The organism is Cellulosimicrobium cellulans (genome assembly GCF_007679345.1).
GTDB lineage: Bacteria > Actinomycetota > Actinomycetes > Actinomycetales > Cellulomonadaceae > Cellulomonas > Cellulomonas cellulans_A.
Genome location: NZ_VEGH01000004.1, coordinates 114,983 through 172,653, shown reverse-complemented (window position 1 = coordinate 172,653; position 57,671 = coordinate 114,983). Strand labels below are relative to the sequence as shown.

General features: G+C 75.9%; 49 protein-coding genes and 1 pseudogene (1 of these 50 cut by a window edge). 26 read left to right on the top strand and 24 right to left on the bottom strand.

Going from position 1 to position 57,671, the window contains the following annotated elements:
* From FS882_RS07190 to FS882_RS07180, 3 genes are all read left to right on the top strand, one after another.
* Positions 1-175, top strand: partial view of a DUF58 domain-containing protein gene (locus tag FS882_RS07190; RefSeq protein WP_158372372.1) — the end only. 1,118 nt of this gene lie to the left of the window's left edge; the window shows 175 of its 1,293 coding nt (coding positions 1,119-1,293); the start codon falls outside the window, past its left edge; the stop codon is at positions 173-175.
* 161 nt (positions 176-336) lie between these two features.
* A complete protein-coding gene (locus FS882_RS07185; protein ID WP_262348131.1) occupies positions 337-1,548 on the top strand; it encodes a winged helix DNA-binding domain-containing protein in 1,212 nt (403 codons plus the stop codon).
* Positions 1,549-1,702: 154 nt separating this feature from the next.
* Positions 1,703-2,689, top strand: a complete 987-nt coding sequence (locus FS882_RS07180) for a malate dehydrogenase (RefSeq protein WP_158372370.1) — start codon at positions 1,703-1,705, stop codon at positions 2,687-2,689.
* A gap of 45 nt (positions 2,690-2,734) precedes the next feature.
* Here the strand turns inward: FS882_RS07180 and FS882_RS07175 are convergent, their stop codons facing one another.
* Positions 2,735-4,621 (bottom strand): ABC transporter ATP-binding protein, encoded by a 1,887-nt coding sequence (locus FS882_RS07175; protein WP_158372368.1) that lies wholly within the window; start codon positions 4,619-4,621, stop codon positions 2,735-2,737.
* Between the two features lie 70 nt (positions 4,622-4,691).
* Between FS882_RS07175 and FS882_RS07170 the strand changes: the two genes are divergently transcribed.
* Positions 4,692-5,174 carry a MarR family winged helix-turn-helix transcriptional regulator gene (locus FS882_RS07170; RefSeq protein WP_187365183.1) on the top strand — a complete coding sequence of 161 codons (483 nt, stop codon included), beginning with the start codon at positions 4,692-4,694 and terminating at the stop codon, positions 5,172-5,174.
* A gap of 80 nt (positions 5,175-5,254) precedes the next feature.
* Here FS882_RS07170 and FS882_RS07165 read toward each other — a convergent pair whose 3' ends face one another.
* Complete coding sequence (locus FS882_RS07165) at positions 5,255-6,073, bottom strand: hypothetical protein (protein WP_158372364.1); 819 nt, start codon at positions 6,071-6,073, stop codon at positions 5,255-5,257.
* Between the two features lie 780 nt (positions 6,074-6,853).
* Between FS882_RS07165 and FS882_RS07160 the strand changes: the two genes are divergently transcribed.
* A complete protein-coding gene (locus FS882_RS07160; protein WP_187365182.1) occupies positions 6,854-8,617 on the top strand; it encodes a phosphotransferase in 1,764 nt (587 codons plus the stop codon).
* A gap of 457 nt (positions 8,618-9,074) precedes the next feature.
* Here the strand turns inward: FS882_RS07160 and gdhA are convergent, their stop codons facing one another.
* Both gdhA and FS882_RS07150 read right to left on the bottom strand, forming a co-directional pair.
* Positions 9,075-10,415 carry an NADP-specific glutamate dehydrogenase gene (gene gdhA / locus FS882_RS07155; RefSeq protein WP_158372518.1) on the bottom strand — a complete coding sequence of 447 codons (1,341 nt, stop codon included), beginning with the start codon at positions 10,413-10,415 and terminating at the stop codon, positions 9,075-9,077.
* Between the two features lie 94 nt (positions 10,416-10,509).
* On the bottom strand, positions 10,510-11,334 hold the full coding sequence (locus tag FS882_RS07150) for an RDD family protein (protein WP_158372360.1): 825 nt from the start codon (positions 11,332-11,334) through the stop codon (positions 10,510-10,512).
* Positions 11,335-11,406: 72 nt separating this feature from the next.
* Between FS882_RS07150 and FS882_RS07145 the strand changes: the two genes are divergently transcribed.
* Positions 11,407-12,396, top strand: coding sequence for a stage II sporulation protein M (locus tag FS882_RS07145; RefSeq protein ID WP_158372358.1), 990 nt, complete (start codon positions 11,407-11,409; stop codon positions 12,394-12,396).
* On the opposite strand, the gene FS882_RS07140 is transcribed toward FS882_RS07145, so the two are convergent.
* From FS882_RS07140 to FS882_RS07115, 6 genes are all read right to left on the bottom strand, one after another.
* Positions 12,372-13,220 carry a hypothetical protein gene (locus FS882_RS07140; protein ID WP_158372356.1) on the bottom strand — a complete coding sequence of 283 codons (849 nt, stop codon included), beginning with the start codon at positions 13,218-13,220 and terminating at the stop codon, positions 12,372-12,374. The two genes, FS882_RS07145 and FS882_RS07140, sit on opposite strands and share 25 nt — an antisense overlap.
* Before the next feature lie 62 nt (positions 13,221-13,282).
* Complete coding sequence (locus tag FS882_RS07135; protein WP_158372354.1) at positions 13,283-14,533, bottom strand: acyltransferase family protein; 1,251 nt, start codon at positions 14,531-14,533, stop codon at positions 13,283-13,285.
* Between the two features lie 179 nt (positions 14,534-14,712).
* On the bottom strand, positions 14,713-15,012 hold the full coding sequence (locus FS882_RS07130) for a hypothetical protein (protein ID WP_187365181.1): 300 nt from the start codon (positions 15,010-15,012) through the stop codon (positions 14,713-14,715).
* Between the two features lie 149 nt (positions 15,013-15,161).
* Entirely contained in the window at positions 15,162-15,725 is a 564-nt protein-coding gene (locus FS882_RS07125) for a hypothetical protein (protein ID WP_158372350.1), read from the bottom strand.
* A gap of 131 nt (positions 15,726-15,856) precedes the next feature.
* On the bottom strand, positions 15,857-16,522 hold the full coding sequence (locus tag FS882_RS07120; RefSeq protein WP_158372348.1) for a response regulator transcription factor: 666 nt from the start codon (positions 16,520-16,522) through the stop codon (positions 15,857-15,859).
* 52 nt (positions 16,523-16,574) lie between these two features.
* On the bottom strand, positions 16,575-18,026 hold the full coding sequence (locus FS882_RS07115; RefSeq protein ID WP_262348130.1) for a sensor domain-containing protein: 1,452 nt from the start codon (positions 18,024-18,026) through the stop codon (positions 16,575-16,577).
* 542 nt (positions 18,027-18,568) lie between these two features.
* Here FS882_RS07115 and FS882_RS07110 point away from each other — a divergent pair.
* The 3 genes from FS882_RS07110 (at position 18,569) to FS882_RS07100 (ending at position 21,855) form a co-directional block, all read left to right on the top strand.
* The gene (locus tag FS882_RS07110) at positions 18,569-19,936 is read left to right on the top strand and encodes a betaine/proline/choline family ABC transporter ATP-binding protein (protein WP_222848158.1); all 1,368 of its coding nucleotides are present in this window, start codon (positions 18,569-18,571) and stop codon (positions 19,934-19,936) included.
* Positions 19,933-20,832 carry an ABC transporter permease gene (locus FS882_RS07105; RefSeq protein ID WP_262348129.1) on the top strand — a complete coding sequence of 300 codons (900 nt, stop codon included), beginning with the start codon at positions 19,933-19,935 and terminating at the stop codon, positions 20,830-20,832. Before FS882_RS07110 ends, FS882_RS07105 begins: the two co-directional genes overlap by 4 nt.
* 96 nt (positions 20,833-20,928) lie before the next feature.
* Positions 20,929-21,855 carry a glycine betaine ABC transporter substrate-binding protein gene (locus FS882_RS07100; RefSeq protein ID WP_158372346.1) on the top strand — a complete coding sequence of 309 codons (927 nt, stop codon included), beginning with the start codon at positions 20,929-20,931 and terminating at the stop codon, positions 21,853-21,855.
* A gap of 205 nt (positions 21,856-22,060) precedes the next feature.
* Here the strand turns inward: FS882_RS07100 and FS882_RS07095 are convergent, their stop codons facing one another.
* Positions 22,061-22,792, bottom strand: coding sequence for a TetR/AcrR family transcriptional regulator (locus FS882_RS07095; protein ID WP_187365180.1), 732 nt, complete (start codon positions 22,790-22,792; stop codon positions 22,061-22,063).
* Complete coding sequence (locus tag FS882_RS07090) at positions 22,785-24,050, bottom strand: metal-dependent hydrolase family protein (protein WP_158372342.1); 1,266 nt, start codon at positions 24,048-24,050, stop codon at positions 22,785-22,787. Before FS882_RS07090 ends, FS882_RS07095 begins: the two co-directional genes overlap by 8 nt.
* Before the next feature lie 255 nt (positions 24,051-24,305).
* Here FS882_RS07090 and FS882_RS07085 point away from each other — a divergent pair, with 255 nt between their 5' ends.
* From FS882_RS07085 to FS882_RS07045, 9 genes are all read left to right on the top strand, one after another.
* Positions 24,306-25,922, top strand: coding sequence for an ABC transporter substrate-binding protein (locus tag FS882_RS07085; RefSeq protein ID WP_158372340.1), 1,617 nt, complete (start codon positions 24,306-24,308; stop codon positions 25,920-25,922).
* Positions 25,923-26,016: 94 nt separating this feature from the next.
* Complete coding sequence (locus FS882_RS07080) at positions 26,017-27,762, top strand: ATP-binding cassette domain-containing protein (RefSeq protein ID WP_158372338.1); 1,746 nt, start codon at positions 26,017-26,019, stop codon at positions 27,760-27,762.
* Positions 27,759-28,643: an ABC transporter permease gene (locus FS882_RS07075; protein WP_158372336.1), complete on the top strand. Its 885-nt coding sequence runs from the start codon at positions 27,759-27,761 to the stop codon at positions 28,641-28,643. Before FS882_RS07080 ends, FS882_RS07075 begins: the two co-directional genes overlap by 4 nt.
* Before the next feature lie 60 nt (positions 28,644-28,703).
* Positions 28,704-29,702 (top strand): ABC transporter permease, encoded by a 999-nt coding sequence (locus FS882_RS07070; protein ID WP_158372334.1) that lies wholly within the window; start codon positions 28,704-28,706, stop codon positions 29,700-29,702.
* Between the two features lie 35 nt (positions 29,703-29,737).
* Positions 29,738-30,379, top strand: a complete 642-nt coding sequence (locus tag FS882_RS07065; RefSeq protein ID WP_158372332.1) for a cysteine hydrolase family protein — start codon at positions 29,738-29,740, stop codon at positions 30,377-30,379.
* 9 nt (positions 30,380-30,388) lie between these two features.
* Entirely contained in the window at positions 30,389-31,225 is an 837-nt protein-coding gene (locus tag FS882_RS07060; RefSeq protein WP_158372330.1) for an urea amidolyase associated protein UAAP1, read from the top strand.
* A gap of 2 nt (positions 31,226-31,227) precedes the next feature.
* Positions 31,228-31,902, top strand: a complete 675-nt coding sequence (locus FS882_RS07055; RefSeq protein WP_158372328.1) for an urea amidolyase associated protein UAAP2 — start codon at positions 31,228-31,230, stop codon at positions 31,900-31,902.
* Positions 31,899-33,446 carry an allophanate hydrolase gene (locus FS882_RS07050; RefSeq protein ID WP_262348128.1) on the top strand — a complete coding sequence of 516 codons (1,548 nt, stop codon included), beginning with the start codon at positions 31,899-31,901 and terminating at the stop codon, positions 33,444-33,446. Before FS882_RS07055 ends, FS882_RS07050 begins: the two co-directional genes overlap by 4 nt.
* A complete protein-coding gene (locus FS882_RS07045) occupies positions 33,443-34,768 on the top strand; it encodes an MFS transporter (protein ID WP_158372326.1) in 1,326 nt (441 codons plus the stop codon). The genes FS882_RS07050 and FS882_RS07045 overlap by 4 nt, the downstream gene beginning before the upstream one ends.
* Before the next feature lie 123 nt (positions 34,769-34,891).
* On the opposite strand, the gene FS882_RS07040 is transcribed toward FS882_RS07045, so the two are convergent.
* The 7 genes and pseudogenes from FS882_RS07040 to FS882_RS07015 all read right to left on the bottom strand — a co-directional run bounded on the left by FS882_RS07040 (position 34,892) and on the right by FS882_RS07015 (position 42,846).
* On the bottom strand, positions 34,892-35,815 hold the full coding sequence (locus tag FS882_RS07040; protein ID WP_158372324.1) for a cation diffusion facilitator family transporter: 924 nt from the start codon (positions 35,813-35,815) through the stop codon (positions 34,892-34,894).
* Positions 35,816-35,891: 76 nt separating this feature from the next.
* On the bottom strand, positions 35,892-36,098 hold the full coding sequence (locus FS882_RS07035; protein ID WP_158372322.1) for a Trm112 family protein: 207 nt from the start codon (positions 36,096-36,098) through the stop codon (positions 35,892-35,894).
* Positions 36,095-37,582 (bottom strand): phosphomannomutase/phosphoglucomutase, encoded by a 1,488-nt coding sequence (locus tag FS882_RS21600; RefSeq protein ID WP_262348145.1) that lies wholly within the window; start codon positions 37,580-37,582, stop codon positions 36,095-36,097. The genes FS882_RS07035 and FS882_RS21600 overlap by 4 nt, the downstream gene beginning before the upstream one ends.
* Positions 37,583-38,206: 624 nt before the next feature.
* A pseudogene (locus FS882_RS21595) lies at positions 38,207-39,217 on the bottom strand (alpha-amylase family glycosyl hydrolase); the annotation flags it as partial.
* Between the two features lie 68 nt (positions 39,218-39,285).
* On the bottom strand, positions 39,286-40,587 hold the full coding sequence (locus FS882_RS07025; protein ID WP_222848157.1) for a type I phosphomannose isomerase catalytic subunit: 1,302 nt from the start codon (positions 40,585-40,587) through the stop codon (positions 39,286-39,288).
* Entirely contained in the window at positions 40,584-41,645 is a 1,062-nt protein-coding gene (locus tag FS882_RS07020; protein ID WP_316043624.1) for a glycosidase, read from the bottom strand. The genes FS882_RS07025 and FS882_RS07020 overlap by 4 nt, the downstream gene beginning before the upstream one ends.
* Before the next feature lie 157 nt (positions 41,646-41,802).
* Positions 41,803-42,846 carry a LacI family DNA-binding transcriptional regulator gene (locus FS882_RS07015; RefSeq protein WP_158372318.1) on the bottom strand — a complete coding sequence of 348 codons (1,044 nt, stop codon included), beginning with the start codon at positions 42,844-42,846 and terminating at the stop codon, positions 41,803-41,805.
* A gap of 268 nt (positions 42,847-43,114) precedes the next feature.
* On the opposite strand from FS882_RS07015, the gene FS882_RS07010 reads away from it, so the two are divergent.
* The 6 genes from FS882_RS07010 to FS882_RS06985 all read left to right on the top strand — a co-directional run bounded on the left by FS882_RS07010 (position 43,115) and on the right by FS882_RS06985 (position 49,432).
* Positions 43,115-44,365, top strand: a complete 1,251-nt coding sequence (locus FS882_RS07010) for an ABC transporter substrate-binding protein (RefSeq protein ID WP_158372316.1) — start codon at positions 43,115-43,117, stop codon at positions 44,363-44,365.
* A gap of 76 nt (positions 44,366-44,441) precedes the next feature.
* Entirely contained in the window at positions 44,442-45,428 is a 987-nt protein-coding gene (locus tag FS882_RS07005; protein ID WP_158372314.1) for a carbohydrate ABC transporter permease, read from the top strand.
* The gene (locus FS882_RS07000) at positions 45,425-46,339 is read left to right on the top strand and encodes a carbohydrate ABC transporter permease (RefSeq protein WP_158372312.1); all 915 of its coding nucleotides are present in this window, start codon (positions 45,425-45,427) and stop codon (positions 46,337-46,339) included. The genes FS882_RS07005 and FS882_RS07000 overlap by 4 nt, the downstream gene beginning before the upstream one ends.
* A 61-nt stretch (positions 46,340-46,400) precedes the next feature.
* The gene (locus tag FS882_RS06995) at positions 46,401-47,345 is read left to right on the top strand and encodes a DUF1861 family protein (protein WP_158372310.1); all 945 of its coding nucleotides are present in this window, start codon (positions 46,401-46,403) and stop codon (positions 47,343-47,345) included.
* Between the two features lie 4 nt (positions 47,346-47,349).
* Complete coding sequence (locus tag FS882_RS06990) at positions 47,350-48,330, top strand: hypothetical protein (protein ID WP_158372308.1); 981 nt, start codon at positions 47,350-47,352, stop codon at positions 48,328-48,330.
* Between the two features lie 10 nt (positions 48,331-48,340).
* Positions 48,341-49,432, top strand: a complete 1,092-nt coding sequence (locus FS882_RS06985; RefSeq protein WP_158372306.1) for an ABC transporter ATP-binding protein — start codon at positions 48,341-48,343, stop codon at positions 49,430-49,432.
* Between the two features lie 15 nt (positions 49,433-49,447).
* On the opposite strand, the gene FS882_RS06980 is transcribed toward FS882_RS06985, so the two are convergent.
* Together FS882_RS06980 and FS882_RS06975 are read right to left on the bottom strand one after the other, a co-directional pair.
* Positions 49,448-49,741 (bottom strand): hypothetical protein, encoded by a 294-nt coding sequence (locus FS882_RS06980; RefSeq protein WP_262348127.1) that lies wholly within the window; start codon positions 49,739-49,741, stop codon positions 49,448-49,450.
* 6 nt (positions 49,742-49,747) lie between these two features.
* On the bottom strand, positions 49,748-50,128 hold the full coding sequence (locus FS882_RS06975; protein WP_158372304.1) for a DUF3499 domain-containing protein: 381 nt from the start codon (positions 50,126-50,128) through the stop codon (positions 49,748-49,750).
* Between the two features lie 73 nt (positions 50,129-50,201).
* Here FS882_RS06975 and FS882_RS06970 point away from each other — a divergent pair, with 73 nt between their 5' ends.
* Positions 50,202-50,681, top strand: a complete 480-nt coding sequence (locus tag FS882_RS06970) for a metallopeptidase family protein (RefSeq protein ID WP_158372302.1) — start codon at positions 50,202-50,204, stop codon at positions 50,679-50,681.
* Positions 50,682-50,693: 12 nt separating this feature from the next.
* Positions 50,694-51,599, top strand: a complete 906-nt coding sequence (locus FS882_RS06965) for a glycosyltransferase family 2 protein (protein WP_158372300.1) — start codon at positions 50,694-50,696, stop codon at positions 51,597-51,599.
* Positions 51,600-51,617: 18 nt separating this feature from the next.
* On the opposite strand, the gene FS882_RS06960 is transcribed toward FS882_RS06965, so the two are convergent.
* The 3 genes from FS882_RS06960 to FS882_RS06950 are packed head-to-tail and all read right to left on the bottom strand — an operon-like array spanning position 51,618 to position 57,491.
* A complete protein-coding gene (locus FS882_RS06960) occupies positions 51,618-53,252 on the bottom strand; it encodes a DUF5719 family protein (protein ID WP_158372298.1) in 1,635 nt (544 codons plus the stop codon).
* Between the two features lies 1 nt (position 53,253).
* Entirely contained in the window at positions 53,254-57,135 is a 3,882-nt protein-coding gene (locus FS882_RS06955; protein ID WP_158372296.1) for a glycosyltransferase, read from the bottom strand.
* A gap of 26 nt (positions 57,136-57,161) precedes the next feature.
* Positions 57,162-57,491, bottom strand: coding sequence for a WhiB family transcriptional regulator (locus FS882_RS06950; RefSeq protein ID WP_158372294.1), 330 nt, complete (start codon positions 57,489-57,491; stop codon positions 57,162-57,164).
* Between the last annotated feature and the right edge of the window lie 180 nt (positions 57,492-57,671).

Here is a 57,671-nt window from a genome sequence, read left to right as displayed (position 1 = left end):
GGACGTGGCCGCGCTGTTCGACGCCGCGGCCGCCGAGCGGACCGAGCTGGAGCGGACGGCCGTCGCGCAGCGGCTGCGCAGCCACGGGGTCGAGGTCGTGGACGCGCTGCCCGACGACCTGGCCCCGCGCCTGGCGGACACGTACCTGGCCCTGAAGGCCGCGGGCCGCCTGTAGCCCCACCCCCTCCCACTCCCCCTCCCCCACTCCCTCGGTGAGAGTGCACTCGTCGCGGGGTCCAGCCCGCCCGAACCCCGCGACGAGTGCGATCTCGGCGGGGGTCGGTGGGGCGGGGTGGTCGCGGCGCGGTGTCGGGGCCGGCCAGTAGCGTCTGCGGGGTGACGGGCGACGGGGACCTGGCGGGCGGCGGCAGCATCACCACGCGCGGGCTCGGCCGCGCCCTGCTGGCCCGGCAGCACCTCCTGGAGCGGACCGGCACCCCCGCGGTCGACGTCGTGCGGCGCCTGGTCGCGCTGCAGTCCCAGAACCCGTCGTCGGCGTACCTCGCGCTGCACGCGCGCGTGGCCGGGTTCGCGCACGCCGACCTCGCCGACGCGATGACGGACCGCCGGGTCGCCCGTCTCGCGCTGCTCCGCGACACCGTGCACCTGGTCACCGCCGACGACGCGCTCGCGCTGTGGCCGCTGCTCGCCCCGACGCTGCGCCGCCACCTCACCGCCAACGTGTCCGCGGCGCCGACGCTCCGCCAGGTCGACCTGGACGACCTGCGGTCCGCCGCGCTGGACGCCCTGGCCGCCGGCCCGCTCGGCGCGCGGGACCTGGGGGCGCGGCTCGCGGCGACCTGGCCGGACCTGGACCCGGCCTCGCTCGCGATGGGCGCGCGCGGGCTGCTGCCGCTCGTGCAGGTCACCCCGCGCGGGGTGTGGGGCCGGAGCCTGGCGACGACGTGGACGACGGCGTGGGCGTGGTTCGGCACCGCCGGCGGCCCGGGCGACGCGGACCTCGCCGAGGACGACCGGGAGGCCGCGCTGGCCGCCCTCGTCCGCCGGTACCTGGCCGTCTACGGCCCGGCGACGACCGCCGACGTGCAGCGGTGGTCCGGCCTGACCCGGCTCGCCCCGGTGGTCGACCGGATCCGTCCGGAGCTCGTCGAGGTGGTGCACGTCGACCCGCCGTCGGGCCGCCCGCGCGTGCTGCTCGACGTCCCGGACGCCCCGCGCCCGCCGGAGGACGCCCCCGCGCCGGTCCGCCTGCTGCCGGACTTCGAGAACCTGCTGCTCGGCCACGACGACCGCAGCCGGGTGATCCCGCCCGAGGTCCGCCCTGCGCTGGCCAGCCGCAACGGCATGCCGCCGGGGACCGTGCTGGTCGACGGCGTGGTGGCCGGGTCCTGGACCGTCCGGCGGGAGCGGCTCCCCCGCCCCGCGGGCGCCCCGCGTGCCCGCCGGGAGCGCGCGCTGCTGACGGTCACCCCGCTGCGGCGGTGGACCCGGACCGACCACCGCGCGGTGCTGGCCGAGGCCGAGCGGCTGGTCCGGTTCACCGCGGACGACGCGGCGGAGCACGCGGTGGCCGTCGCGGAGACCTGACGCCGGCCGCCGGCGCGGTCGCGGCCCCCGGGGACCGGTGCGCCGGCGCCCTTGAAACCGGCCTGCGCGCCACCTACGGTCGGGGACGGATCGTTGCCGCAGACGCTCCTGACGCCGACGCCCCGACCCGACGCCGACCCACCAGGAGTCCCCCGTGCCCCGTCCTGCCGTCACGCTCACGCTGTCCGGCGCCGCCGGCCAGATCGGCTACTCGCTGATGTTCCGGGTCGCGAGCGGGGAGCTGCTCGGCCCGGACACACCGGTGCGGGTGCGGATGCTGGAGCGGCCCGACGCGCTGCACGCCGCGCACGGCGTGGCGCTGGAGCTGCAGGACGCGGCCTCGCCCCTGCTGGTCGACGTGGACGTCACCGCCGACCCGCGGGTCGCGTTCGACGGCGCGGACATCGCGGTCCTGGTCGGCGCGCAGCCGCGGACCGCCGGGATGGAGCGGGCGGACCTGCTGCAGGCCAACGGCGGGATCTTCCGGGAGCAGGGCTCCGCGATCAACGACGTGGCGGCCGACGACATCCGCGTGCTGGTGATCGGCAACCCGGCGAACACCAACGCCATGATCGCGGCGGCGCACGCCCCGGACGTGCCCGCCGACCGGTTCACCGCGCTCACCCGCCTGGACCACAACCGCGCCCTCGCCCAGCTCGCGCTGCGGACCGGCGCGAACCCGCGGGACATCCGCCGGGTGACGGTGTGGGGCAACCACTCCCGCACCCAGTACCCCGACCTCCGGCACGCGCTGGTGGACGGGCGGCCCGCCCTGGACGTGGTCGACCGGGCGTGGGCGGAGGGCGAGTTCATCGACACCGTCGCCCAGCGCGGGGCGGCGATCATCGCCGCGCGCGGCGGGTCGTCGGTCGCGTCGACCGTCAGCGCGATCATCGACCACGGCCGGCTGCGGCGCGGCGGCACCGCCCCCGGCGACTGGACGTCGGCCGGCCGGGTGTCCGACGGGTCGTACGGGGTGCCGGAGGGGCTGGTGTGCTCGTTCCCGGTCACCGCCGTCGACGGGGCGTGGCACATCGTCCCCGACCTGGAGGTCGACGCGTTCTCCCGGGCGCGCATCGACGCCTCGGTGGCGGAGCTGGCCGAGGAGCGGCAGGCGGTGCGGCACCTCGGGCTGATCTGACGCGGGGCGCCGGCACGCGGCCGGCGCCCCGCGTCGGCCGGGCGCTCAGCCCGCCGACGCGTACTGCGTCTCGTACAGCTCGGCGTAGAGCCCGCCGGCGGCGAGCAGCTCGGCGTGGGTGCCCTGCTCCGCCACCCGCCCCTCGTCGAGCACCACGATCGAGTCGGCCTCGCGGATGGTCGACAGCCGGTGCGCGATCACGATCGCGGTCCGGCCCTCCAGCGCCTCGGCCAGCGCGCGCTGCACGGCGGCCTCCGACTCGGAGTCCAGGTGCGCGGTCGCCTCGTCGAGCACCACGATCGGCGGCGCCTTCAGCAGCAGCCGCGCGATGGCCAGCCGCTGCCGCTCGCCGCCGCTGAGCCGGTAGCCGCGGTCCCCGACGACGGTGTCCACGCCGTCGGGCAGCCGGGACACGAGGTCCCAGATCTGCGCCCGGCGCAGCGCCTGCTCCAGGTCGGCGTCGGTGGCCCCGGGCCGGGCGTACAGCAGGTTCGCGCGGATGGTGTCGTGGAACAGGTGCGCGTCCTGGGACACGATGCCGATGGCGTCCCGCAGGCTCTCCTGGGTGACCTCGCGGACGTCCTGCCCGGCGACGCGGACCGTCCCCGACGTGACGTCGTAGAGCCGGGCCACCAGCGCGGAGATCGTGGTCTTGCCCGCGCCGGACGGCCCGACCAGCGCCACCAGGTGGCCGTGCGGCACGCTGAACGACACGTGCTCGAGCGTCGTGCCGGGCACCTCGGTCTGCAGCCGGGCGACCGACTCGAGCGAGGCGAGCGACACCTCGGAAGCGGCCGGGTACCGGAAGGACACGTCGTCCAGCTCGACGCTCGCGGTCCGGGCGAGGTCGGCGGGCAGCGGCCGGGCGTCCGGGGCGTCCGCGACCGTCGGCTCCAGGTCCAGCACCTCGATCACCCGCTCGAAGGACACCAGCGTGGTCATGACGTCGACCTGGACGTTGGACAGCGAGGTGATCGGGCCGTAGAGCCGGGTCAGGTACGAGGTCAGCGCGACCACGACGCCGACCGTCAGCGAGCCCTGGATCGCGAGCACGCCGCCCAGCCCGTAGACGATCGCGACCGCCACGGCGGCGATCAGCGTCAGGCCGATCCGGAACACCGCGGCGTACATCGCCGAGGTGATGCCGATGTCCCGCACCCGGGCGGCGCGGGAGGCGAACTCCGCGGTCTCGTCCTCGGGCCGGCCGTACAGCTTGACGAGCTGCGCGCCGGCGACGTTGAACCGCTCGGTCATCGTCTGGCCCATCGCGGCGTTCAGGGTGTAGGACTCCTGCGTCACGCCCGCCAGCCGCCGCCCCATCGCCCGCACGGGCAGCACGAACGCGGGCAGCAGCACCAGGGACAGCAGGGTGATCTGCCAGGACAGCGACAGCATCGCGGCGATGACCAGCACGACGGTCAGCACGTTGGACACGACGTTCGACAGCGTCGACGTGAACGCCTGCTGCGCGCCGAGCACGTCGCCGTTGAGCCGCTGCACGAGCGCACCGGTCTGCGTGCGGGAGAAGAACGCCAGCGGCATCCGCTGGACGTGGTCGAACACCTGCGTGCGCAGGTCGAGGATCAGGCCCTCGCCGATCCGGGCGGAGAACCACCGGGAGGCGAGCGTCAGCCCGGCCGAGACGACCGCGAGCAGCGCGACGACCCCGGCGAGCCCGAGCACCAGCCCGGTGCGGCCCTGCGCGATGCCGTGGTCGATGATCTGCCGGAACAGCAGCGGCGTGACCGCGCCGATCGTCGCGTCGAGCGCGACGACGACGAGGAACACGGTGAGCAGCCCGCGGTAGGGGCGCGCGAAGGCGAGGATGCGCCGCAGCACGTCGCGGGTGATGCGACGCCGGGCGACGGACGGGTCGAGGCGGAACGACCGGTACATGGCCGGGCTGCCGCCTCCTCCTCCGTGCATGGACATGGGGCCTCCTGGGGACGATTCCGATAGAGAGGCTACCTCTCTATGTACGGAACTCGCTATCCTGGGGAGCATGACGCCCGTCACCCCGGCCCCCGCGCACCACCACCCGGCCCCCGGCAGCCCCGGCGACGAGCTGTTCTGGCTGCTGCGCCGCGCGCTGCACACGATGCGCCGGGACGTCCGCGAGCGCGTCGACCTCACGCCGTCGCGGCACCGGCTGCTGCGCGTCGTCGCGCGCGAGGAGCCGCAGCGGCAGACCGCGCTGGCCGCCGCGCTCGACGTCGTGCCGCGGTCGATCACCTCGCTGGTCGACGACCTCGAGCGGGCGGGCCTGGTCGAGCGCCGGCCCGACCCGACCGACCGGCGCGCCACGCTCGTGGCGGCCACGGACGAGGGCCGCGCGGTGCTCGCCGAGGCGGACGCGCAGCGCCGCCGGCACGCGGAGGAGCTCCTCGCGCGCCTGGACCCGGGCGAGCAGGACGACCTGCTCCGCCTCCTGCACCGCCTGGTCGACGACCCAGCGGGCACGCCGGCGGAGTGCGCCCGGGCCTGACCGGCCTGGGCGCCATGGGACGACACCCTGCCCGCCCGCACTCCCTGTCGCTGCTCCACGTGCGACCGGGGGTCGGCCCGTCATACGCGTGGGGCGCGATCCGGTGCACCGGGCGGATGATGTGCCTTCCACATGTCGACGGTCCACGCCGCCGCAGGCGCGACGAGCCAGATCGACGCGACAACCACGAGCAGCGGGGTTCCGACACGGACACCCAGCGCGACGAGCACTCCGGCCCCGGAGCACCCGGCCAGAACCAGAGCGTCCACCCGGGTGAACGCGCGGTTGTCTGCGCTTGAGGGCTGCCACTCCAGCAGATGGCGGCGCGTCGCCATACGCACGAGGGCGGTCGTCACGGCACCGAGCCCGACCGCAGCCGCTGCTGCGCTCGACGACCAGGTGCGTGCGGCTTGTCTCATGCGGCGGGGACGCCACCGCGCCAGATGGCGGAGGACGTCTGGCTGCGCCATGGTCGCGACGAGTGCGACTAACCCCAGACGGCCTCCCCACGGAACGGGGGCAACGGTGATGAGCACGGTCAGAACCACCGACGAGAGAGGCGTGAGGGCGGCTGTGACGTCTCGCCACATCCACCACCGCTCCACCCAGGGAAGTGGACTTCGGCCAGCTCTGCCCAACGCCCACGGAAGCAGTTGCACGTCACCTCTGCGCCACCGCTCCATGCGTCGTTGAATTCCCCGGAAGTCGTCGACGTCGCGATCGCGAATGAGCCTCTGAGGCATTCGGCAGGTTCGCAGGAAGAACCCCTCGAGCTTGTCATGACTCAGCACCTCTTCCGCCGGGATCGCGTCCAGGAGAAGTCCGACGTACGTCGCGACCCGGATAGCGCCTTGCCCGACGAACTGCGAGCGACCGAACCGGTTCTGACGTCCGTCCACCTTCAGCCCCGCATCACCGGGACGCCGGGAGTAAAGGACGGCGCCCTCTTCGAGGACCCCCCTTCGTCGACGACCACGAGCACATGTGCGGGATGGATCGACGGTCCGCGTAGAACCCGGCACGACGCAGGGAGCGGCTCGCCCGCCAGTGCCGCCACCAGGTCGCGCAGCTTGCCTCTCTTCCGATCCCACCCGATCCAGCGTCGTCGGTGGTCGACCATCTCCGGTGGCGCACGATGACGAGCCCGCGGCCCCCGGTCGACGAACAACCCGACCACGAGAACCGATCCGACCGCCGTCGAGGGGGCGAGAACGCTCGTCACAGACGCAGCGACGAGGAGCGTGGGCCCGGCTGTCCTCGCCCTCGCGCGAGCGCGACGACGGTCCCCCCAGAAGTCCTCACCATCGAGCACCCCCTGTCATGGCGATCTCGGTATGCGCACAGCGGGTGCTCGTGTCGCACGACGGGCAGTCGCCTCACATCGACGCAAACGATCACAACGCCTTGGCGGCCCTACGGACCTTAGCGCATTACATCGGCTGAGACGTGGGGGTTGTGGTGCTCGGGGGAAGTGTGGAATGGTGCTGGCCGTCCGACCCGCTCGGCCACATCCGACGCGGGTTCGCTCATGTTCGAACCGCACACTGCCGCCGGCCGGAGGGCGATACATCTCGCTCAGTTCGGCCGCAGCCTTCGGCCTGCGCCCGCACTCGTACAGCAATGATCTTCGATGGACGAGAAACATGGTTGACAGAGAGACCTCGGAGCTCCCCCCAGTCGTGACCGAGCGACTACGGGCCGAACTGGGCGATTTTGTCGTGGTTGCCGATACGTCGTGGCCACGGCAGAGTTCCCGGGTGTGGCTGGCACGCTGGCCGACGCACGAGGCGTACGTGAAGATCAGCCCGAGCGAGGAGTCCTTCGCCCGCGAACGAGCTGCCCTTCGGTCGACGGTCCCCGCCGCCGGGGTCGCCGCGCCCTCGCTCCTGGCAAGCTTCCCCGAGCTCCGCGTCCTCGTCCTGACGGTGGTTCCTGGACTCGTGGTACGGACGATGAGCCCGGCACCCGATCGATCGACCGAACGGGAGATCCACTGGCAGGCAGGGGCGACGCTGGCAGCGGTCCACCGCCAGCACCAGGCGCGCGACCATGGCGACGAGGTCGACCCGATCCTGGAGTCGGTGCTCTGCCTGTCGACCGTCCGTGAGGAACTGAGCCGGCGGGTTCTCACGGTCGCTCAGCGACATGGCATAGCCCGCGCGCGCGGGACGCTCGCCTCGTCGGCATCGGCACGCTGGCTCACCCTCACCCACGGCGACTTCCAGCCGCGCAACTGGTTGTGGTCCGAACCCGACAGCCAGCTCGGGCTGATCGACTTCGAGGCGTCCCACGTGGGCCTGGCCCTCGAGGACTTCGCCTGGCTGTTCGCGACGGTGTGGCCTGATCGACCAGATCTGCGCGCCTCGTTCCTCCACGGGTACGGGGCCGTCCTCACACCGAGGGACGAGCGGTTCCTGGCGGCCTTCACCATCCTCGGCAGTCTCGAGCACGTGGCTGACGGGGTACGGCTTCAGATCCCGCTCAAGGTGGAGAACGGCCTTCGGGCTCTTGAGGTCGGCGTGCAGGCGCTCGAGACTCTGGGCGCGTCCGGCCCGACGCCGCAACCGCCATCTGGCGCTCTCGACGTCATCGCGAGCGGGCTGGGGCATCCGCCCGCCGAGGTGCGCGAGTGGCTGCTCTCACCCCGGGTGCGCCACGTCGCCCCACTGGCCCGCAGGCTACGCAGCGCGGCGAAGGACGACGCCGCCGTCACGGCTCATGCTCTGCCGCCGGCCGACCTTCCCCTCAGCGCGGGGTACGACGTCCAACGGCTGACGACATGTGCACGGATCCTCAGCGGAGCCGTACCGGTGGGTTACAAGGTAGGCCTGACCTCCGAAGCAGTCCGACGGCAGTACGGCATCGATACTCCCGACCGCGGCGTCATCTTCGACCAGGACCTGGTCCCGACCGGGACGACGCTGCCCGCGAGCGCCGCCGTCGGTGCGAAGCTGGAAGTCGAGATCGCACTGGTCGTCGAGCGGGTCGAACGCTCCGGGCAGGGTTGGACGCTCGTGCCCCGAGGCGGGTTCCTGTGCTTCGAGATCCTCCGCACCAGGTACTGCTCGTGGCAAGGAACCGTCGCACAGAGCGTCGCGGACAACGCCGCGCTCGGCACGGTGGTCGTCGGGCCTCCCCTCGCGTCCGTCGATGCGCCCGCGCTCCTCCGCACGGCGGTCACGGTCAGGCGCGCCGGCGCTGAGGTGGCACAGGGCGGGGCCACGGCGCTTGACGGCGGGCCGTGGGGATCCGCGCGCTGGCTCCTCGACTCGCTCGGCGCGGTCGACCGTCGCCTGCAACCGGGCGATGTGATCCTCACCGGAGCACTCGCCCCCGTGATCGATATCGCGCCTGGGGACGAGATCGAGGCGGTCAGCGACGACGGGGGCGTGATCCGCGTCGCCTTCGCGGGCGAGAACTCGCTGCAGGAAGGCGCGCAGTGACACACATCCTCGTGATCGGAACCGGACTGATCGGCGCCGACCTCGTCCGTCGAGTCTCTGGTCAGTTCCCCGCAGTGCGCTTGTGGGTGCGAGCGCGATCGACCAGCGCGGTGACGCGCCGAGTCCTCAGCCGGGGCGGCGCCCAGCTCACGGAATCGTTCGACCCCCCGCCGGGCATCGCCACTCGGGACGTCGTCGTGGACGCATCGGACGCGGCCCACCACCTCGAGCACGTCGCACCCACTACTCGCTCGAACCTACACGAGCTGACAGGCTCGACGGGCTGCCGACGCAGTTCGGTCCTGGCCACCTCGGACGCGCGATCAACGAGAGTGCGTTCCACCGCCGTCACTGCGGCCGGGACGGACACCCTCTCCGAGCGCGATCGCAGCCCGTGCCGGGGACGAAGACCGCGCCGTCCGAGCACCCGCCCAGCGCTTCCGGCCGAGCCGAGCCGTCAGACGACGCCGAGGGCGAGCATCGCGTCGGCGACCTTGAGGAAGCCGGCCACGTTGGCGCCCAGGACGTAGTCGCCGGGAGCGCCGTACTCGTCGGCCGTGGCGGCGCAGCGGTCGTGGATGTCCCGCATGATCGTCGCGAGCCGCTGCTCGGTGTAGTCGAACGACCAGGAGTCCCGGCTCGCGTTCTGCTGCATCTCGAGCGCGGACGTCGCGACGCCGCCGGCGTTGGCCGCCTTGCCCGGCCCGAACAGCACCCCGGCCTCGCGCAGCACCGCGACCGCGTCCGGCGTCGTCGGCATGTTCGCGCCCTCGGCCACCGCGACCAGCCCCGACGCGACCAGCGCGCGGGCGTCGTCGGCGTCGAGCTCGTTCTGCGTCGCGCACGGCAGCGCCACCGTCGCGCCGACCTCCCACACCCGGCGTCCCGGCACGTACCGCGCCGATCCCCCGCGCCGCTCCGCGTAGTCGGCGAGCGACCCGCGCTCGACGGTCTTGACCTGCTGCAGCAGCGGCAGGTCCAGACCCTCGTCGTCGACGACGTACCCGCGGGAGTCCGAGCACGCGACGACGTCGGCGCCGAGCTGCTGCGCCTTCTCGATCGCGTACAGCGCGACGTTCCCCGAGCCGGACACGACCACCCGCTGACCGTCCAGCGACCGGTTCGCCGCGCGCAGCATCTCCTGCACGAACAGCACGGCGCCGTACCCGGTGGCCTCGGTGCGGACCAGCGAGCCGCCCCAGGTCACGCCCTTGCCGGTGAGCACGCCCGACTCGTACCGGCCGGTCATGCGCTTGTACTGGCCGAACAGGTAGCCGATCTCCCGGCCGCCGACGCCGATGTCCCCGGCGGGCACGTCCACGTACTCGCCGATGTGCCGGGCCAGCTCGGTCATGAACGACTGGCAGAACCGCATGACCTCGCCGTCCGAGCGGCCGCGCGGGTCGAAGTCCGAGCCGCCCTTGCCGCCGCCGATCGGCATGCCGGTGAGCGAGTTCTTGAAGATCTGCTCGAAGCCCAGGAACTTCACGATGCCGAGGTTCACGGACGGGTGGAACCGCAGGCCGCCCTTCGACGGGCCGAGCGTGGTGCTGAACTGCACGCGGAACCCGCGGTTGATCTGCACGCGGCCGGCGTCGTCGACCCACGGCACCCGGAACACGATCTGCCGCTCGGGCTCGCACAGCCGCTCCAGCACGGCCGCGTCGACGTACCGGGGGTTGCGCTCCAGCACGGGTCCCAGGCTGCCGAACACCTCCCGCACCGCCTGGTGGAACTCGGGCTCCCCCGGGTTCCGCGCCAGCACCTGGTCGAGCACCACTCCCAGCTGGTCCTGCACGTGCCTCACCTCGTCGTGTCCTCGCCGGCTGCTCCCGGCGCCCGTCACCGTACGAGGGCGGCCGGGACCGCCGCCAGGACGTCCACGACGTGGTTCAGCGGGCCGGGTCCGGCACCCCGTGCGGCAGCCGGTGCAGCGTGACGGCCTCGGTCGCGGAGCGCTGCGCCGCGCGCGTCGCGGCGTCGTACTCGCGGTCCCGCCGGGTCGCGAGGACCGCGGTGAGGAACGCCTCCGGGTGGGTCCCCGCGGGCGGCCCGGGAGCGACGTACCGCGCGACCTCGCCGGCCAGCTGCTGGCCCAGGGCGTAGCGCGAGCCGGGGTGCAGCCGGGGCGCGCGCCCGAGGAACTGCCGGACGGACAGCGCGAGGCCGTCCGGGAGCCGCGCGACGTCGGCCTGCTGCGCCCACGGGGCGAGGAACGGCGGCATGACCAGGACCGCGCGGCGCTCGGTCCGGCCGCGCACCCGGACGGCGTAGGTGCCGGCCATGATGTCGCCGAGCCGCTTGCCCTGCGGGTTGACCAGCGAGGTGATGAGCGCGACCGACCCGAGGGTCAGCCAGAGCTCGAGGATCCCGACCAGCGCCCTGACGAACGCCTGCCGGAACCGGATCGGGCCGCCGTCGTCGCGCACCACCCGGATCCCGACCGCGAGCTTGCCGAGCGACCGGCCGCGGGTCAGCGTGTCGACCGTCGTCGGGATGACGACCAGGACCGTCACCATCACGACCACGAAGGTGATCTGCAGGACGTCCTGGCTCGGCGCGACGACCACGAACCGGGTGAGCACCCACGCCACCGCGACGGCGACCAGGCCGAGCGCGATCAGGTCGATGACCGCCCCGGCCAGGCGGGTGGCGAAGGAGGTCGGCCGCGTGTCCAGCAGCACGCCCTCGCCGATGACGATGCCCTCGTCCTGCACGCCCCACCTCCGCCGACGTCGCCCCGCTGGTCACCCGGTGCGGACCGGGCCTCGTGTGGCAGGGTATCGGGCGTGGACCTGGACGCCTTCTCCGCCGTGCGCGAGCCCGCGTGGGCGCGCCTGGACGAGCTGTCCCGGCGGCGCGGCCTCGACGGCGCCGAGGCGGACGAGCTGGTCCGCCTCTACCAGGCCGCCGCGACCGACCTGTCGACCATCCGGTCCTCCGCGCCCGACCCGGACGCGGTGGCACGGCTGTCCCAGCTCCTCGCCCGGGCTCGGTCCCGGATCGCCGGGACGCACGAGCCTGCATGGCGAGACGTCCGCCGGTTCCTCGTGCTCTCCCTACCCGCGGCTCTGTACCGGATCCGATGGTGGACAGTCGGGGTGATGGTCGCGTTTCTCCTGGTCGGAGTGGTCGCCGGATGGTGGGTCGCGACGAATCCGGGCGCCCTCGCCGCCATGGGATCAGCTGATGAGCAGGAGCAGTACGTACGCGAAGCCTTCGCCACCTACTACGACCCGGGCGCGGGGTTCGCCGCCGTGGTGTGGACGAACAACGCCTGGGTCGCCGCGCTGTGCGTCGCGCTCGGGATCTCGGGGATCGGCACGCTCTACGTGCTCGCGAACAACGCCGTGAACGTCGGCGCCACCGGCGGGATGATGGCCGCGCACGACAGCCTGGGCATCTTCTTCCAGCTCATCACGCCGCACGGGCTGCTCGAGCTGACCTCGATCTTCGTCGCCGGCGCCGCGGGCCTGCGGCTGTTCTGGGCGTGGGTCGACCCGCAGGGCCGGCCGCGGTCCCGGGCGCTGGCCGAGGAGGGCCGCGCGCTCATCACCGTCGTGATCGGGCTGGCCGGCGCGCTGCTGCTGTCGGGGGTCGTCGAGGGCTTCGTCACCGGCTCGACGCTGCCGTGGTGGCTGAAGATCGTCATCGGGGCGATCGCGCTCGCCGCGTTCTGGACCTACACGATCGTCCTCGGCCGCCGTGCGGTCGCCGAGGGCGAGACCGGCGACCTCGAGGAGGACGCCGCGGGCTACGCGGTCGCCGTCGCGGCCTGAGCCCGTGCGGGCGCGTCGGCGCCCGTCGCCAGGGCGCCGGCGCGCAGCGCGCCGAGCCACAGCGAGGCGGCCCCCAGCGGGGTCCGCGCCACCTCCCCGAACCCCAGGGCCCGCAGGTCGGCCACCTGCGCCGGGTCGACGGTGACCGCCAGGACGTCCCGGCCGGCCGCGCCCTGGTCGGCCGCGACGGGCGCCAGCAGGTCGGAGAGCAGCGCCGCCCGCTGCGCCGCGGACGCACGGCCGTCGTCGGCGAGCAGCACGAGGACCCGCTGCGCGCCCGACTCCCGCACCCGGGCGAGCGTGCGGGCCGTCGCGTCCGCGATGGCCCGCAGGGGGGCGCGCGCCGGCTCGGGGTGCGGGTCCACCCGGACGCCGAGCTCCCGGGTGACCACGCGCTGGAGGTCGGCGCCCAGCCGGTCGGCGTCGGGCGGGAGCCAGACCGCGACGGCGGCGACCTCGGCGGGCCCGTCGACCGCGGCGTGCGGCGCGGCGTCCCCGTCCGCGGGCGGCGCGCCCGCCGGTGCCGCGTCCACGGGCGGCGCGCCCGCCGGTGCCGCGTCCGCGAGCCACACCTCGCCGTGCTCCATCGCCCCGAGGCTCAGCATCAGCCTCGTCGCCGGGCCCGCCTGCTCGGGGTCCGGGCCGGGGTCGGGCTCACCGTCGCCGTCGAGGTCGACGAACGGCCGGTGCGCGGCGATCATCCGGGCCAGGGGGTTCACGTCGAGCAGCCCGGCACGGCGGACGCGCCACGGCCGGCGGGTGCCGCCGTCCTCGACGGGGGCGGGCAGGACGGTGGTCCGTCGTCGGGTCGGCTCGTGCAGCACCCGCTCAGCCCAGCACCCGGACCTGGGAGCGGGCTGACAGCGGGCGGCGGGCCGCGGGGTCCTCACGCGGCCGCACGCTTCCGCAGCACCGGGAGCCGCCGGTCGACCGCCCCGGCCGCGACGACGAGCCCCGCCAGCACGACCGCCGCGGCCCCCAGGTAGGACGCCCGGGTCGCCCACCAGTCCCACGTCCACGGCTCCGGCAGCGTCTCCCCGACCCCGAGCAGCACCACCCCCGACACCGCGAACATCGCCGTCAGGTGCCACAGGTACAGGCCCATCGACCGCGCGCCCGCCCAGCGCACCAGCCGCGAGCCGGCGGCCCAGCGGGCGACCGCGTCCCGCACCAGCAGCGCCGCCGCGACCTGCGCCACCGCGAACCCGACCACCGGGGCGGTGGGCGGGGCGAGGTTCGAGATCGCGTCGCCGGGCATGCCGATCAGCGACCACGGGTAGGGGCCGACCGCGAGCAGCAGCACCGTCGCCGCGAGGCCGCCGAGCGCCAGCAGCGTGAGCACCGTGCGCTCCGGCACGAGGTCGCGCGCCGCCACGTCCTCCGGGGTCGCGAGCCGGCGCGCGGCGTACACCAGGCCGCCCAGGTACGGCACGGCCCACACCAGCAGCACGTTGGGCGCGCCGGGCAGCGCCACCTCGTCGGAGAACCGCAGCAGGTCGACGACGACGGGCAGCGCCGCCGCGACGAGCAGCACCCGTGCCGCGCCCCACCGGCGCAGCGCGCGCAGCAGCACCGGGGTCAGGGCCAGCAGGCCGATCTGCACGCCGAGGAACCACAGCGGCTGCGGCACGATCCGCGCCACCCGGTCGACGGCGGCGGCCGGGACGCCGAGCCACGGCAGGGCCGCGAGCAGGAGCGCCCACACCCCCGCGAACACGGCGACCGGCCGCGCCATGCGCAGCAGCCGGACCCCGGCGAACCGCCAGCCCGGCTCGCCGGGGTGGCGGTCGAGGTCGTACCGGGCGGCGGCACCGGCGGCGAAGAACAGCAGGGGCAGCGGCTGCAGCCAGGTCAGCAGCCAGGCGCCGCCGTGGGCGAGGGCGTTCCCGACGACGAGCGCCTCCCCGTCCCAGGTCGCCTCGACCATCAGCCAGTGCAGGGCGACGACGAGCAGGATGCCGACGGCGCGGACGCCGTCGACGAACGGGTCGCGGCGCGCGCGGGGCCGGGCCGGTGGCGCCGGGGCCGCCGGGACCGCGGCGCGGGCGCCGGTGGGCACCGGGCGCACGGGCCGGGCGCCGGTGGTCAGCGCGAGGGTGTTCGCCTCGCGGGACGGTGCGGGCAGGACGGTCGACATGGCGGCGCTCCCGAGGGCACCGCGCGGGGGGCCGCGCGGGTGCCCGGCGTTCGGGCACAGCACCAGCCTGTCGAGCGGAACCGCAGGTCAGAAGGGGTCCGACCCCCGTCCTGCGCGGCGGTCAACCCGACCCGGGACGGGGGATCTCCCCCGCCCCGCCCCTGCAGACGGCAGCGCCGTCAGCGCGGCGCGTCGGTGGCGCGCGCGTCGGTGGCGCGCGCGTCGGTGGCGGGCGCGGCGTCCCCCGGGTGCTGCGCGGCCGACGCGCGCCGGCCGCCGGCGAGCACGAGCGAGCCCGCCACCAGCGCGGCGCCGAGCACGGTCAGCCCGGTCGCCGCCGCCGACAGGAACGCGAAGGTGGTGGGCGACGCCCACAGCCGGTCCACGTACAGCGCCTGGGCGCCGGCGCTGCCGAGGACGCCCAGCACGAGCGTCGCGAGCCCGGTCCAGAACAGCTGCGGGGCGGTGGGCACGGGCACGGGTCCTCCAAAACGCGGGATCGGCCGCCGGTCGTCCGGTGGCGCATCCGAGGCTAGACCGCGGGCAGCGGCGCCGCGGGCCGTTCCGCCCGCGGATCGCGGCCACTTCCCGGCGGGGCCCGGTGCCGCATCGCCGGAGGACGGAGGTCCTACCGGTCGCCCGCGGACGGCGCGGGGCGGCCCTGCTCGTCGTCGCCGACGGCGGGCGCGGTCGGGTCGGCCGCGGGCGGCGCGGTCGGCGCGGGCGGCGCGGGGGCGGCGTCCCCGCCCGCGGCCGGGGCGTACCCGCCGGCCGGCGCCCCGCCCGCGGCAGGGGCCCCGTACCCGCCGGGGCCCGCGTACCCACCCGTCGGCGCGCCGTACCCGGGCGCCGCGGCCCCGGCCGGCGGGCCGTACGCCGGGGCGGCGTACCCGCCCGCCGCCGGGTAGCCGCCGGGCTGCTGCCCGGGCGCACCGCCGTACGGCGCCTGCGCCGGGGCGGGCCGCGGCGCGGCGGGGCCCCGCTGGAGCGCGCCGACGACGAACGCCCCGCCGATCATCGCCGCGCCGACCACCGTGAGCGCGTTGCCGACCGTCTGCGCGAACCCGTACAGCCAGGACGCCCGGTACAGCAGCTCGATGAACAGGGCCTGCCCGATCCAGCCCCCGATGATCCCGACGACGACGAGCACGACGCCCGTCCAGAGCAGCTGCGGTGCGGTGAGCTTCGGCATGTCACCGACGCTAGCGCGCCCCGCTGCGGTCCGCCCCGCCCGAGGTCGAGGGTCTGTGGTGCCAGGGGCGCCGGAAACCCTCGACGTCGCCGCGAACGCTCGACCTCGCGGGACGTGCCGGCGCGGGGCGGTCAGGCCTCCAGGTTGAGGTAGCGGAGGACCGCCAGGACGCGGCGGTGGTCGCCGGCGTCGGGGGCCAGGTCGAGCTTGCCGAAGATCGACGTCACGTGCTTCTCGACCGCCCCGTACGTCAGCACGAGGGCGTCGGCGATCGCCCCGTTGGACCGGCCCTGCGCCATGAGCTCCAGCACCTCGGACTCCCGCGGGGTGAGCCGCGTGATGCCGGGGTCGACGCGCGCGGCGCCCATGAGCTGGGTGACGACCTCGGGGTCGAGGACCGTGTGCCCGGCGGCGATGCGCTCGAGCGCGTCGAGGAAGTCGGACACGTCGGCGACCCGGTCCTTGAGGAGGTAGCCGACCCCGCGGGCGTCGCCGCCGAACAGCTGCGCGGCGTACCGGGTCTCGACGTACTGCGAGAACAGCAGCACCCCCAGCCCGGCGTGGGTCTCGCGCAGGGTGAGCGCGGCGCGCAGCCCCTCGTCGGTGAACCCGGGCGGCATCCGGACGTCGACCACGGCGATGTCGGGCAGCGCGTCGGCGTCCGCGAGCGCCGCGACCTCCGTCACGAGCGCGTCCCCGTCGCCGACGGCCGCGACCACCTCGTGGTCGCGGCGGGCGAGCAGGGCCGCGAGCCCGTCGCGGAGGATGACGGAGTCCTCGGCGATCACGACCCGCACGCGGCACCCCCGACCGGGGTGCGGACGTGCGACGGGCGGGGAACCGGACGGCTCATCGAGCGCTCAGCGGCAGGTGCACGGTCACCACCGTAGGGCCTCCGGCCGGGCTGTCGACGTCGAGCTCGCCGTCCACCGTGGCCACGCGGTCCGCCAGGCCCGCGAGCCCGGAGCCGCCGGACGCGCCGGGCAGCCCGAGCCGGGCGCCGCCGCGGCCGTCGTCCCGCACGCGCAGCCAGAGCGCCCTGCCGTCGGCCTCGACCCGGACGTAGGCCCCGGTCGCGCCCGAGTGCCGGACGACGTTCGTGAGCAGCTCGGCGACCGCGAAGTACGCGATCGTCTCGACCTCGGGCGCGGGCCGGGCGGCGGCCAGGTCCACGTCGACGGTCACGGGCACCGGGCTCCGCGCCGCCAGCGTCTCCAGCGCCACCGCCAGACCGTTGTCGAGCGCCGGCGGGTGGATCCCGCGCGCGATCTCGCGCAGCTCGGTCAGCGTGTCCTTCAGCGCCCCGTGCGCCTCCGCGAGCAGCCCGAGGGTGGCCGGGTCGGCGGACGGCTCGTGCGCGAGGCGGTCCCGGGCGTCGCCGATCTGCATGGCGACCGCCACCAGGCGGGCCTGGGTGCCGTCGTGCAGGTCGCGCTCGATGCGCCGGAGGCGCGTGTCGGCGTCGGTCACCGCGGTGCCGCGGGTCTGCTCGAGGTGCGCGACGCGCAGGCTGGAGGCGGTCGGCCCGAGCAGGCTCTGGCTGAGCAGCCGGAACAGGTGCGCGAACCCGAGGGTCAGGCGGTGCCAGGCGAGGAAGGCCAGCAGGCCGACGGCGATGAGGATCCACTGCCGCGGCGGGGTGTCGATGAAGAAGTCCATGCCGAACGAGGCCCCGCGGTGCATCGTGCCGTCGGACGCCTCCTGCAGCGGCAGCCACCGGTACCAGAACCAGTGCGTCGTCCCGCCGAGCGCCACGGCGAGGAACGTCGTCGGCACGACGAACCCGACGATCGCCAGCGGCAGCGCCAGCGCGCCGAACGCGACGCCGCGCCAGCCCGGCGCGTCGCCGAGCAGCACGCCGAGGCGGCGCCAGAACCCGCGGCGGCGGCGCCGGGGCATCGGCGTCGCGATCGACGTGCCGAGCATCCCGCGCGCCATCCCCCGGTACAGCGCGGCCCACATCCGGCCGCCCACGATCACCCAGCCGGCGACGAACAGGCCGATCACGGTGACGGCGACGGACGGCGGCAGCACGACCGCCACCACGGCGTAGGCGAAGGAGAAGGGCGCGACGAGCAGGGCCAGGAAGAGGTAGCCGTACTCGCGCCAGGTGCGGCCCATGACGCCGGGCGCCCAGATCGCGCCCCGCGGCAGGTCGGCGGTGACGTGCAGCGGTGCGGTGGCGACGGTGCCGGGCACTCCGGGGACCGCGGGCGCGCCGGGATGCGGTGCGACCGGCGCGCCGGGCTGCGGCGCCGTCGGGTCGGCGGGGCCGGCGGCGGCCGGGTGGGTGGCGGGCATGGCGGGCTCCTCGTGCGGGGCCGGAGAACCCCTCGGGGCGCTCCGGGTCGGTCGGACGGCACCATCGTCCCGTGCCGGGTACGCCGTGCGGCACCCGGCGCACCACCCACCCGTCCGGGGGATGTCCCCCGGCCCCGGGACCACGAGTTCCCGACCGTGAGGTCACAAAGCGGTAACAATCCAAGAAATGGTAAAGTCGCAGGTCAGGGCGACTTTACCTAGGTAAAATCGTCCCACCACGCACGAGTTGGGCACGTCCCGGCCTCGCAATCCCCGCCGGGATGGGGCACGGTGGAGCACGACCAGATCGACGAATGGTCGGCGTGCGACGCCTGCTTCCGGCCCTCGCAGCGCCCCTCTCCCGGGGTGCGGCAGCGAGGGCCGGGGCGTGTTCCGCCGCCGTGCAACCGGCCCCCTCCGGGCGGCCCGCGCGGCGCTGCCGACCGACGCTGCGCCCCCGGCGCGCCCCGCCCCCGGGGCGCACCCGACCTCCGCCCGCGGAGGGGATGGGGCCGCGCGTCATGACGTGACGAGGTGGATGAGTGACAGGACTGCGCGTCGAAGGCGTGTACAAGGTGTTCGGCCGCCGGCCGAACGAGGCGGTGAAGCGGCTCCGCGACGGGTCGTCCCGCGAGGACGTGCGCCAGTGGGGCACGGCGGCGGTGATCGACGCCGACCTGGAGATCCGCAGCGGCGAGACCTTCGTGGTGATGGGGCTCTCGGGCTCCGGCAAGTCGACCCTGATCCGGATGCTGAACGGCCTGCTCAAGCCGACGGCCGGGCGCGTCGTCCTCGGCGACGACGACCTCAGCGCCGTCAGCGCGGCCCAGCTCCGGTCCATCCGGCAGCGCAAGGTCAGCATGGTGTTCCAGCACTTCGCGCTGCTCCCGCACCGCACGGTGCGCGACAACGCGGCCTACCCGCTGGCGCTGCAGGGCATGGACAAGGCCGAGCGCCGGACGAAGGCCGACGAGGCCCTCGAGATGGTCGGCCTCGGCGAGTGGGGCGACTCGCTCCCCCACGAGCTGTCCGGCGGCATGCGGCAGCGCGTCGGCCTGGCCCGCGCGCTGGCCGCCGACACCGACATCCTGCTCATGGACGAGGCGTTCTCCGCGCTCGACCCGCTGATCCGCCGCGAGATGCAGGACCAGCTGCTCGAGCTCCAGCAGACGCTGGGCAAGACGATCGTGTTCATCACGCACGACCTGAACGAGGCCATGTACCTCGGCGACCGGATCGCCGTCATGCGCGACGGCCGCGTCGTCCAGGTGGGCACCAGCGAGCAGATCCTGTCCGCGCCCGCCGACGACTACGTGGCGCAGTTCGTCGCCGACGTCGACCGCACCCGCGTGCTGACCGCGTCCTCCGTGATGCGCCGGCCCGCCGCCGTCGCGTTCGCCGGGGGCGGCCCGCGCCTCGCGCTGCGCACCATGCGCGACGCCCAGGTGGCCGCGGCCTACGTCGTCGACCGCACCCGCGTGCTGCGCGGCATCGTCCGGGACGCCGACGCCGTCGACGCCACCCGCGCCGGCAAGGACACCCTCGAGGGCCTGATCGACGACAGCCTGACGTCGGTGTCCGTCGACACCCCGCTGGCCGAGGTGTTCGCGCCCGCCGCCGAGTCGCCGCTGCCGGTCCCCGTGACCGACGACAAGGGCCGCCTGGTCGGCGTCATCCCCCGGGCGATCCTGCTCGAGGCGATGGTCCCCGTCGACACCAGCACGCCGCCGAAGGGCACCCCGACGGCCGACCAGGCCGCCACGTCCGCCGCGCCCGCACCCGGCGACGCCGACCCGACCGCGGCCACCGCCCCGGAGCCGGAGGCCGACCCGCTCGGCACCGCGCCGGACGCCACCACCGCCGCCCCCAGCGCGGGCCGCGCGGCCGACACGACGGAGGTGCGCGCGTGACCGCCCCGATCCTCGCCCTCGACACCACCGACCAGGGTGTCCCCCGCCTGCCGCTCGGCGAGTGGGTGGACGTCGCCGTCGGCTGGGTGACCACCACGTTCCGCGGCCTGTTCTCCGCGATCAAGAGCATCTTCGAGGGCGCCTACGACGGTCTCGACACCGTGCTGAGCGGCCCGCCCTTCTGGTTCATCGCCGTCGCGCTCGCGCTGGTCGCGCTGTTCGCGAAGGGCTGGAAGCTCGCCGTCGGCACGCTGGCCGGGCTCGTCGTCATCGCCGGCGTGAACCAGTGGGAGAACGCGATGGACAGCCTCGCGCTGGTCATCCTGGCGAGCGTCGTGGCGCTGGTCATCGCGATCCCGCTCGGCATCTGGGCGGCCCGCAACGACCGGGTCTCCCGGACCGTGCGGCCGGTGCTCGACTTCATGCAGACGATGCCCGCCTTCGTCTACCTGATCCCGACCGTCGTCATCTTCCGCGTCGGCGTCGTCCCCGGCATCGTCGCGACCGTCATCTTCGCGATGGCGCCCGGCGTCCGGTTCACCGAGCTGGGCCTCCGGCAGGTCGACCGCGAGGTCGTCGAGGCCGGGCACGCGTTCGGCTCCTCCGACGGCCGCATCCTCCGGCAGATCCAGCTCCCGCTGGCGATGCCGACGATCATGGCCGGCGTCAACCAGGTGATCATGCTCGCGCTGTCGATGGTGGTCATCTCCGGCATGGCCGGCGCCCCCGGCCTCGGCGGCGACGTCGTCCAGGCCCTGCAGCGCGTCAACGTCTCGCTCGGCTTCGAGGCCGGCCTGGCCGTGGTCATCCTGGCCATGTTCCTCGACCGCGTGACCTCGGCGTTCGGCACCCGCTCGAAGACCGCCCGCGCGGTCGCCGCGGCGACGAAGGCCTGACGCCCCCGTCCCACCGGGGCCGCACGGCGGCTCCCGCACCCCACCCACCCCCACACGGGCGGCGGCACGATGCCGCGCGCCCACGGAAGGACACGCATGCGCACCCGCACCCGCCGTTCCGCCCTCGCCGCCTCGGCGCTCGTCGCCGGCCTGGCCCTGACGGCCTGCGCCTCCGACGGCGGCTCCGGCAGCGCCTCCGACGAGGAGCGCCTCGAGAACGGCGACCTGCCCACCGTGTCGATCGGCGTGCACTCCGGCTGGGACGAGGGCATCGCCGTCTCGGCGCTGTTCCAGACCATGCTGGAGGAGGACGGCTACACGGTGGAGTCGCAAGAGGCCGACGCCGGCGTCGTGTACACCGGCCTGGCCGGTGGCGACTTCGACGTGAACTTCGACATGTGGCTGCCCACCACGCACGAGGACTACCTCGACCAGTACGGCGACGACATGGAGCAGCTCGGCGTCTGGTACGACGACGCCCGGCTCACCATCGCGGTGAACGAGGACGCGCCGATCACGTCGATCGACGAGCTCGCCGAGAACGCCGACGCGTTCGGCAACCGCATCGTCGGCATCGAGTCCGGCGCCGGCCTGACCCGCATCACCCAGGACGAGGCCATCCCGACCTACGGCCTGGACGACATGGAGTTCGTCGTCTCGTCCACGCCGGCGATGCTCGCCGAGCTCAAGGGCGCGACCGACGCCGGCGAGAACATCGCGGTCACCCTGTGGCGCCCGCACTGGGCCTACGACGCCTACCCCGTCCGCGACCTCGATGACCCCGAGGGCGCCATGGGCGAGGCGGAGGAGATCCACACGGTCGGCCGCACCGGCTTCTCCGAGGACTACCCGACGCTGACCAAGCTCATCGAGGCGTTCACGCTGACCGACGAGCAGCTGTTCTCGCTGGAGAACCTCATGTTCAACGAGGACGGCGGCTCGGACCCGACCGCGTCGGCCGCCGCGTGGCTCGACGAGAACCCGGACTTCGTCACGGACCTCAAGGAGCAGGCGGGCGTCTGACGCCCCCGCGCTCCGGCCTCACGACGGCCCCCGCCCCTCCGGGTGCGGGGGCCGTCGCCGTCCCGGGCCCCGCCACCGTTCGCCGAGATAGGACCTCCGCGCCGAGATAGGACCCTGCAGGGTCCTATCTCGGCTGAGAAGTCCTATCTCGGCGCGAGCGGGGAGGGCGGGCCGGGGGCGGGCCGGGGGCGGGCGGAGAGAGGGGTCAGTCCGGTTGGGGGACCTCGGCGCGGAAGCGGGCCGCCAGGGCCTCGCCCGCGGCGACCGCGCCGGCGATCTCCGGCTCCGGGACGTGCACCAGGCGCAGGCAGCCGCGCACGACCGCCTCGGCGTACGCCGCGCGGGTGCCGTCGTCGCCCCACTGCCGCTGGCTGATGATGCCCTCGACCAGCCCGAACGCCAGCTCCAGGTCCGTCTCCGGCAGCGCCGCCGCATCGACGCCCTGCTGCTCCAGCACCGCCACGGACAGCGCGCGGTAGTGCCCGCGCAGCGCGACCTGGCTCTCCCGGGTCTCGGCGAACTCGGTCTCGGCGATGTCGAGCAGCCGGTAGACGACGTGCAGGTTCCACCGGTCGCGCAGCAGGCCGTCGAGGTCGTAGCGCGCGAGGGCGGCCAGCGCGACGGTCGGGTCGACGGGACCGCCCTCGGGTCCGGCCGTGCGCAGCCAGTCCGCGAACTGGACCGACGGCGCGACGGTGCCCTTGAGCAGCGAGCGCAGGATCTGGCTCTTGTCGGCGAAGTGGTAGTACAGCGACGCCTGCTTGATGCCGACGGCGTCGGCGATCTGCCGGGTCGTGGTCTCGGTGTACCCCTGCGAGCCGAACAGCGACGCGGCGGCCGCCAGGATCTCCTCGCGGGTGCTCAGCGCGGAGTTCGCGCGCGGGGCCGACCGCGGCCGGCCCCGGCGGCGCGGCGCGGCCTCGGCCTGCTCAGCCACGGTCCACCGTCCTCCCGTCGTCGGCGCGGGCGTCCTTGACGACCCGCCCATCCTGCACCACGACCCGCACCCGACGGGGGTCGGCGAGCGCGTCGATGCTGGTGAGCGGGTCGACGTCGGTGAGCGCCAGGTCGGCGCGCAGCCCCGGCGCCACCGTGCCCACCTGGTCCGCGATCCCGAGCATCCGCGCCGCCCCGGAGGTCCCCGCGACGAGCGCGGCGGCGGGCGACAGCCCGTGCTCGACCAGCAGCGCCAGCTCGGTGAGGTTCGTGCCGTGCGGGGCGATCCCGGCGTCGGTGCCGAGCGCGACCGGCACGCCGGCCGAGATCGCCGCGTGCAGCCGCTCCCGCGCGGTGTCCTTCAGGGCGCGGCGCTTGGCGGCGACCCACGGCGCGACCCCGTCCGCCACGGGCCGGGTCAGCGTGGACAGCGTCGGCACGAGCCAGGTGCCGCGCTCCCCCATCAGGTCGATCGTGGCGTCGTCGACGAGGTAGCCGTGCTCGACGCTGCGCACGCCGGCCCGGACCGCGGCGGCGATGCCCGCGGCGCCCTGCGCGTGCGCGGCGACCCCGACGCCGCCGTGCCGGTCGGCCTCCTCGACGACGGCGCGGAGCTCGGGCTCGGACAGGCCGCCGGACTCCGGGTGGCTGCGCGGGCTGCCCATCCCACCGGTGGCGGCGACCTTGACCCAGTCGGCGCCCTGCCGCAGCACCTCGCGGACCGCGCGCACGAACTCCGCCGGCGAGTCGGCCACCGCCCCCGCGCCGGGACCCGTGTCCAGCGCCACCCCCTCGATCGTGCGCCAGTCGCCGTGCCCGCCGGTGATCGACAGGATCCGGATGGCGACCTGGAGCCGCGGACCCCGCACCAGCCCCTGCTCCAGCGCGTCCCGGAACCCGGAGTCCGCCCCGGCCAGGTCGCGGGCGGTCGTCACCCCGGCGTCGAGGGTCGCGGACAAGTGCGGGACGGACCGCAGGGTGAGCAGCGACTCCGGCGCCAGGACGGTGCCGAGGGTGTCGCCGCCGGGCGACGTGCTGACGTGCACGTGGCAGTCGAGGAACCCCGGCAGCAGCGTGCGGCCGGCCCCGTCGAGGACGGTGAGGCGCGCCGGGTCGGCCGTCGCCGCGCCGGGCACCACGGTCCCGGTGGGCCCGACGGCGGCGATCAGGCCGTCCGAGACCAGCACGTCCGTGCCCGGGCGCGGGTCGGCGCCGGTGCCGTCGATCAGGCGCACGTCGCGCAGCAGCAGGTCGGTCACGGGCGGGCTCCTCGGGGTCGGGAGCGGCCAGGCTAGCCCATTACCTGTCGCCGATAGATTTTACGTCCCCGCAACACGCGGCAACCCGGAGGCAACGCCCCGGGTCTACTTTTCCGGTCACCGACAGGAAATGCGTCGGCCGCACCACGGCGCGGATCGCAGGGTCCGCCCCTCCCCCGCACCTCCCCTCCCCTCGGCGTCGCGGCCCCCTCCTCCCGCACCCGTCGACGCACCCCCGACCGAGAGGCACCGAGCATGAGCCCGAGCACCGCCCGCGCCACCACGCGGTCCGCCCGCCGCCCCCGCACCGCCACCCGCACCCGCACGGCCGCCGCGGCCGCCGCCGTCGCCGGGCTGCTGGCCCTCACCGCGTGCGGCCAGAGCGGCACCGTGGGCGGCAGCACCGCCGGCGGCGACGACACCTTCACCGCCGTGATGCTCACCGGGTACACCACGCCGCCGGACCCGGACGTCAACTACGACGGCCCGGGCCTCAACATCATCGAGAACACGTACGAGGGCCTGGTGGCCTACCAGGACGGCGTCGAGGAGCCGACGATCGTCCCGGAGCTCGCCGAGGAGTGGACCGTCTCGGACGACGGCCTCACCTACACGTTCACGCTGCGGCCGGGCGTCACGTTCCACGACGGCACCGAGCTGACCTCCGAGGCGGTGAAGGCGTCGTTCGAGCGGCGCACCCAGGTCGACGCCGGCCCGGCGTACATGGTGGGCGACGTCGTGTCCGTCGAGACCCCGGACGACCTCACCGCCGTCGTCACGCTGGCCGCCCCGAACGCCGCCTTCCTCGACTACCTCGCCTCGCCGTTCGGCGTGAAGCTGATCAGCCCGGCCGTGCTCGCGGACGAGGCGGGCGACGACTTCGCCCAGACCTACCTGACGACGCACGACGCCGGCACCGGCCCGTACGAGCTGACCGCGGTCGAGACGGGCGAGCGGTACGAGCTCACCGCCTACGACGGCTACTGGGGCGACGCCCCGGAGCTGACGTCCATCGAGATCCAGGTCGCCGAGAACGCCTCGTCGGCGCAGCTGCAGCTCGAGCGCGGCGAGATCGACGCGATCCTCGGCAACCTCAACAAGACCTCGTTCGAGTCGTTCGAGGGCAGCGAGGACGTCACGACGTCGACCTTCGCGAACTTCACGACGCAGATGATCTACGTGAACCCGGGCTCGGCCTGGCTCGCGGACGTGGCGGACCGCGAGGCGCTGTTCGCGGGGATCGACAAGGAGTCGATCATCGACGAGGCGATGGGCAGCCTGGAGGTGCCGACCGACCAGCTGTTCCCGCAGGGCATGGTCGACGCGAGCATCGACGACCAGGGCATCGCCTACGACGAGGGCGCCTGGGACGCCCTCGGCACGCCGGACTCCGGCACGGTGCGCATCGCGTACGCCGGGTCCAGCGCGGACGGCAAGGCCGTCGCCGAGGAGCTCGGCTCGCGGCTGAGCACCGCCGGCATCCCGGCCGAGGCCGTCGCCTACTCGGCCGGCACCATCTACGGCATCGCCGACGAGGGCGCCGACGGCCCCGACCTCGCCGTGTTCTCCGTGTTCCCCGACGCCGGCCACCCGGACGCCTGGGCGAGCATCATCTACACCCCGGCCGGCGGCCTGGACCTGTTCGGCGCCGAGGTGCCGGGCCTGACCGACCTGCTCGACACCGCCCGCGCCAGCGAGGACGTCGCGGCGTACGCCCCCGTCGCCGAGGCGATCAACGCCACGCGCTACTGGTACTCGATCGGGTCGCTCAACACCACCCTGCTGACCACGCCGGACGTCACCGGCACGACCGAGGCGCAGAACGTCCTCGAGTACGACGTGCTGCACTTCGCGGCGCTCGGCCGGGGCTGACCCCGCGCCACCCCCGACCCCGGGGCGGGGTCGCGACCCCTGACCGGCCCCGCCCCGGGGTCCACCCCTCGTCCGCCCTCCCAAGGAGACCGCCATGCCTGTTGCCGAGAGCCCCGTGCTGCGCGTCGACGGCCTCGACGTCCGGCTGACCCGCGACGGCGAGACCGTGCACGCGGTCCGCGGCGTCGACCTGACCGTCGAGCGCGGCGAGGTCGTCGGCCTGGTCGGCGGGTCCGGCTCCGGCAAGAGCATCCTCGGCCTGTCGGTCATGGGCCTGCTGCCCCCCTCCGCCCGGCCCGTCGTCTCCGGGGTCGTCGACCTGGCCGGCACCGACATGATCGGCGCCCCCGACGCGGCCCGGCGCGCCGCCCGCCGGCAGCACGTCGGCGCGGTGTTCCAGGACCCGATGACGTCGCTCGACCCGACGATGACCATCGGGCGCCAGCTCGGCGAGGTCACCCGCGACCGGGCCCACGCGCTGTCCCTGCTGGAGGACGTCGGCATCCCCCGCGCCGCGGACCGGCTGAAGGCCTACCCGCACCAGCTGTCCGGCGGCCTGCGCCAGCGCGTGATGATCGCGCTCGCCGTCGCGCGCCGCCCGTCCCTGATCCTCGCCGACGAGCCGACCACCGCCCTCGACGTCACGGTGCAGGCGCAGATCCTCGAGCTGCTGCTGACGCTGCGCGAGGACATCGGCTGCTCGATCGTGTTCGTCACCCACGACCTCGGCGTCGCGGCGCAGGTGTGCGACCGGATCGCCGTGATGCAGCAGGGCCGGATCGTCGAGTCCGCCGGGGTGGACGAGGTGTTCGGCAACCCGACGCACGCGTACACGAAGAACCTGCTGCGGTCGCGGATCGACCTGCGGACCCCGCGGGACCGGCCGCTGGCGGCGATGCCGGTGGCCGCTGCGGGCGCGGCCACGCCCGCGCCCTCCACCCCCGCCCCGGCCCCCGCGGACGACGACGTCGCCGTCGGTGCCGACGGGGTCCTCGACCTCGCCCCCGGCGCCCCCGCCCCCGAGCTCCCCGCCGTGTGGCCCCCGGTGGTCCTGCGCGACGGCACCGCGGTCACCGTCCGCGACGCGCACCGGGTGTTCCGCAGCGGCCCGCCGTGGAAGCGCCGCGAGCTGCCCGCGCTGCGCGGCGTCGACCTCGAGGTCCGCGCCGGCGAGGCCGTCGCCCTGGTCGGCGAGTCCGGCTGCGGCAAGTCGACGCTGCTGCGTGTGGTCGCCGGTCTCGAGACCACCACCGCCGGCGAGGTGACCGTGGCCGCGGGCGCCGCCCCGCAGATGGTGTTCCAGGACGCCGGGTCGTCGCTGACGCCGTGGCTCCGGGTCGGCACGATGCTCGACGAGCGGCTGCAGGCGCACGTCACGGGCATGTCCCGGTCGGAGCGCACCGACCGGGTGCTCGACGCCCTGCGCACGGTCGGCCTGCCGCCGGAGACGGCGCGGGCCCGCGGCGACCAGCTGTCCGGCGGCCAGCGGCAGCGCGTCGCGCTCGCCCGCGCGGTGATCGTGCCGCCGACCGTCCTGCTGTGCGACGAGCCGACGAGCGCGCTGGACGTGTCGCTCGCAGCCACCGTGCTCAACCTGATCGGCCGGCTGCGCCGCGAGCTCGGGATGTCCGTGCTGTTCGTGACGCACGACCTCGCGGCCGCACGGATCGTCGCCGACCGGGTCGCCGTGATGCGCGAGGGCCGGATCGTCGAGATCGGCGCCACCGACGACGTCTGCGAGCGCCCGCAGCACGAGTACACCCGCACGCTGCTCGGCGCGATCCCCGGCCCGCAGCACCGTCGCGACCGCCTCGCCACCACCACGGGAGCCGCTCGATGACCACCGCCGACCTCGCCGTCTCCCCCGGCGGCGCCACCACCCGCGCGGCCCGCCGCTGGGCCCGCGTCACCGCCGTCCGGCACCGCGCCCTCGGCGTCGACCTGGTCGCCATCGGCGCGCTCGCGCTGATCGTGGCCGTCGCGCTCGCCGCCCCGGTGCTCGCGCCGCACTCGCCGGTCCTGCGCAGCGGCGAGGCGTTCCTGCCGCCGCTGAGCCCCGAGCACCTGCTCGGCACCGACGCGCTGGGCTACGACATCCTGTCCCGCCTGCTGTTCGGCATGCGGTCCAGCCTGGTCGCCGCGGTGATCGTGATCGCGTCCGGCGTGCTCGTCGGCGGGCTGGTCGGCCTGCTGGCCGGAGCGCTGCCCGGCTGGGTCGACGCGCTGCTGATGCGCACCACCGACCTGTTCCTGGCGCTGCCCGGCCTGGTCATCGCGATGGCGGTCGCCGCGGCGCTCGGCGCGTCGTTCACCTCGGCGCTGGTCGGCGTCGCCGTCGTCTGGTGGCCGCTGTACGCGCGGCTGGTCCGCGGCGAGGTCCGCGCGTGGGCCGCCCGGCCGCACCTGGAGGCCGCGCGGCTCGCCGGCACCCCGTGGGGCACCCGGGTCACCCGGCACCTGCTGCCGGGGGTGCGCTCGACGATCGTCGTCGCCGCGAGCCTCGACGTCGGCGGGCTGGTGGTCGCGCTGTCGGGCCTGTCGTTCATCGGGCTGTCCTCGCCGGCGCCCGCCCCGGAGCTCGGCGCGATGGCCGCCCAGGGCATGGCGTACCTGCTGCAGGCGTGGTGGGTGCCGATCTTCCCGGGCCTCGCGGTCCTGGTGATCGCGCTGGCGGCCAACCTCGCCGGCGACGGCGTCCGCGACCTGATGCGGGGGCGCTGAGGTGCGCCGCCCCGACGCCCGCCCGTCCCGTCCCCGCCGCACCCGTCAGGAGGCCCTCGCATGGTGATGTTCCTGGTCAAGCGCGTCGCCGCCACGATCGGCGTGCTGCTCGCGCTCACCATGGCGCTGTTCGGCCTCCAGGAGGTCAGCGGCGTCGACCCGGCCAAGGCGTACGTGGGCGCGAATGCGTCCGCCGACGCGGTGGCCGCCGCCCGCGAGCGCCTCGGCCTCGACGAGCCCCTGGTGCAGCGCTACCTCACGTACCTCGACGGCCTGCTGCACGGCGACCTGCAGAACTCGCTGCGCAGCCGCACCCCGGTCGCCGACAACCTGGCCCAGGTGCTGCCGGCCAGCCTCGAGCTCGCGGCGTGGGTGCTCGGCATCGCGCTGGTCCTGGGCGTGGCCTTCGCGGCCCTCACGACGCTGCGGTGGCGCGGCGCCGGGGTGGTCCGGGTCGTGCTGCTGAGCGGCGCCGCCGCCCCGACCTTCCTGCTCGGCATGGTCGCGCTGCTGGTGTTCTACGGGAACCTCGGCTGGCTGCCGTCGGGCGGCCGCACGGGGCTGCGGGACGCCCCCGCCGGGCCGACCGGGTTCCTGGTGCTCGACGGGCTGCTCGCCGGCCGGTTCGACGTCGCCGGCGACGCCGTCACGCACCTCGCGCTGCCCGCGCTGTGCGCCGCCATCTCCCCCGCCGTCGCGATCGGCCGGGTGCTGGTCGACGGGCTCAAGGCCAACATGGCCGCCGACCACGCCCGCACCGCCCGCGCCGCCGGCATGGGCGAGCGGCAGATCCTCGTGCGGCACGCCGTCCGGAACTCGCTCGGCCCGACGCTGTCGATGGTCGGCATCCAGGCGGGCATGCTCCTGGCCGGCCTGGTGGTCGTCGAGAAGATCTTCGACTGGCCCGGCGTCGGCTCCTACCTCGACAAGTCCGTCGCGGCCTCCGACTTCCCCGCCATCGCGGGCGTCGCCCTGCTGCTCGGCGTCGTCTACGTCCTGCTCAACACCGTCGTCGACGTGCTCCAGGCCGCCGCCGACCGCCGCATCGCCCTCGCCTGAGCGCGGTCGCACCACCCCCCGGAAGGAACCACCTCATGAACGTCACCGGCAACGCCGTGCTCATCGTCGTCGACATCCAGGGCGGCGACGTCGAGCGCGCCGAGTCCCGCACCGAGATCCCGTACATGCCCGGCCGCACCGAGCGGGCGCCGCGGGTCCGGACGATGATCGCCACCTGCCGCGAGCAGGGCATCCCGGTCGTGTGGATCCAGGAGGTGCACAAGCCCTCGCTGATCGACATCGGCCGCGAGCTGGACGGCGCCGAGGGCCCGCACTGCGTCGAGGGCTGGCCGGAGACGGAGCTCGCGCAGGGCCTGGACCCGCGGCCGGACGAGTTCCTGATCCGCAAGCGCCGCTACTCCGCGTTCTTCGGCACCGAGCTGGAGATCGTGCTCAAGGCGTACCGGGCCGACACCGTGATCCTCATCGGCGGCCTGACCGACGTGTGCATCCACTACACCGCGGTCGACGCGCACCAGCACGACTACCGGGTGCGGGTCGTCACCGACGCGGTCGGCGGCTCGACGCAGGAGGCGCACGACGCCGCCCTGCGCGCCATCGGCTACCTGCAGCGCGACGCGCTGGTCACCGCCGAGGACGTGCAGCAGTGGCTCGCCACCGCGGAGCCGAACCCCGAGGTGCAGCGCGCGCTCGCCACCACCGCCCAGGCCGTCTGAGGAGGCCCGATGACCAGCATCTCCACCGCCTCGCCGCTGGGGGCCCGCGACCACGCGCGCGCCCAGGGCGGCACGGTCGTCGGCACGATGCCGACCGTCCCGGCGGCCACCGCCGCCGACTGGCCCGCCGAGGTCGCGCCCGAGGACCGGCTGCACGCCGAGACCGTCGCCGGCGGGAACTACACCACCGTCGTGCTCGCCCGGGGCTCCGTCCTGGAGCTGACCGACCTGGAGGGCGACGCGTGCGCCCACCTGGTGCTCATCAACGCGGCGCAGGTCGACGAGCGGCTGAACGTCGCCGACACCGTCAAGATCCAGTGGCAGGCCTACCTCGGCGCCGGCTCGATGCTGCTGTCCGACCGCGGCCGGGTGCTCGCGACCGTCGTCGAGGACACCTCGGGCCGGCACGACACGTTCGCCGGCACGTCGTCGAAGGCCGCGAACGAGGCCCGGTACGGCGACGGGTCCCCGCAGGGCGGCACCCCCGCCGGCCGCGAGCTGCTGCTGCTCGCCGCTCTGAAGAACGGGCTGGACGCGCGCGACGTGCCGCCGAGCCTGTCGTTCTTCCAGGGCGTGCAGGTCGCCCCCGACGGCATGACGGAGTTCACCGGCTCGGCGGGCGCGGGGGCGCGGGTCCGGCTGCGGCTGGAGCTGCCGTGCGTCGTGCTGCTCGCGAACGTGCCGCACCCCGTCGACCCGCGAGCCGAGTACGTGTCGACGCCGCTGCGGGTCCGCGCCTGGCGCGGGGCGCCCGCCGGTCTCGACGCCCCGGAGGCCACAGCCGGCCCGGAGGCGGAGCGCGCCTACGCCAACACCATCGACTACGCCCGCGCGAGGGGACTGTGACCATGACCGCTGCACCCACCGCCCCCGCCCCGTCGACGGACGCGCTGCCCGCGCGACTCGCCGGTGCCACCGTCGTGCTCGACGAGGTGGTCCCGCGGCGGTCCGCGTGGTCGACCGTCGTCCGCGCCGGCCAGGAGCTCACCATCGTCGACCTGGAGGGCAACCAGGCCGTCGACTGCCTGCTCTACGACGCGCACGACACGTCCGTCCGGTACTCCGCGTCCGACACCATCGCCGCCCAGCGCAACGTCTACCTGGTGCAGGGCTCGGTGCTGCGGGCCGGCACCGGCGACGCGCTGATGACCCTCGTGCACGACGAGGTCGGCCGGCACGACACCATCGGCGGCGCCTGCTCCAAGGAGTCGAACTCCCTGCGGTACGGCCACCACACCGTGCACCAGCACGCCTGCGTCGAGAACTTCCTCGCCGAGGGCGCCCGCCGGGGGCTCGGCAAGCGCGACCTGGTGTCGAACATCAACTGGTACATGAACGTGCCGGTCGAGGCGGACGGCGCGCTGGGCATCGTCGACGGCATCTCCTCCCCCGGGCTGTCGCTGACGCTGCGCGCCGAGCGCGACGTGCTGGTGCTGGTGTCGAACTGCCCGCAGATCAACAACCCGTGCAACGGGTTCGACCCGACCCCGGTGCGGATGATCGTGACGGAGGGGGCGGCGTGAGCGTGCGCGCCGGGGTCGACGGGCTCGCCGCGGCGGACGGGCTCGCCGCGGTCGACCGCGCCTACACCCGGATCGCCGAGGTCGACCGGCCCGAGGTCTGGATCCACCTGCGGGCCCGGTCCGACGTCGAGGCGGACGTGCGCGGGCAGGCCGCGCGGGCGGCGGCGGGCGCGGACCTGCCGCTGCTCGGCCGCCTGGTGGCGGTCAAGGACAACATCGACGTCGCGGGGCTGCCGACCACCGCCGGCTGCCCCGGCGTCGCGTGGACCGCGACCGCCGACGCCACCGCGGTCGCCCGGCTGCGGGCCGCCGGCGCCGTGGTGCTCGGCAAGACGAACCTCGACCAGTTCGCCACCGGCCTCGTCGGCACCCGCAGCCCGTACGGCGCCGTGCGGTCCGCCGAGCACCCCGACCGGATCTCCGGCGGGTCGTCGTCCGGGTCCGCCGTCGCGGTCGCGCTCGGGATCGTCGACCTCGCGCTCGGCACGGACACCGCCGGGTCGAACCGGGTGCCCGCCGCGCTCCAGGGCGTCGTCGGGGTCAAGCCGACGCCCGGGCTGGTGCCGACCACGGGTGTGCTGCCGGCGTGCCGGTCGCTCGACTGCGTGGGGGTGTTCGCGCGGTCGCTGCCGCTGGCGGCCCTCGCGGTCGGCCTGATGGCGGGGCCGGACGGGGTCGACGCGCTGGCGGCGCGGCCCGTGCCCGTCGGCGTCACGGCGCCCGCACCGGACGCCCCGGTGCTCGCCGTGCCCGGGGCGGAGGACCTCGACGCGCTCGCCCCGCTCTGGCGGTCGGCGTTCGACGCGACCGTCGCGGCGCTGCGCGGCGCCGGGTGGACGCTCCGCGAGGTGGACCTCACGCCGTTCCTCGAGGCCGCGCGGCTGCTGTACGACGGGGCGTTCGTCGCCGAGCGGTACGCCGCCGTCGGCGCGCTGGTGGACTCCGAGCCCGAGGGCCTGGACCCGGTGGTGGCCGGCATCATCCGCGCCGCGGGCGCGCTCCCCGCGCACCGGTACGCCGCGGACCTCGTCACGCTCGCGGAGCTGCGCGTCGTCGCGGAGGCCGCGCTGGGTGACGCCGACGCGCTGCTGCTGCCGACGACCACGCACCACCCGACGCTGGCCGAGGTGGCCGCGGCGCCGGTGGCGGTCAACTCCCGGCTCGGGACGTACACCAACTTCTGCAACCTGTTCGGGTACGCGGCGGTCGCCGTGCCGGTCGACGCCGGGGTGCCCGGCGAGCGGGTCGGCGTCTCGGTGCTGACCCGCGGGTTCGCGGACGGCGCCGCGCTCGACCTCGCGGGACGGCTGCTGGCGGTCGCCGGGCCGCGGGCGTGGGAGGTGCTGGACGGGGCGCCGGGCACCGCGGCGGACGACGGCGCGGCCTCCGCGTCGGCGCTGGCGTCCGGGACGGTCTCCGCGGAGACGCCGGCCGCGTCGGCAGAGGCGTCTGCGGCGCCGGCCGCGGGGGCGTCGGCCGCGTCGGCGACGACCGCCACCGTGCGGGCCGGCGCGGGCCGGGTCGCGGACCCGGTGCCGGCGTGACGCTCGACGCCGCCACCCCGCCCGCCACGCCACCCGTCGCCCCGCCCGCGCCGGGTCCCGCGCGCCCACCCCGGCTGTGGCCGATGGCGACCGGGACGTTCGCCATCGGTTTCGGCTCGTACGTGATGGCCGGGCTGGTGCCGAGCGTGTCCGCGGAGCTCGACGTGTCGGTCAGCCAGGTCGGCACGCTGGTCAGCGTCTACGGCTTCACGTACGCCGTGTCCACGCCGCTGCTCACGCTGGTCGTCGGGCGCGTGCCGCGCCGGCTGCTCATGGCCGTGGCGCTGGGCCTGTTCGCGCTGGCCACCGGCGCCACGGCGTTCGCCACCACCTACGACCAGGTCGCCGTCCTGCGCGGGCTGTCGGCGGTCGCGGCCGGCGGGTTCACGCCGACGGCCACGGTGCTGGCGGCGCGGCTGGCCCCGCCGGGGCGGCGCGGGCGGGCGGTGGCGACGGTGTTCGGCGGGCTGACCACGGCGACCGTCCTCGGGGCGCCGGCGGGCAACCTGCTCGGCCCGGCGCTCGGCTACCGCGGCGTGTACGCACTGGTGGGCGCCCTCGCGCTGGTGGCGCTGGTGAGCGTCCTGGCGCTGGTCCGCGTCCCGCGTGCCCCGGCCCCGACCCCGGCCACCCCCGCACCCGCACCCGCCGAGATCGGTGTCTCGCGCCGAGATCGGTCCGTGGAGGCACCGATCTCGGAGGGAACCACCGATCTCGGCGCGCCGGGTGCCGCGACGGAGGCCGCGCGGCCCGGCGCGCTGCCCGGGCTCGTCGCCGTCGTCCTGCTGGTGTCGATGCTCGAGACCGCGTCGGCGCTCATGGTGCAGACCTACTCCTCGCCGCTGCTCACCGACCTCGGCGGGCTGACCGGCGCGCTGCTCAGCGCCGTGCTGCTGGCGTACGGCGTCGCCGGGGTCGCGGGCAACGTCGTGGGGGGCAGGCTCGCGGACCGGTTCGGCGCCGCGCGCAGCATCGTGCTCGCGCTGGGGACGTCGGTGGTGGCGCTGCTCCTGCTCACCCCCGCGACGGCGACCGCGTGGACCGCGCTGGCCGTGTTCGCGCTCTGGGGGTTCGCCGCATGGGCGATGAACTCGCCACTGCAGAACGTGCTGCTCACGCTCGCGGGCCGGCACGGCCAGCTGGTGGTGGCGCTGAACTCGTCGATCATCTCGCTCGGCACCGGACTCGGGGCCCTGGTGGGCGGCTGGGTCGTGGCCGGCCCGGGCTACGCGGCGCTCGGCGCCGCGGCGGCGGCGGTCATGCTCGTGGCGGTCGTCCTGGTCGCGGTCCTGTCCCGCCGCCCGGCGGTCGCGGCCGTCTGACGCACGGCGCGCCCGTCCGCTCCCGCACCGGATGGATCCACTCGCACGGACACGCCCGGGCGTGTGGGTGCGAGTGGATCCATCCGCAGAGCGCGCAGGCTGGCGGACCGGCGGACCCCCGGGTCAGACCGGGGAGATCGCGTGGCGCAGGTCCGGCTCCAGGTAGATCACCCGGGCGATCGGCACCGCCGCCCGCACCCGCTGCTCCGCCGCGTCGATCGCCTCCGCGACGTCTCCTGCGGTGGACGCCGCCGGCACCTCGATCTTCGCCGCGACCAGCAGCTCCTCCGGCCCGAGGTGCAGCGTGCGCAGGTGGATGACGGACGGGACGCCGGGGCCGATCAGCGCGGCGCGGATGGCGTCGACGTCCTTGCGGCTCGCGGACTCCCCGAGCAGCAGGCTCTTGGTCTCGACGGCCAGCACGATCGCGATGATCACGAGCAGCACGCCGATCGCGGCCGACCCCACCGCGTCCCAGCGGCCGTCGTGCGTCACCAGCGTCATGGATACGCCGAACAGCGCGAGCACCAGGCCGATGAGCGCGCCGAAGTCCTCCAGCAGCACGACCGGCAGCTCGGGCGCCTTGGCGGTGCGGATGTAGGACACCCAGCCCTGCTTGCCGCGGGTGTGGTTCGCCTCGCCGATCGCGGTGCGGAAGGACAGGCCCTCCATGACGATCGCCGCGACCAGCACGACGAGCGGCACCCACTGCCACGACTCGATCGGGTGCGGGTCGGCGAACTTGTGCCACGCCTCGTACAGCGCGAACAGGCCACCGAGGCTGAACAGCACGATGGCCACGATGAACGCGTACATGTACCGCTCGCGCCCGTAGCCGAACGGGTGCTCCTCGTCCGCCGCGCGCCGGGCCCGCCGGCCGCCGACGAGCAGCAGCAGCTGGTTGCCGGAGTCGGCCACCGAGTGCACCGACTCGGCGAGCATCGAGCTGGACGACGTGAGCAGGAAGGCGATGAACTTCGTCACCGCGATGCCCAGGTTCGCGGACAGCGCGGCGATGATCGCCTTGTTCCCGCCTCCGTGTGCCATGCCGGTTCCTCCGCTGGTCAGCGCGCGGGCGGCCGGGGTCGCCCGAGGCCGCCGCGCGGTGGCCCGAGCGGTGATGCTAGACCGGGCGGGCCTCGTCGGCGAGGAGGACGGGGATGCCGTCGCGCACCGGGTAGGCGAGCGGGCGGTCCGGGTCCGTCGACACCAGCTCGGGCTGCCCGCCCGGGCCGACGCCGTCCACGAGGGTCGCGCCGGTCACCGGGCAGCGCAGCAGGTCCCGCACCCAGGGGGCGAGGCCGGTGGTCCCGACGGGGTGCTCGCTCACGCGGCGCCGTCCTGGCGGACCAGCGCGAGCACGTCGTCGCGCACCTTCTCCATGATGTCCTCGTCCGCGGCCTCGACGTTCAGGCGGAGCAGCGGCTCGGTGTTCGACGCGCGCAGGTTGAACCACCACTGCGGCTGGGAGTCCCAGTGCGAGACCGTCAGCCCGTCCAGCTCGTCGACCGTCACCGGGCCGGCACCCTGCTGCTCGACGTACGCCTCGACGACGCGCGCGCGGGCGGCGGCGACGTCGGCGACGCGGGAGTTGATCTCCCCGGAGGCGACGTACGGCTGGTACTGCTCGGCGAGCGCCGACAGCGGGTGCGGCTGGCCGCCGAGCGCGGCGAGCACGTGCAGCGCCGCGAGCATGCCGGTGTCCGCGAAGAAGAAGTCGCGGAAGTAGTAGTGCGCCGAGTGCTCACCGCCGAACACCGCGTCCGACTCCGCCATCTGCGCCTTGATGAACGAGTGGCCCACGCGGGTGCGGACCGCCTTGGCGCCGGCCGCGTTCACCAGGTCCGGCACGACCATCGAGGTGATGAGGTTGTGGATGACCGTCGGCGTGCGACCCTCGGCCTTCTCCCGCTCGATCTCACGCAGGCCCACCAGCGCCGTGATGGCCGACGGGCTCACCGGGTCGCCGTTCTCGTCGACGACGAAGCAGCGGTCGGCGTCGCCGTCGAACGCCAGGCCGATGTCGGCGCCGTGCTCCACGACCGCCTTCTGCAGGTCGCGCAGGTTCTCCGGCTCCAGCGGGTTGGCCTCGTGGTTCGGGAACGTGCCGTCGAGCTCGAAGTACAGCGGGACGACCTCGAGCGGCAGCTCCGGGAGGCCGGCGCCGGTGCCGAGGACGGCGGGCGCGGTGAAGCCACCCATGCCGTTGCCGGCGTCCACGACCACCTTGAGCGGGCGGATGCCGGACAGGTCGACCAGGCCGCGCAGGAAGGAGGCGTAGTCGCCCAGCAGGTCCTGCTCGGTGACCTCGCCGGTCGCGGCGCCAGCGGCCGGGGCCGGCACGCCGTCGCGCAGGTACTGCGACGCGAGGTCGCGCACCCGGGACAGGCCCGAGTCCTGGCCGACGGGGCGGGCGCCCGCGCGGCAGAGCTTGATGCCGTTGTACTCCGCGGGGTTGTGGCTGGCGGTGAACATGGCGCCGGGGATGCCGAGCTTGCCCGAGGCGAAGTACAGCCCGTCCGTCGAGCACAGCCCGATCGTGATGACGTCCACGCCCCGCGCCGCGAGGCCCTCCGCGAACGCGCCGACCAGCTCCGGACCCGACGGCCGCATGTCGTTGCCGATCACGACGCGCGGGCGTGCACCGTCCGCGGCCTCGGGGAGCACGACGACGTCGGCGAAGGCCGCGCCGATCGCGCGGGCGACGTCGGCGTTCAGCTGGTCCGGGACCGTGCCCCGGACGTCGTACGCCTTGATCAGGCCGGTCAGGTCGGGGAGCGCGGAGGTCTCAGGCACGGCGTCACGGTATCCCATCGGACTCCTTCCTGAGGCGGTGCCGCGGCGCAGCAGCCGGGCCTCCCACGGCGCCAGCGGGCCGGTGGCGGCGGGCACGCCGGGGACCTCCGCCGACGCGGATCCACCCTCGCGTCCGTCGGGCCGCACGCGGGCACTGCTGAGCAGCAGCGTCGACCTCGACCAGCGGCTGTCGTCCAGACCGGCCGGCCAGGCTGCCGGCGACGACGACACGTTGGCGACCAGGAGCACCTCTGCGTCGCCCGCCCGCCGCAGCAGCGCGTACACCTGGGGGTCGTCCGGCAGCAGCACGGTGCTGTCGCCCACCGCGAGCGCGGGCTCCGTCCGGCGCAGCCGCACCAGGTCGCGGTGCAGGGCGAGCACCGACGCCGGGTCGTCGCGCTGCGCCGCGACGTTGCGGTGGGCGGCGTGGGGGTGCGCCGCCATCCAGGGGGTGCCCTCGGTGAAGCCGCCGTGCGCGGTGGCGTCCCAGGACACGGGCGCCCGGGCGTTGTCCCGCCCCAGCGCGCGCAGCCCGTCGAGCACCGCGTCCTCGTCCTCCCCCGCGGCGACCGCGGCCGCGAGCACGGCGCGCCCCTCGACGTCCACCAGGTCCTGCGGCCCGGCCACCGGGCGGTTCGTCATCCCGATCTCGTCCCCCTGGTAGAGGAAGGGCGTGCCCCGGTGGGCGTGCAGGAGCACCGCCCAGAGCGCGGCCGACCGGGCCACCCACGGGGCCGGCGCCCCGTAGCGCGACGCGACGCGCGCCTGGTCGTGGCTGCCGAGGAACAGCGCGGGCCACCCTCCCTCGGCGCCCTGCCAGCGGCGCGCCCAGGCCTTGAGGTCGCGCAGGTCGAGGGGACGCCGGCGCCACCGCTCGGGCTCGCGGTCGAGCTCGGCGTGCTCGAACTGCAGGACGAGGTCGAGCCCGCCGTCCCGGGTCAGCCGGGTGGCCTGCGCGGGGTCGACGCCGGGGGTCTCGCCGATCAGCAGCGCGTCGCCCGCCGCGGCGCGCAGCTCCCGGAGGTGGGCGACGAGCCGGGGGCCGTTGGCGCAGAGCGAGATCCCGTCGGCGTACCGACGGCCCGGGGCGACCGGCCCGTCACGCAGCACGGCCGGCTTGTCGACCAGGTTGATGACGTCGAGGCGGAACCCGTCCACGCCGCGCGCCCGCCAGAACCGGACGACGTCCGCGAGCGCGGACCGCACGTCCGGCCGTGACCAGTCGAGGTCGGGTTGCCAGGGCGAGAACGAGCCGAGCCGGTAGGCGCCCCGGCCGGGGTCCCAGGTCCACGCCGAGCCGCCGAACGCCGCGCCCCAGTTCGTCGGCTCCGCCCCGGGCTCGCCTCCGGTCCGTCCCGGCCGCGGCGGGCGCCACACGTAGCGCTCGGGGTCGTCCCGCAGCCACGGGTGCGCGTCGGAGGTGTGGTGCAGGACCAGGTCGAGCAGGACCCGGATCCCCCGCGCGTGCGCGGCCTCGACCAGGGCGTCCAGGTCGGCGAGCGTGCCGAACACCGGGTCGACGTCGCAGTACGCGGAGACGTCGTAGCCCTGGTCCCGCTGGGGCGAGGGGTAGACCGGGCACAGCCACAGCGCCCCGACGCCGAGCCACGCCAGGTGGTCGAGCCGGGCGGTGAGCCCGCGCAGGTCGCCCACGCCGTCCCCGTCGCCGTCCGCGAACGAGCGCGGGTAGACCTGGTAGACGACGGCCTCGTGCCACCAGGTCACCGGTCCACCCCCGGCACCGAGACGAGCGCCGCCCGGCCGCGGCCGGACAGCAGGACCGCGCCGTCCGCGTCCGGGACGAGCACCGCCTCCCCGGCGGCGAGGCCGCACCGGCCGCGCGCGGTCGCCACCGCGACCGCCCCCGACAGCGCCACGACGGTCCGCGGCCCCCCGCCGGCGTGCACCACGGCGGGCTCGTCCGCGTCCACGTCGAGCACCGCGAGCGCGAACTCGTCCGCGTCGGCGGCGTACGCGCGCCGCTGCAGCCCCTCGGCGAGCAGGACGGGCGGCGGCCGCAGCACGCGCGGTGCAACGGGGCGGGTGTCGACGACGGCGAGCAGCTCGGCCGGGTCGACGAGCTTGTCCGTCAGGCCGGCGCGCAGGACGTTGTCCGACGCCGCCATCACCTCGAGCGCCGTGCCCGCGACGTAGCAGTGCAGCACGCCGGCCCCGACCGCGAGGCCGTCACCGGGCGCGAGCGCGACCGCGTGCAGCAGGTAGGACGCGACGACGCCCGGGTCGCCGGGGTACTGCGTGGCGAGCCGGAGCGCGAGGCGGTGCGGATCGGTGTCGGGGTCTCCGGGGGCGGGGTCGTCGGCGCCGAGGATGGAGGGGGCGGGGTCGGCCGGATCCGGTGGGCCGGGTGCCGCCGCACGGGCCGCAGGGCCGCCGTGCGCCGCCCCTGCGGCCGCCGCCGTCACCGCCCGCACCGTCGCCGCCGGGAGCGCGAGCACGTGCGCGAGCGCGGCCCGCACCCGGTCCTCCGCCGGCCCGGACGCGCGCAGGGCGTCGAGCACGTCCCGCAGCCCGGCCCCGGCCCGCGGCCCCAGCGCCTCGAGCAGACCCGCCGCGTCGTGGGGCTCGCGCAGGCCCGCGAGCGCCACGGTCGGGGCGAGCGCGACGAGCAGCTCGGGCTTGTGCCACGGGTCCGGGTACCGGCGAGTGCCGGCCGGCAGCCCGGCGGCCTCCTCCTCCCGGTACCGGCGTGCGGCACGTGCCGCGTCGGGATGGACCTGGAGCGAGAGCGGGCGCGCCGCCGCGAGCAGCTTGGTCAGGTACGGCAGGCGGTCGCCGAACCGCAGGCGGGCGGCGTCACCCAGCACCGCGCCCGGCCGGTCGGCGACCTCGGCGTCCAGGGCGCGGCCCGCGCCCGGGACCGTCGACGGCGCGGCGGGGTGGGCGCCCACCCACAGCTCCGCCTGCGGGCGGCCGTCGGGCACCGTGCCCAGCAGGTCGGGCAGGGCGTGCGTCGACCCCCACGCGTAGTGGCGGACCGGGTTGGCCAGGCGCAGCACGGTCACGCCCTCCGGTCGAGCCGGGCGACGCCGATCCGGGCGTCGGCCATGCCGTAGAACACGAAGGTCCGGCCCTCGATCTGCTCGACGGCCGTCGGGAACACCACGTCCGCCACCGTGCCGTGCCGCTCGTCGGCGGTCTCGGGCTCCAGGAGCGGCTCGTCCGACCGCGCGAGGACCCGCGACGGGTCCGCGGGGTCGAGCAGCATGGCCCCGGCGCAGTACCGGACCGCGTTGTCCGTCGACCACGGGTCGGTGATCTCGCCCGTCACGCCGTGGTGCAGCAGCAGCCAGCCCTCGGGGACCCGGAACGGCGCAGGTCCGGCACCGATCTTCAGCTCCTCCCAGGTCCGCTCCGGCCGCGCCACCTCGCGCGCGCCGTGCTGCACCGCCAGCGCCGCCACGTCGGCGTGCACCGCGGCGGCCGGGGCGTACGAGATCCAGATCGACGGCCGCGGATCGGTGACGGCGGCGGGCGGCCACACCCGCTCCCCGGGCCGGACCAGCCCGAGGTCCCACGTGGGGCGGTGCAGCAGGGCGTAGCAGGGTTCCCCGCCGGGACCCGGGACGACCTCGGGGAGCAGCACGGCGTCCTTCGTCGGGTACAGGTTGAGGTCGACGTCGAGGCCGGGGTCGTACCGGAACAGCAGCGGCCCGAGCCGCCGCCAGCGCCGCAGGTCGTCGGACACCGCGAGCGCCGTGCGTGGGCCGAGCGGGCCGTAGGCCACGTAGGTCATGACGTGCAGCCCGAGCTCCGGCAGCCAGGTGGACCGGGGGTCCTCCGTGCCTGCGTTCCGCGCGCCGCGCTCCCAGCGCTCCCTGGGCTCGAGCACCACCCCCTGCCGCTCGACGCCCACCGGCTCGCCGCCCGCGACCAGCACGCGGGCGAGGCCGACCCGGGAGACGTTGCCCGCGGCGACGAGCCTCGGCAGCAGGTACAGCTCGCCGTCGGGACCGCGCCCGGAGGCGGGGTTCAGCACGCCCTCGGCCTCGTGCGGGTCGTCGGGGTCGGGGGCCATGAGGGTGCGCAGTCGGGTCAGCGCGTACGGGACGGGGTCGGTCACGGTTCTCCTCGGTGACGGGAAGCGTCGGCGGGGTGCGGCTGAGGAGAGTCGGCCCGGCGGAGGGCCGGGAGGCAGGTCGGGCGGACGGGGCGGGTCGGGCGAGCAGGTCGGGTCGGCGGTGCGGAGGTGGGCGGGGACGTGTGCGGGACGCGGCGGCTCAGCCGGCCACCGGGGCGGTGGAGTCCCGCACCACCAGCCGCGGCGGGTCGAGCACGACGTCGGCGGGCACCGGCCGCCCGCGCACCACGTCGAGCAGCGTGCGGGCCGCGACCGCGCCCCAGGCGTACGGGTCCGTGCGGACCGTGGTGAGCGCGGGGCGGACGTGCGCGGACAGCTCGGCGTCGTCGAACCCGACCACCGACAGGTCCCGGGGCAGCGCCAGCCCGCGCGCCTGGGCGACCACGGTCCCGGCGACCGCCATGGTGTCGTTGCCGTAGACGATCGCGGTGGGCCGCTCCTCCGGTCCCCGGTCGAGCAGGGCGTGCGTCGCCTCGGCCCCGCCCCGCGCGCTGAAGTCCGCCTCCAGGTCCGGCCCGGGCTCGAGGCCGTGGCCGCGCAGCGCGGCGCGCCAGGCGTCCCGCCGGTGCCGGGCGTGCAGGTACCGCAGCGGCCCGCCGACGTGCCCGACGCGCCGGTGCCCGAGGGCGACCAGGTGGGCGACGACCTGCTGGACGGCCGCGGCGTCGTCGTGTCGCACCGCCGGGAACGGCGACGGCACGTCCGGTCGGTTGAGCGTGACGGCGGGCAGCCCGAGCTCGGTCAGCAGCGCGATCCGGTGGTCGGCGACGCGGAGGTCGGCGACGACGACCCCGTCGACGCGGCCCCGCTCCGCGAGCGCGCGGTGAGCCGCCTCCTCGGCACGCTCGTCCCCGACGAACCGCAGGAGGACCGCGCTGCCCTCGGCGGAGAGCCCCTGCTCGAGCCCGGCGATGAACGACGCGAAGAACGAGTCGGACCGCAGGGTCTCCGGGCTGCGCGCCAGGACCAGCCCGACCGCGTCCGCCCGCGCCCCGGAGAGGGCGCGGGCCACCCCGCTCGGCCGGAAGCCCAGCTCGTCGATGGCGTCCAGGACGCGCCGCCGGGTGGCGGAGGCGACGCCCGGGCGGTCGTTGAGGACGAACGAGACGGTGCCCTTGGACGTCCCGGACAGCGCGGCGACGTCGGCGATCGTCGGTCGCCGTGACGGCCCGTGCTCGGGCATCTGCACCCCCTTCTCCAAACCGGTTCAGACGATCGAAGCAAGGACGTCGATGCGGCGTCAAGCCCTGATTTTGCACATGGTCGGTGGTCGGCCTTGACAGCCCGGAGCGCGCCGTGAGTAGCATCTTCGAACCGGTTTGAACCGGAGCACGTCCCTCAGCCGCACGCATCCCGGGACGCCCGCACCCCTCGTCGCCGAGCGGTCGCGAGCGTCCCGCCCGCCCACCGTGCCCTCCGCGCACCGCCGCGCGGATCGATGAGGAGACCGCATGCGCCACCGACTGCCGACCGCCGTCGCCGCCCTCGCCCTCGTGCTGCCGCTCGCCGCCTGCGGCGGGGACGCCGAGGCCGAGGACGGCCCGCCGACGTTCACCGTCGCGACCTGGGCGAACGAGACCGAGGCCGACGAGCTCGACGCGATCCTGGACGGGCTCAACGACGCCCAGGACGTCTACCGCCTGGAGCAGATGGTGATCCCGGGAGGCGAGTACTACACCAAGCTGCAGACGATGATCGCCGGCCGCCAGGCGCCCGACCTGTTCTGGCTGTCGCAGGAGTACGTCCCCGCCTATGCCGACAACGGCACCCTGACCGACCTCACGGGCCGGGTCGAGGACGCGATCGACCTCGACGACTACCTGCCCGGCTCGCTCGACCCCGCCACGGTCGGCGGGGCCCTGTACGGGCTGCCGTGGATCGGTCAGCCGTACGTCGTCTACTACAACGCCGACCGGTTCGCCGAGGCCGACGTGGCCGAGCCCGACGGCACCTGGACGTGGACCGAGTTCCGGGAGGTCGCCCGCGCACTGACCGACGGCACGCGGTACGGCTACGCGACGACCGGCACGCCGCCCGTCGCGCTGTTCGCCTGGGGCGAGGGCGGCGACTACGTGACCGCCGACGGCGAGGTGGTGGTCGACTCGGCCGAGACCGTCGCGGGGCTCGAGCTGGCGCACGCGATCGCCAACGACGCGACCACGACGATGCCGCAGTCGCTGGCGCAGTCCCGCGGCGTGGAGTCCGCGTTCGTCGACGGGACCGTCGCGATGATGGTCGGCGGCGCCGCGGACGACATCGAGCGCAAGGTCGCCGAGTCCGGGCACCCGTTCGAGGTCGGCATGGCGGTCATGCCCGCGGGCAGCGTCGACCACGTGACCTTCAACTGGACCGCCTCCACCGTGCTGTCCGCCACGGTCACCGACACCGAGGCGGGCCTGGTGGCCCTCACCGACCTCACGCACGCGATGTTCGACTGGAAGATCCCCGCGCCGGTGTCCTCGCGGGTCGGTGACATCGCGGACGTGAACCCGCAGAAGGCCTACGCCGTCGACGTGGTCACCCGCTCCGCCGAGATCGCCCGCGGGTTCCACAACCAGCCGCAGCAGAACGAGCTCGGCTCCGTCATCTGGGAGCAGCTCGAGGGCCCGATCCTCTCGGACGGCGACGGCCGGGGCGTCGGGGACCTGGCCGACCTGGCCGCCGCCACCGCCGCCAAGATGCGCGAGGTGGTCGACCGCTGAGCCGGCGCCCGGGGCGGCCGCGTGCTGCCCCGGCCGCACCGCCCACCGGACGACCCCGGACGACCCGGAGGACCCCGTGCCCGATCCCCGTCCCCACGCGCTCACGGACGCACCGACCGGCCCGCCGTGCGCGGCGCGCACCCCGGAGGAGCGCGCGACCCGCGCGGCCGAGCTCGCAGCCGCCGCGCCACGGCGCCGGAGACGCAGCCCCGCCTACCTCTACATCGCGCCGTGGTTCGTGTCGTTCGCGCTGTTCGCGCTCGTGCCGATGGTGATGTCCCTCGTCATGAGCCTGACCGACTGGCCGGTCATCGGCAGCCCGACCTGGCGCGGCCTCGGCAACTTCACCGAGCTCGCCCGCGACGCCCAGTTCTGGAGGTCGCTGTGGGTCACGGTGCGGTTCGGCGTGGTCTCGGTCCCGCTCGGCATGGCGGCCGCCCTCTCCGTCGCCATGGTCCTGAACTCGAATATCCGCGGCCTGAGCCTCTACCGGACCATCTACTACCTGCCCGCCGTCGTCTCCGGCGTGGCCGTCGGGCTCATCTGGCGCTGGGTCCTCGACCCCGCCGCGGGCCTGGTCAACGGCGCGCTGGCGGCGGTCGGCGTCCAGGGCCCGGGGTGGCTCACCGACCCGGCCTGGGTGCTGCCGTCGTACACGATGGTCGCGCTGTGGGGCGCGGGCGGCGGGATGCTCACGTACCTCGTCGCCCTCAACGAGGTGCCGCGGGACCTGGGCGAGGCGGCCACCCTCCAGGGCGCCGGGTGGTGGGCGCGGCTGTGGTTCGTGACCCTGCCGCTCATGCGCCCGATCCTGTTCTACAACCTCGTCATGGGGATCATCGGCGCGTTCAAGAAGTTCAACGACGCCTACGTCCTCGGCGGGGCGGGCGGCGAGGGGAACTTCCTGATGCTGCACATCTACCGCACGGCGTTCGAGCACTTCCGGATGGGCTACGCCTCGGCGATGTCCTGGGTGTTCCTCGTCATCGTGCTCGCGGTGACCGGGCTCGTCTTCCGCTTCAGCGACTTCTGGACCTTCTCCCGCGGGAACGAGGAGCGATGACCGCCACGGCCCCCGCCCCCGACCGCGACCGCGTGCTCGCGACCGCCGCAGCCCGCCGCCGCGAGCAGCGCCGGCGGACGTGGCACCGCTCGGTCGCCAAGCACCTGGCCCTGTCCCTGGTCGCGCTGTCCATGCTGCTGCCCTTCGCCTGGATGATCACCACGTCGCTCAAGGCCGACGGGGACGTGTTCGCGATCCCGCCGCAGTGGATCCCGACCGACCCGCAGTGGCAGCACTACCGCGAGGTGTTCGAGGCGCTGCCGTTCGCGCGGTTCTTCCTCAACACCGCGCTGTACACGACCGCCGTGATGGCCGGCGAGGTGCTGGTGTCGATCGTCGTCGCCTACGGCTTCGCCCGGTTCGACTTCCGCGGGAAGAAGCCGCTGTTCCTGTTCCTGCTCATCACGATCATGCTGCCGGGCGAGATCACGATCGTGCCCGGGTACATCTTCTGGGCCGAGGTCGGCGAGACCCTCGGCGTGCAGCTGATCAACACGTACTGGCCGCTGATCCTGCCCGCGCTCGGCGGGCAGGCGGTGCACGTGTTCTTCCTGTTCCAGTTCTTCCGCTCCATCCCGCGCGACTTCGCCGAGGCCGCCTACCTCAACGGCGCGGGCTGGTGGGCGATCCTGTGGCGGGTCTTCGTGCCGATGTCCAAGCCGGCCGTGGTCACCATCGCCGTCACGTCGTTCATGGGCACCTGGAACGCGTTCCTCGGGCCGCTGATCTACCTCAACGACGTCGAGAAGTTCACCGTCCAGGTCGGGCTGACGATGTTCCGGGGCCAGTTCGAGACCGACTGGCCGCTGCTCATGGCGGCCACCACGTTGTCCGTGATCCCGATGCTCGTCCTGTTCTTCACGATGCAGCGGTACTTCGTGCCCTCCCGCGCCTCCGAGGCGGTCCGGTGACCGCCCACCCGGCCGCCCTGGCGGCCGCACCTGCCCCACCCGACGACAGCGAGGACCGACGATGACCACGACCGCCCGGGTCGACGACCTGCTCGCCACGCACCGCGCGTCCGGCGCGACGCCCACCGCCATCCGCCGCCTGCGGTTCGCCGGCGTCGGCGACCGCGACGTGTACAACGTGTCCGCCCCGTTCGCCGCGCCGGACGGCACCCTGCTGCTGGCCGGACGCGTGGAGGACCGCGCCGACGAGCGTTCCGAGACCGTCCTGTTCGCGCGGGACGACGCCGGGGTCTGGACACCGGTGCCGGGCGCGGCGCGGCCCGCGCTGCAGGACCCGTTCACCTTCGACCACCGCGGCGTCACCCACCTCGGCGGGGTCGAGGTCGTCGAGGCCGCGCTCCCGGACGGCTCGCCGGCGCTCCGGTACCGGACCGTCGTGCTGCGGCTCGCGGACCCGGCCCGCCCGGAGCCCGCGTTCACCGGGCCCTGGGGGATGAAGGACCTCCGGTTCGCGGACCTTCCCGACGGGCGGCTCGCCGTGCTCACCCGCCCGCAGGGCGGCGCGGACGGGCGCGGGCGGATCGGCGTCACCGTGGTCCCGTCGCTCGCCGACCTCACGGTCGCCGACGTCGACGCGGCGCCGCGGCTCGAGCACCTGTTCCTGCCCGCCGAGTGGGGCGGGGTCAACCAGGCCACGCCGCTGCCGGACGGCACCCTGGGTCTGCTCGGCCACCTCGCGCGGTTCGACGACGCCGGGCACCGGCACTACTACCCGATCGCCTGGACGCTCGACCCGCTCACCGCCCGGCACACGGTTCCCCGGATGCTGTTCGAGCGGCGCGACCTGCCCGCGGGCCCCGCGAAGCGCCCGGACCTGGTCGACGTGGTGTTCCCGGGGGCACTGGTCGCCCGCGACGGCGGGGTGACCGTCTACTGCGGGGTCGGCGACGCCGAGGCGTACGAGGTCGACCTCGGCCCGGTGCACGCCACGCTGGGCGGGGTGTAGGCCCGTGCCCGCCGCACCGCGCCGCCGCCTCGCCACCCTGCTCACCGGGATGCCGCGCGCATGGGTGGCCGTCCTGCTCGTGGTGGCGGCGCTCGACCTCGCCGTCGTCGTCGCCGGCACGGGCACCCGCACCGCCGAGGCGGCCACCGGGATCGCGCCGCTCGTGGCGGGCATCGCGGACGCCCGGGTGGTCGCGGACGGCACGGCGCCGGCCGACGGCACGGCGCTGGCCGACGGCACGGCGGGCGCCGACGGCGCGGCGGCGACGCGCGGCGCGGTGCTGGCCGACCGGGCGCTCGTCGCCGACGGCGCGCTCGTCGCGGACGACGTCGTGCTGGCCACCGACGCCCACGCCCTCGTGGTCGACCGCGCGGCCGAGGCCGCGTCCGTCCCCGCGCCCGGCGACCGCGACGCGCTGGTGCTCGCCGGCGACGGTCTTGCCCTGCTCGTCGGCGGCGAGCGGTGGACGGTCGCCTACGCGGGCTCGCTCACCGCCGCCGACCTGCACGCGCTGCTCGCCGGGTGGGAGGAGGCGCAGCGCGGCACCGCCCTGCTGGCCGCGGTGCTCACCGGCGCGCTCACCGTGGCGCTCGCCACCGCCGTGCTCGCGCTCGGCGCGCGGTATGCGGGCAGGCTCGCGCGCGGCCGGCAGACCGCCGACCCACGGCGAGCGGGCCCCTCCCTCCCCCCGCGGGACGCCCTCGCCTGGTGGGCGGCGTCGCTCGCCGCCGCGTCGACCGCCGCCGCGGCCGTCGTCCTCGCCACCGGCGGGGCGACCGGCCGGACGCCGACGCTCGCCGCGACCCTGGTGGCGGCCACCACCGGCGTCTGCCTCCTCGCCGCGACCGCCCGCACGGCCCCCGACCCACCGTCCGCCCCGGCCGCCCTCACCAGCCCCGCCGTGGTCCCCGTCGCCGCCCCCACCAGACCCACCGCCCTCGCCGCCCCGACCCGACGCGCCGGCGCCGCGAGCGGCCCCTCCTGAACGGAGCACCATGCCCACGATCGAGCTGTCCCACGTCTCGAAGGTCTACGGCACCAGCACGCTCGCCGTGGACGACGTCTCCCTCACGATCGAGGACCGCGAGTTCGTCGTGCTCATCGGCCCGTCCGGGTGCGGCAAGTCCACGCTGCTCCGGATGCTCGCGGGGCTCGAGGACGTCACGGCCGGGGACGTCCTGGTCGACGGCCGGCGGGTGAACGACGTGCACCCCAAGGACCGGGACGTGTCGATGGTGTTCCAGAACTACGCCCTCTACCCGCACATGTCCGTGGCGCAGAACATCTCGTTCGGCCTGCGGCTGCGCCGCGTCCCTCGCGCCGTGGTGCGGGAGAAGGTGGGGGCGGTCGCGGAGACCCTCGGCCTCGTGCCCTACCTCGACCGTCCGCCGGCCGAGCTGTCCGGCGGCCAGCGGCAGCGCGTCGCGCTGGCGCGCGCGATGGTCCAGGAGTCCCGGATCTTCCTGATGGACGAGCCGCTGTCGAACCTCGACGCCAAGCTGCGCGGCACCATGCGGGCCGAGATCCTCGCGCTGCACCGCGCGCTCGGCGTGACCACCGTCTACGTCACGCACGACCAGGTGGAGGCCATGACGATGGCGGACCGGGTGGTGCTGCTCCGCGACGGGGTCATCCGGCAGCAGGGCAGCCCGCGCGAGCTGTACGTGCGGCCGGCCGACCGGTTCGTCGCCACCTTCCTCGGCGAGCCGGAGATCAACCTGCTGCCCGCACGCGTCGTCGGCGGCGTGGTGCGGGCGCCCGGCGTCGTCGTCCCGCCGGGGTGGCGACCCGCAGGGTGCGAGCGCGTGCCGGACGGCGAGGACCTGAGCCTGGGCGTCCGACCGGAGCACGTCCGCGTCGGTGCTGCCGCGGCCCGCGACGGCGACGCCGAGCTCGCCGCCGAGGTGGAGCTGCTCGAGCTGCGGGGCGACGAGGCGTACGCGACCCTCCGGTCCGGCGCGCACCGGATCGTGGCGAAGGTGGCCGCCGAGTCGGCGCTGCGCCCGGGCGACCGGACGACCGCGCACGTGGCGGCCGGGTCGGTGCACGCGTTCGAGGCTGGGTCGGGGGCGGCGCTCGTGCGGTGACGGCGCGCCCCGCGCTCAGCCCCTGCTCGACCGCCGCACGACCTCGTCCCGGCTCAGCGACGTCCCGTCGCCGTCCAGCGGGAACCACGCCCGGTGCTCGCACTCGTGGCAGGACACGAACGTCACGTCCGTCCCGTCGGCCAGCGCGAGGTGCAGCCGGGTGAGGCGGGCCGACCCGCACGCCTCGCACTCCTCGGTGCCGGGCGCGTGCTCCGAGCCGGCCTGGCTGAGCGAACCCAGCGGCGTCGGCTCGGGCTCCCCGCGCCGCCCCTTGCGGCGTCCCGCCGCACCGCCCCCCGCCCCGGCCATCGCGGGCTAGTCCTGCTCGCCGCGCAGGACGCGGAGGTGCCCGCGGCGGCGCTCGGTGTCGAGCTCGGCGACCGGGGGCAGGCCGTCCGGGACCGCGGCCGCGTGCCGGGGCGCAGGCCGGCCGGCCTCGCGCACGGCGTCGGCGAGCGCCAGCAGGTCGTCGTGGCTCGGGCCGGTCTCCACGAACTCGGGCGTCAGCCGCACGACGTCCCACCCGCGCGGCGCGGTGAGGCGCGAGGCGTGCTCGGCGCACAGGTCGTAGGAGTGCGGCTCGGCGAGGGTGGCGAGCGGACCGAGGACGGCCGTCGAGTCGGCGTACACGTACGTCAGGGTCGCGACCGCCGGACGACCGCACGCGGTGCGGGAGCACTGGCGGACGGGTCTCACGGGGTAGAACCTACCGCCGTGCGCCCCGGGAGCGTGCGCGCGACCCGCGTTGTCACCCGGATACAGTGCCGGGGTGGCACCCCGACGGCACGTCCCCGCCGTCCCCGGCACCCCCGGCGGACCGGCCCCCCGCGTCGGCGCGGTCCGGCGCCGCGACCGCCGGGGCCGCGGCATCCGCGGCCCGCTGCTCCCGCCGACGCTGCCCGCGCACCGCACGCGGGCGGAGCGGTTCGACGACCTGGTGCTGGACTCGGTCGAGCGCCTGGAGGCCCGGTGGGGCAAGTACCTCGACGGGGTGGAGTTCGCCGTGGAGGACGTGCCGCCGTCCGACCCGGCGCCGTGGGAGTCCGGCGGCGTGCCGCTCGGCCGGTCGTTCCCGTCCCAGCCGGGCCTGCCGCCGCGGATCGTGGTGTACCGGCGGCCGGTGGAGTCCCGCTCGGTCGACGCGGACGAGCTGGCGGACGTCGTGCACGAGGTCGTCGTCGAGCAGGTCGCGCACCTGCTGGGACGGTCGCCCGAGGAGGTCGACCCGGAGCTCGGGGACGGGCGGTAGCCTGACCCGGCCATGACGACCACCCCCGAGCCGCGCCGCGCCGCCACCACCCCGCCCCCGGAGCCGGCCGCGGACCGCCCCGCCGTCCGCGTCGTCACGATCGTCTACCACCCCGGGCCGGAGCTGGCCGACTTCGCCCGTTCCCTGGCGGAGGCGACGACCGCGCCGGTCGAGCTGGTGCTGGTCGACAACGGTACGGAGCCCGGGACCGCCGACGAGGTGGCCGCCGCGGCGGGCGGCCGGGTGGTCCGCACGGGCGAGAACCTCGGCTACGGCGGCGGGGCGAACGCCGGCGCGCGCGGGGCGACGCAGCCGTTCCTCGTCGTGGCGAACCCGGACGTCGTCTGGGAGCCCGGCTCGCTCGACACGCTGCTCGACGCCGCCGCGCGGCACCCGGACGCCGGCGCGCTCGGGCCCGCGCTGCTGAACGAGGACGGCACGGTCTACCCGTCGGCGCGCGAGCTGCCCTCGCTGACCCAGGGCGCCGGGCACGCCGTGCTCGGCAAGGTCTGGCCGGGCAACCCGTGGACCCGCGCGTACCAGCGCCGCCAGGAGACCGCGGGCACCGAGCGGTACGCCGGGTGGCTCTCCGGCGCCTGCCTGCTGCTGCGGCGGGACGCGTTCGAGGCGGTCGGCGGGTTCGACGACGACTACTTCATGTTCTTCGAGGACGTCGACCTGGGCGAGCGCCTGGCGCTGGCCGGGCGACCGAACGTGTACGTGCCCGCGGCGCGGGTGACGCACGTCGGCGGGGTGTCCTGGAAGGCGAAGCCGGCCGCGATGATCACGGCGCACCACCGGTCGGCCGAGCGCTACCTGCACCGCCGGTACCACCGGTGGTACCAGTGGCCGGTGCGCGCGGCGGTGTCGCTGGGCCTGCGGGCGCGCGAGGTCGTGGAGCTGCGCGCGGCCCGCTGAGGCCCTCGCGCCGGCGGGTCAGCCCAGGCCGACCCGGGACGCCTCGCGCACCTGCGCGGTGCTCACCGCGGCGGCGTCCGTGACCGGCGACAGCACCGACACCAGCGGGCCGTCCGGCCGGGCGACCGCGGCGTAGAGCGCCCACGCCAGGTCGACCGACGCGTCGTCCGGGGCCACGACCTCGACGCCGGCGACGCCGGTGCCGAGGTTGCTCGTCGGGTAGGCCACGGTCGAGCCGACCGGCACCTCGACCTCCTCCTCGCCCACGACGCCGGCCGCGCCGTACGCACGCAGCGTCACGGTCACCGTCGGGCCCTGCGCGGCGGCGGTCGCCTCGGGGTCGGGCCGCTGGCCCTCGGTGGGCTCGGGGCTGGGCGCGGCGGAGGCGGCGGGTGCCGGCTCGGCGTCGGCGTCGCCCGCCGGGACCGCCGTCAGCGTGATGTTCGCCGTGGCGCCCGCCGGGACGGCGGCGAGCCCGCTGCCGGGAACGGTGGCCGCGGCCCAGGCGCGCTCGAGGCGCGGGCCCTCGTCGAGCTCACCGGCCTTCCCCTGGCGGGCGATCATCGCGCCGGCCACGACGGGGGCGGTGGCCTCGACGACGGCGGTGTAGCTCCCCGCGGCGAGCCCGCCCAGGGACACGTCGGTCACCACGCCGGCCGGCAGGTCGAGGTCCTGGGCGCCGGGCAGCGCGACGTCGCCGTCCGGCCCGAGGAGCCGCACCGAGGCGGTCGCGCCCTCGTCGCCGGGGGCGAACAGCCGCAGGGCGCCCGCGTCCGCGGCGTCCACCTCGGTGGCGACCACGGAGATCCCCGGCACCACCTGCGTCGTCGCCGGGCCGGTGCCCGCGGTGACGAGGTCGGTGCCGCGCGGGGTGAACCCGTCGAGCAGCGCGTCCTGCAGGTAGGCGGACACCTGCCCCCCGGCGGCGGTGACCCGGACCGCGATCCGGCGCTGCTCGGCGGCGACACCGGGCAGGGACAGCACGCGCTGGGCTCCGGGCGCGACGAGGAACGTGCCGCCGTTCGCCAGGTCCACCTGGCCCGAGGGGCCCCAGGCCTCGACGGTCACGTCCGCGGGCGTCGCACCCGGGTTCACGACCACCAGGTCCGCCGTGCTCTCGAGCTCGGTGCTGCCGCCCACCAGCCAGACGTCCGCAGCCGGGCGCGCGCACGACGCGGCGGCGAGACCGCGCAGGTCGCCGTCGACGACGACCGAGGACGTGGCGCCGGCGACCCGGGCGGGCTCGTCACCCGCCGGCTCCGCGCGCAGCACCGTCGCCGCGGTCGGCGCGGACACGGATCCGGTGCCGTCGGCGAGCGCCACGGGCTCGGAGCCGAGCACGGTGAGCGACGCGGCGCCGGAGGCCACGGTGTCGAACCCGGTGACCTTCTCCACCGGGGCGACCGGCACCCGGTCGAACGCCGAGTCCCCGGACAGGGTGTCGTCCGGCAGCTGCAGCGGGCCCGGGCAGACCAGGGTCGACGCGGTCGGGGCGACGTCGACGGTCGCGGCCGGCAGCGGGTCCGGCTCGTCGGCCGGCGCCGCCACCGCGAGCGCCACCACGCCGCCCGTCAGGGCCAGCACCAGCGCCCCGGACAGGACGCGCGCGGCACGCCCGGTCCGGCGCCGGCGCCCGGCGGTCGGGTCTGTCACGTCATCGCCTCCCAGCCCGACGACGCCGGACGGGCAGCGCGAGGAGCAGGGCGAGCAGCCCCACCGTGCCCTGCGCGACCGTCCACGCCGTCCGGTCGGGCGCCCGGTGGGTGACGACCAGCCGGCCACCCTCCGCCCCGACCTCGAACGTCTGCCGCCAGCCGTCGGTCACCGCGCGCAGCGGCCGGCCGTCGAGCGTCGCGCGCCATCCCGCGTCCGCGCGCTCGGCGAGCACCAGCAGCCGGCCGGTGTCCCCCGGCTCGATCCGGGTGTCCACCCGCGGCACCGCCCCGGGCTCCGCGGCCACCGCGACCGCGTCGGCGGACGCGAGGCCGGCGGCGTCCTGGGTGGCGCGCGCATCCGGCACCAGGCGGGCCCAGGCGGTCACCGCCGCGGAGCCGGCGGACCCGGTCGACGCCTCGCCGACCGCGCCGCCCGTGGGCTGCACGCGCCAGATCACGCCCGACTCGACCTCGGTGATCCGCTCCAGCCCGGGGGTGGCGTCCAGCCGGCCGACCAGGGCGGTGCGCGCCTGCTGCCGCGTGAGGTCGTCCTCGTCCGCGGGCAGCGGAGGCACCAGCACGTCCGCGACCGCGAGCGCGGCGAGGTCGGCCGCGACGTCCGTGCTCGACCCGACGGCGAGGGTGCCCACCACCCCGGCGATCTCGGCGTCCGCGGCGTCCGGCTCGGCCGGCTCGGCGTCGGCCAGGTCGCCGACCAGCCCGGCCGCGCGCGGTGCCGCGGCGGACTCCAGCACCTGCGGGCCGTCGCCGCGGAGCAGCTGCCAGTCGACCGCACCGGCCGCGCCGGCGAGGGCCCCGTCCGGCCCGGCCGACGGAGTGAGAGCGAGCACGCGGGGGGCGTCCACCGACTGCTGGGTCTGCCGGCCGATCGCCGGGACGACCGCGCGGGCCAGGGTCGTGAGCTCCGCGGCGGCGCCGTCCCGCGCCTGCCAGGCCCAGCCGCCCCAGGCGACCAGCGGCAGCGCCACCACCAGGACGGTGACGACCGCGGCGGACAGCTGGCGCCAGCCGAAGGACGCGCGGTCCAGCCACGCCCGGGCCCCGCGGGTGCTGAGCACCGCGGCGGTGAGCAGCCCGGCCATCGCGAGCGAGACGCCGGAGCCGGTCCAGCCGACGACGGCCGCGCCGTCGTCGTCGGCGCCGACGGCCACCCGGCCGGCGATCAGGGCGACGGCCACGCCGACGGCGGCGACGAACCAGCCGAGCCGGACGGCGCGCGCGACGGGCGCACCACGGAGCAGGGCGATCAGCGCGAGCAGCAGCACGGCGCCGCCCGTCGCCACCGGCCACCACGTGGCGACGCCGTCGGGCACCCAGCCGGGCAGCCACGAGGGGACGAGCGCGGCGGCGTCGACGGGCACGCCGAGCAGCACCGCCACCGGGGAGGCCGGGTCCGAGGCCAGCGGCGCCCCCGGGTCGGCGAGCAGCAGGCGCACGCCGGCGCCGCCGCGGGAGACCGCCTCCGCCAGCAGCGGGCCGAGCAGCACCAGGGCCGGCACCGCGGCGAGCGCGACGCGCAGCCGGCGGCCGCGCGGGGCGCAGGCGGCGACGACGAGCAGCACCAGGACGCCGGGCAGCAGCAGGGCGGGCGCCCCGGCGGCCACGGCGGCGAACGCGAGGGACGCGGCGGCGGCCGCGGCGACCGAGCCGGGACGGCGCACGGGGGCGGCGGGGACCGCGGCGTCGTCGTCGGGCGGCCCGTGCTGCGGCTCCGCCCGGTCGGCGGGCGCGCCGGGCTCGTCACCATCGGGCTCGTCGCCATCGGGCACGGCAGCGTCCGGCGCGTCGCCGTCGGCCACCCGTGCCGACACGGCAGCGGTCGGCCCCGTGGCGGGCACCGCGCGGGTCCCGCGGACGGGCGTCACGTCGGCGACCTCGTCGCGGTCGGGGGCCCGCTCGGCGTGGTCCTCCCCGGTCGCCGGGGCGTCGTGGGTCGCCGGGGCGTCGTGCTCGGCCGGGACCTCGGTGGTCGCCGTGGCGCCCGCGTCCCCGCGTCCCGCGGCCCGGCGTCCCCGCCGGCGCGCGGGCTCGCCCGCCCGCGCCCAGGCCTCGGGGTCGGGCCACTCCTCCGCCCCGGGGTCCGGCGCGGGCAGCCCCGCGCCGTCCTCGGCGCGCGCCGCGGTGGCGACACCGGAGAGCACGACGTCCACCTGCTGCGCCCCGACGGCCCGCGCCAGCGCGAGCACGAGCCAGGGCAGCGCGGCGTGCACCAGCACCGCCCCCGCGCGGCCCTGGCCCGCGGCGAGCAGCAGGCTCGGCAGCGCGGCCCACACGACGGCTGCCCACATCCGCACCCCGACGGAGCGCGTCGCCGCGCCGGCGGCGAACCAGGCGCCCAGCCCGGACAGCAGCACCGACCCGAGCACGAGGACGGCGAGCGCGACGCCCAGGCTGCCCCCGGCGACCGCGGTGCCGGGCAGCAGCGCCGTGACGAACGCGTCCGCGGGCCCGGGCGCGCCGAGGCCGCCTGACACCCAGCCGCTCGTGGCGGCGGCCCAGACGTCGCCCAGGCCGGAGGACGCCGCGAGCAGCGCGCCCCCGACCAGCGGCTCCCCGGACAGGGTGCCGAGCACGAGCGGGCCGAACGCGGCCCCGGTGACGGCGACCAGGACGACGGCGACGGCGACGAGCCCCGCGCGGCGGCGCAGGGCCAGTGCGGCGAGCTCGCGCAGCTCCAGCTCGCTCGGCGCGCGGACGACCCGCCGGGCCTCGGCCCGCGTCAGGCGCCGGTCGCGCCACTGGCGCCACACGGTGCGGCCGTCGGCCTGCAGCGGCCGCAGGGTCCGGCGCGGGACCGTCCGGGTGCGGCGGGCCTGCGCCCGCGCCCGGGCCACGGCGGCGGGTCGGCCGAGCGCACGCAGGGGCGCGGTCACCTCGGCGGCGGCCAGCCCGGGTTCCTTCGTCGCGATCCTGACGAGCACGCGGACCAGCCCCGCGAGCACGGCCATGACCGCGACGAACGGCACCAGCGGCAGCGGCGCCCAGACCAGGCGCTGGTGCAGCAGGGCGGCCCGGCGCGCGGCGAACGAGCGCCGCGGGTCGGCGCCGTCGGGCTCGCCGTCGGCGTCCAGGTCGACGATCGAGGCCGGGTCGGTCCCCGGGTCGCGCAGGCCGTGGTACCCCGCCTGGGCGTGCCGGACGACGGCGGAGGGCACCACGAGCACCCGGTGCCCGGCCAGGCGCGCGCGCCGGGACAGGTCGAGCCCGTCGCCGAACGGGCCGAGGGCCGGGTCGGTCCCGCCCAGCTCCTGCCAGACGTCGCGGCGCACCAGCGCACCGACCACGCCGACGCCGAGCACGTCCTCGCGCCCGTCGTGCTGGCCCTGGTCGACCTCGCCGGGCTCCATGTCGGTCATCCGCCGACCCGACCGCGAGGTGCGGACGCCGACCTCGAGCAGCCGGGCGGGGGCGGTCCAGGTGCGCTGCTTCACGCCGGCCAGGCCGACGGAGGGCGCGGCCTGCACGGCGCGGACCAGCTCGGCCAGCGCGGCCGGGTCCGGGGCGGCGTCGTCGTGCAGCAGCCAGAGCCAGGGGGCGCCACCGCCGGGCAGGTCCGCCTCGGCCGCCACGGCGGTGCGCACGGCGTCGCCGAAGCTGCGTGCGCCGGGCGCCGTCAGCAGCGTCGTGGTGCCCGCGGGCAGGCCCGCCCCGCGCAGCACCGCGGCGAGCCCCGGGTCGGGGCGGTCGCCCGCGTCGACCAGCAGGACGCGGGAGGGCGCCCGGGTCTGGGCGGCGAGCGCACGGAGCGTCGTCGCGAGGAACGGCGTGACGCCGCGGGCGACCACCACCGCCGTCACCGGGGCGGCGGCGGGCTGGGAGCCCGTGGCAGGCGCGCCGGGGTGCAGCGTGCTGGCGGTCACGACGTCAGGCGCCCCGGCGGGCGCGATCAGACCACACGCCGCTTGAGCTTGCGGCGCTCACGCTCGGACAGCCCGCCCCAGATGCCGAAGCGCTCGTCGTTGGCGAGCGCGTACTCGAGGCACTCCGCCCGGACTTCGCAGCCGGTGCAGACCTTCTTCGCCTCGCGGGTCGAGCCGCCCTTCTCGGGGAAGAACGCCTCCGGGTCCGTCTGGGCGCACAGGGCGCGCTCCTGCCAGCCCATGATGCCGTCGTCCTCGGGCGCGCCGAAGAGCGGCAGCACGGGCGCGACCGCCTCGGGCTGGGTGGTGCGCGCCTCGGACGGGAAGGGTCCCTCGTCGTCGAGCAGACTCCACATGTGTGCCTCCCCCGTCGTGCTCGTGTCGATGGTCCGTCGGCGCCAGCGGTCCTCCGCGTGCCACCCGTTCCAGGGAATTACACGCGTGTCGTTCCGCGTAGTCAAGCGGAAGACTGGTATCGGAGCCCATCCTGGCCGATATGTCCGGATCCGCGTGAACACGGGCCCCTAGGCTGCTCC

Coding starts and splice junctions, on each gene's coding strand:
- FS882_RS07175 (WP_158372368.1), bottom strand. CDS start 4,621: ATGTCCATGCACGGAGGAGGAGGCGGCAGCCCGGCCATGTACCGGTCG.
- FS882_RS07170 (WP_187365183.1), top strand. CDS start 4,692: ATGACGCCCGTCACCCCGGCCCCCGCGCACCACCACCCGGCCCCCGGC.
- FS882_RS07135 (WP_158372354.1), bottom strand. CDS start 14,533: ATGTCGACCGTCCTGCCCGCACCGTCCCGCGAGGCGAACACCCTCGCG.
- FS882_RS07125 (WP_158372350.1), bottom strand. CDS start 15,725: ATGCCGAAGCTCACCGCACCGCAGCTGCTCTGGACGGGCGTCGTGCTC.
- FS882_RS07115 (WP_262348130.1), bottom strand. CDS start 18,026: ATGCCCGCCACCCACCCGGCCGCCGCCGGCCCCGCCGACCCGACGGCG.
- FS882_RS07100 (WP_158372346.1), top strand. CDS start 20,929: ATGCGCACCCGCACCCGCCGTTCCGCCCTCGCCGCCTCGGCGCTCGTC.
- FS882_RS07085 (WP_158372340.1), top strand. CDS start 24,306: ATGAGCCCGAGCACCGCCCGCGCCACCACGCGGTCCGCCCGCCGCCCC.
- FS882_RS07080 (WP_158372338.1), top strand. CDS start 26,017: ATGCCTGTTGCCGAGAGCCCCGTGCTGCGCGTCGACGGCCTCGACGTC.
- FS882_RS07075 (WP_158372336.1), top strand. CDS start 27,759: ATGACCACCGCCGACCTCGCCGTCTCCCCCGGCGGCGCCACCACCCGC.
- FS882_RS07070 (WP_158372334.1), top strand. CDS start 28,704: ATGGTGATGTTCCTGGTCAAGCGCGTCGCCGCCACGATCGGCGTGCTG.
- FS882_RS07065 (WP_158372332.1), top strand. CDS start 29,738: ATGAACGTCACCGGCAACGCCGTGCTCATCGTCGTCGACATCCAGGGC.
- FS882_RS07060 (WP_158372330.1), top strand. CDS start 30,389: ATGACCAGCATCTCCACCGCCTCGCCGCTGGGGGCCCGCGACCACGCG.
- FS882_RS07055 (WP_158372328.1), top strand. CDS start 31,228: ATGACCGCTGCACCCACCGCCCCCGCCCCGTCGACGGACGCGCTGCCC.
- FS882_RS07040 (WP_158372324.1), bottom strand. CDS start 35,815: ATGGCACACGGAGGCGGGAACAAGGCGATCATCGCCGCGCTGTCCGCG.
- FS882_RS21600 (WP_262348145.1), bottom strand. CDS start 37,582: ATGGGATACCGTGACGCCGTGCCTGAGACCTCCGCGCTCCCCGACCTG.
- FS882_RS07015 (WP_158372318.1), bottom strand. CDS start 42,846: ATGCCCGAGCACGGGCCGTCACGGCGACCGACGATCGCCGACGTCGCC.
- FS882_RS07010 (WP_158372316.1), top strand. CDS start 43,115: ATGCGCCACCGACTGCCGACCGCCGTCGCCGCCCTCGCCCTCGTGCTG.
- FS882_RS07000 (WP_158372312.1), top strand. CDS start 45,425: ATGACCGCCACGGCCCCCGCCCCCGACCGCGACCGCGTGCTCGCGACC.
- FS882_RS06995 (WP_158372310.1), top strand. CDS start 46,401: ATGACCACGACCGCCCGGGTCGACGACCTGCTCGCCACGCACCGCGCG.
- FS882_RS06985 (WP_158372306.1), top strand. CDS start 48,341: ATGCCCACGATCGAGCTGTCCCACGTCTCGAAGGTCTACGGCACCAGC.
- FS882_RS06980 (WP_262348127.1), bottom strand. CDS start 49,741: ATGGCCGGGGCGGGGGGCGGTGCGGCGGGACGCCGCAAGGGGCGGCGC.
- FS882_RS06965 (WP_158372300.1), top strand. CDS start 50,694: ATGACGACCACCCCCGAGCCGCGCCGCGCCGCCACCACCCCGCCCCCG.
- FS882_RS06950 (WP_158372294.1), bottom strand. CDS start 57,491: ATGTGGAGTCTGCTCGACGACGAGGGACCCTTCCCGTCCGAGGCGCGC.